Origin of the sequence: Bacteroides sp. MSK.20.12 (assembly GCF_019052435.1) — a bacterium.
Lineage (GTDB): Bacteria > Bacteroidota > Bacteroidia > Bacteroidales > Bacteroidaceae > Bacteroides > Bacteroides xylanisolvens.
In genome coordinates, this window is record NZ_JAHQVH010000031.1 from 1 (window position 1) to 57,671 (window position 57,671).

General features: G+C 41.3%; 30 protein-coding genes and 1 pseudogene (1 of these 31 running past the window's edge). 25 read left to right on the forward strand and 6 right to left on the reverse strand.

Annotation, left to right across the window (positions count from 1 at the left end):
* Nucleotides 1–85: 85 nt before the first annotated feature.
* Complete coding sequence (locus KTR06_RS16030) at nucleotides 86–616, reverse strand: GNAT family N-acetyltransferase (protein WP_044918095.1); 531 nt, start codon at nucleotides 614–616, stop codon at nucleotides 86–88.
* A gap of 115 nt (nucleotides 617–731) precedes the next feature.
* Nucleotides 732–3,164 (reverse strand): ATP-binding protein, encoded by a 2,433-nt coding sequence (locus KTR06_RS16035; RefSeq protein ID WP_087323977.1) that lies wholly within the window; start codon nucleotides 3,162–3,164, stop codon nucleotides 732–734.
* Between the two features lie 219 nt (nucleotides 3,165–3,383).
* Between KTR06_RS16035 and KTR06_RS16040 the strand changes: the two genes are divergently transcribed.
* The 3 genes from KTR06_RS16040 to KTR06_RS16050 all read left to right on the forward strand — a co-directional run bounded on the left by KTR06_RS16040 (nucleotide 3,384) and on the right by KTR06_RS16050 (nucleotide 11,633).
* Nucleotides 3,384–6,083, forward strand: a complete 2,700-nt coding sequence (locus tag KTR06_RS16040) for a hypothetical protein (protein ID WP_162487400.1) — start codon at nucleotides 3,384–3,386, stop codon at nucleotides 6,081–6,083.
* Between the two features lie 293 nt (nucleotides 6,084–6,376).
* Nucleotides 6,377–10,588: a malectin domain-containing carbohydrate-binding protein gene (locus KTR06_RS16045; protein ID WP_151921935.1), complete on the forward strand. Its 4,212-nt coding sequence runs from the start codon at nucleotides 6,377–6,379 to the stop codon at nucleotides 10,586–10,588.
* 199 nt (nucleotides 10,589–10,787) lie between these two features.
* A complete protein-coding gene (locus KTR06_RS16050) occupies nucleotides 10,788–11,633 on the forward strand; it encodes a helix-turn-helix domain-containing protein (protein WP_004314666.1) in 846 nt (281 codons plus the stop codon).
* Here the strand turns inward: KTR06_RS16050 and KTR06_RS16055 are convergent.
* Nucleotides 11,630–13,129 carry an ATP-binding protein gene (locus KTR06_RS16055; RefSeq protein ID WP_004314671.1) on the reverse strand — a complete coding sequence of 500 codons (1,500 nt, stop codon included), beginning with the start codon at nucleotides 13,127–13,129 and terminating at the stop codon, nucleotides 11,630–11,632. The two genes, KTR06_RS16050 and KTR06_RS16055, sit on opposite strands and share 4 nt — an antisense overlap.
* 242 nt (nucleotides 13,130–13,371) lie before the next feature.
* Nucleotides 13,372–14,898, reverse strand: a complete 1,527-nt coding sequence (locus KTR06_RS16060) for a TlpA disulfide reductase family protein (protein WP_217290573.1) — start codon at nucleotides 14,896–14,898, stop codon at nucleotides 13,372–13,374.
* Nucleotides 14,899–15,024: 126 nt separating this feature from the next.
* Here KTR06_RS16060 and KTR06_RS16065 point away from each other — a divergent pair, with 126 nt between their 5' ends.
* From KTR06_RS16065 to KTR06_RS16090, 6 genes are all read left to right on the forward strand, one after another.
* Nucleotides 15,025–18,342 (forward strand): glycoside hydrolase family 2 TIM barrel-domain containing protein, encoded by a 3,318-nt coding sequence (locus KTR06_RS16065; RefSeq protein WP_254306435.1) that lies wholly within the window; start codon nucleotides 15,025–15,027, stop codon nucleotides 18,340–18,342.
* A 36-nt stretch (nucleotides 18,343–18,378) separates the two neighbouring features.
* Entirely contained in the window at nucleotides 18,379–21,228 is a 2,850-nt protein-coding gene (locus KTR06_RS16070) for a glycoside hydrolase family 2 TIM barrel-domain containing protein (RefSeq protein WP_217290556.1), read from the forward strand.
* A gap of 145 nt (nucleotides 21,229–21,373) precedes the next feature.
* The gene (locus KTR06_RS16075) at nucleotides 21,374–22,060 is read left to right on the forward strand and encodes a response regulator transcription factor (RefSeq protein ID WP_217290557.1); all 687 of its coding nucleotides are present in this window, start codon (nucleotides 21,374–21,376) and stop codon (nucleotides 22,058–22,060) included.
* Nucleotides 22,057–23,424, forward strand: coding sequence for a HAMP domain-containing sensor histidine kinase (locus KTR06_RS16080; protein WP_008775719.1), 1,368 nt, complete (start codon nucleotides 22,057–22,059; stop codon nucleotides 23,422–23,424). Before KTR06_RS16075 ends, KTR06_RS16080 begins: the two co-directional genes overlap by 4 nt.
* Nucleotides 23,425–23,544: 120 nt before the next feature.
* Nucleotides 23,545–26,196: a magnesium-translocating P-type ATPase gene (mgtA, locus tag KTR06_RS16085; RefSeq protein WP_217290558.1), complete on the forward strand. Its 2,652-nt coding sequence runs from the start codon at nucleotides 23,545–23,547 to the stop codon at nucleotides 26,194–26,196.
* A gap of 162 nt (nucleotides 26,197–26,358) precedes the next feature.
* On the forward strand, nucleotides 26,359–27,882 hold the full coding sequence (locus KTR06_RS16090) for a TlpA disulfide reductase family protein (protein ID WP_217290559.1): 1,524 nt from the start codon (nucleotides 26,359–26,361) through the stop codon (nucleotides 27,880–27,882).
* Between the two features lie 46 nt (nucleotides 27,883–27,928).
* Here KTR06_RS16090 and KTR06_RS16095 read toward each other — a convergent pair whose 3' ends face one another.
* On the reverse strand, nucleotides 27,929–28,210 hold the full coding sequence (locus KTR06_RS16095; protein ID WP_008775716.1) for a DUF3791 domain-containing protein: 282 nt from the start codon (nucleotides 28,208–28,210) through the stop codon (nucleotides 27,929–27,931).
* Between the two features lie 145 nt (nucleotides 28,211–28,355).
* Nucleotides 28,356–28,861 (reverse strand): annotated as a pseudogene (locus tag KTR06_RS16100) (hypothetical protein).
* Nucleotides 28,862–29,480: 619 nt separating this feature from the next.
* On the opposite strand from KTR06_RS16100, the gene KTR06_RS16105 reads away from it, so the two are divergent.
* The 16 genes from KTR06_RS16105 to KTR06_RS16180 form a co-directional block, all read left to right on the forward strand.
* A complete protein-coding gene (locus KTR06_RS16105; RefSeq protein ID WP_217290560.1) occupies nucleotides 29,481–30,068 on the forward strand; it encodes a DUF3575 domain-containing protein in 588 nt (195 codons plus the stop codon).
* A gap of 7 nt (nucleotides 30,069–30,075) precedes the next feature.
* Nucleotides 30,076–31,617 carry a DUF3868 domain-containing protein gene (locus KTR06_RS16110; protein ID WP_217290561.1) on the forward strand — a complete coding sequence of 514 codons (1,542 nt, stop codon included), beginning with the start codon at nucleotides 30,076–30,078 and terminating at the stop codon, nucleotides 31,615–31,617.
* A 55-nt stretch (nucleotides 31,618–31,672) separates the two neighbouring features.
* Nucleotides 31,673–33,262 carry an Mfa1 family fimbria major subunit gene (locus KTR06_RS16115; protein WP_217290574.1) on the forward strand — a complete coding sequence of 530 codons (1,590 nt, stop codon included), beginning with the start codon at nucleotides 31,673–31,675 and terminating at the stop codon, nucleotides 33,260–33,262.
* 3 nt (nucleotides 33,263–33,265) lie between these two features.
* Entirely contained in the window at nucleotides 33,266–34,237 is a 972-nt protein-coding gene (locus tag KTR06_RS16120) for a FimB/Mfa2 family fimbrial subunit (protein ID WP_120143543.1), read from the forward strand.
* A 21-nt stretch (nucleotides 34,238–34,258) separates the two neighbouring features.
* Nucleotides 34,259–36,736 carry a fimbrial protein gene (locus KTR06_RS16125; RefSeq protein WP_217290562.1) on the forward strand — a complete coding sequence of 826 codons (2,478 nt, stop codon included), beginning with the start codon at nucleotides 34,259–34,261 and terminating at the stop codon, nucleotides 36,734–36,736.
* 38 nt (nucleotides 36,737–36,774) lie between these two features.
* A complete protein-coding gene (locus KTR06_RS16130) occupies nucleotides 36,775–39,072 on the forward strand; it encodes a DUF4906 domain-containing protein (RefSeq protein ID WP_217290563.1) in 2,298 nt (765 codons plus the stop codon).
* Between the two features lie 75 nt (nucleotides 39,073–39,147).
* Nucleotides 39,148–39,894: a hypothetical protein gene (locus KTR06_RS16135; protein ID WP_225489945.1), complete on the forward strand. Its 747-nt coding sequence runs from the start codon at nucleotides 39,148–39,150 to the stop codon at nucleotides 39,892–39,894.
* 59 nt (nucleotides 39,895–39,953) lie between these two features.
* Nucleotides 39,954–40,337 carry a DUF4469 domain-containing protein gene (locus KTR06_RS16140; RefSeq protein WP_004310750.1) on the forward strand — a complete coding sequence of 128 codons (384 nt, stop codon included), beginning with the start codon at nucleotides 39,954–39,956 and terminating at the stop codon, nucleotides 40,335–40,337.
* A gap of 52 nt (nucleotides 40,338–40,389) precedes the next feature.
* Nucleotides 40,390–41,286: a helix-turn-helix domain-containing protein gene (locus KTR06_RS16145; RefSeq protein ID WP_022198993.1), complete on the forward strand. Its 897-nt coding sequence runs from the start codon at nucleotides 40,390–40,392 to the stop codon at nucleotides 41,284–41,286.
* Nucleotides 41,287–41,481: 195 nt separating this feature from the next.
* Complete coding sequence (locus tag KTR06_RS16150) at nucleotides 41,482–42,693, forward strand: ATP/GTP-binding protein (RefSeq protein ID WP_008022265.1); 1,212 nt, start codon at nucleotides 41,482–41,484, stop codon at nucleotides 42,691–42,693.
* 2 nt (nucleotides 42,694–42,695) lie between these two features.
* Entirely contained in the window at nucleotides 42,696–43,313 is a 618-nt protein-coding gene (locus KTR06_RS16155; protein ID WP_004325954.1) for an RloB family protein, read from the forward strand.
* Nucleotides 43,314–43,437: 124 nt separating this feature from the next.
* On the forward strand, nucleotides 43,438–46,737 hold the full coding sequence (locus tag KTR06_RS16160) for a glycosyl hydrolase (protein WP_217290564.1): 3,300 nt from the start codon (nucleotides 43,438–43,440) through the stop codon (nucleotides 46,735–46,737).
* 116 nt (nucleotides 46,738–46,853) lie between these two features.
* Nucleotides 46,854–48,287: a sialate O-acetylesterase gene (locus tag KTR06_RS16165; protein WP_217290565.1), complete on the forward strand. Its 1,434-nt coding sequence runs from the start codon at nucleotides 46,854–46,856 to the stop codon at nucleotides 48,285–48,287.
* A 33-nt stretch (nucleotides 48,288–48,320) separates the two neighbouring features.
* Nucleotides 48,321–50,672, forward strand: coding sequence for a DUF5703 domain-containing protein (locus KTR06_RS16170; RefSeq protein ID WP_217290566.1), 2,352 nt, complete (start codon nucleotides 48,321–48,323; stop codon nucleotides 50,670–50,672).
* Between the two features lie 312 nt (nucleotides 50,673–50,984).
* Complete coding sequence (locus KTR06_RS16175; RefSeq protein WP_217290567.1) at nucleotides 50,985–53,639, forward strand: glycoside hydrolase family 2 protein; 2,655 nt, start codon at nucleotides 50,985–50,987, stop codon at nucleotides 53,637–53,639.
* A 136-nt stretch (nucleotides 53,640–53,775) separates the two neighbouring features.
* Nucleotides 53,776–57,671: the 5' portion of a two-component regulator propeller domain-containing protein gene (locus KTR06_RS16180; RefSeq protein ID WP_368660604.1), read on the forward strand. 535 nt of this gene lie beyond the right edge of the window; only the first 3,896 of its 4,431 coding nucleotides appear in the window; it begins with the start codon at nucleotides 53,776–53,778; its stop codon lies off the right edge, out of view.

Genomic DNA, 57,671 nt, shown 5'->3' on the forward strand with positions numbered 1-57,671 from the left:
ACTCGTTTCCACTCACAAAGATAGTCGCGGTCTTGCTTTTCATAGAGGAAATATACGAAATTAAAAGAGGAAAGTCAATAGCTTTTTAAAATTTGATGTGATACAATACATGTCTGCACAACGGATGTTCACCAGGGACAAGCGGATGATCGAATTCCCTCATTCGTTCCATTCCTATTTTCTGCATTACACGTTCTGACCGTTGGTTGAGAAGGGAAGTAAAAGAAAAGAGTTCTTTTATATCTGTTTTATTGCGCGTATACTCCAAACATGCATTTGCAGCTTCAGGAGCATAACCCTGTCCCCAATATTCGTATGCTAACCGCCAGCCTATTTCTATGCCTGGAGCAAAGTCTACATCAAATGTAATCTGATGTAGTCCGGTATAGCCCATATAAGTATGATCTTCTTTTCGTTCTACGGCATACAAACCAAAGCCACAAGTTTGGAATTCATTTTGAATACGCTGATAAAAGGCAAATGATTCTTCCGATGACAATGAATTAAGAAAAAACTCCATCACATTCGGATCGGCATTCATACGGGCAAAAAACGGGATGTCTTCTTCTCTCCAGTCTCGGAGAATCAGACGGGGTGTTTCTATATACTTTTGCATAACTATGATAATAATAGAATGCAAAGGTACAATTCTTTTTTCCTTATTGGAAGTTATTCGTTATTATAAGTATTAACCATCATTCATCGAATATCCCCTTCCACATATAATCAGTCTAGTCAGCAGCGTGGTACGGATGTGTAAACCAGAAGCAGGAACCTACTCCTTCGGTCGAATCCACGCCTATTTCTCCTCCCATTTGGGAAACAATGCTCTTGCAGATAGAAAGTCCGAGTCCTGTACCCTGAACAAAAGTATTCAGCTTCACAAAACGTTCAAATACGCTCTTTTGCTTTTCTTCCGGTATTCCCATTCCGGTGTCGCGCACATAGAATTTTATTTTCTGATGGGATACTTGTTCATATCCCAGGGTGATACTGCCTTGTTGGGTGAACTTTAACGCGTTATTTATAAAGTTACTGATTACTTGGGTGAATCTGTTTTTATCCGTGTAGATATAACATTCCGGGAATAATTCCCCAAAAATCAGTTCAACACCTTTACTCACTTTCATACCCATTGATTTGATAATTTCAGAACAAGTCTCATTAACATCTACATTGGTATATACAAAATTGAATGTTCCCGCTTCAATTTTCGAAAGATCGAGAATGTCCGAGATCAGTTGCAAAAGAAGTTCATTATTCTCTTGCACAATCTTAATGTATTCCTGCCGTTCGCTTCTGCTGTCCGTTTCTGCCAGAAGACTGGAGAAACCGACAATAGCATTAAGAGGAGTACGAATTTCATGACTCATATTGGCTAAGAAAGCCGACTTCAGACGGTCCAGTTCTTCTGCTTTATCGCGGGCTATAATCAATTTCTGTTCAGTTTCTTTTAAAGGCGTGATGTCATAATTGATACACAGCATGTCAATAATGCCATCTTGCGGACGATAATCTCTGACCATTACGTTAATACTGGTCCATGTATATTTACCATTCTCCCTACAGACGCGAACTTCTTTACGTAAACTGCTCGCTTTTCCTTCTTTCACTTCGCGCACAAAATTTTTCAGGACAGCTTGATCTTCAGGGACCACATGAGCGTATACCCCAATAACCTGTGGCATGGGAATCCCTTCTTTTTCTCCCAGATTCCTATACCATGTATCTTGAGCATATCCATCTCTTGTCAGTACATTGAAATGGGCAAACCCTACCTTAGCGTAATCACCGATTAAAAGAAATAGATTCTCAAATTCTTGTATCTTAGTATATGCATTAGTCGTTTCTGTCGTGTCTATATTGATAAACAGATAGTTAATAAAACGGTTTTGAGAATCATAAAGAGCTGTTACTTTAGTAGTAAGATTGATAATCCCTTTTCTCTGTGTTTCTACATATTTGTTTATCTTTGCGAAATCATAATTGATAGAGAAATTTACATTTTCTTTTGCTCTCAATTTCTCTTTTATATCTGAAGGAATATTAGGATTGTCGAATAGATTAATCCCTAATGCCTCATTCTTAGTAGACAAACCGAATATTTCGAGTTCTTTATCATTGATATCTACCAAATAGCCATCTTTATCATAAAGTTCGACACCAGCCGGAAGATTTTTATAGATATTTCTCAATATCTTTTCGCTATTGTCTAAAGCTAAACGATCTTCTTTGGCCTGTAATTCTGATTTCCGTAATTCGATACAAATACTAATAATGTTGGCCAAGGAAGAAAACCACTGAAGATCAATATTACTCCAGCTTCGGCATGCACTGACCATGTCAATACCCATATAACCCCAGACTTCATCTTTGGCAATAAGAGGAACAGCCATCAATGATTTGATATTCTGGACTTCTAACAAGTTGCGGTACTCTTGTGCTTCCAAAGGCATATCATCCAATGTATTCAGGATAATAGATTTTCGATCTGTGATCTGACGATTCCACCAGAAAGAATCATCCCAAAGTATATTTTGGAGATTATCCCGTTCTTCGGATACTCCTTTAGCCGTTGATTCATACGTACAATTCTGTACCTGTTTCTTTCTATCTATTTCAACAATATAAGTACGATCACCCCTGAATTGTTTGAGTATATCTCCTAATATTCGGTTAATCACTTGTGGTATATCATCACATTGCAGGAAAGCAAGTAATGAATATGAAATACTATTTTGTTGGTAAAGTAAACTGTTAACCTGAAGAAAGTCAATATTCTTGTTCGGATCGTCAATCGGTCTGTCTATACATTGTAGATAACCGACCATATTTCTATCTCCTTCTTTATTCGGTTTTTGGAAACAGATTTTAGAGTATACCCAGATTTCTTTGTTTTTTGCTTGCATAGGAAACATTTGTTCGTATGTCTCCAGATTAGAGAGAGATAGATATTCATTTTTAAGACGCAACCGATGGTCTTCACGTATTCTTTGGTGGAATTCGGTGAAACTGATGCGGTTACTTTCAAGACCGAGTAAGTCAACAATAAAGTCGGAACAGATATATTCTTGATTCTTCAAATCAGATTCCCACCATCCCATTTTGGCCATTTTTGCTATCTGAACGTATTTTTCATAGTCATAATTTGTTTGTTCTTTCATATTGTTTGCTTTTGTTTTCTGTTTTGTATTATAAGACATTAGCCGGCAAAGATAAGCATAACTTTTAAATAATGAGGCGTTTGCATATCACAGCAGGATGAAAGTGAAAATTTGGTGCTGAAAAGTGGAAAAAGAGACAAATGAGTACAAACAGGGGATTATTTCGTCTTTCTCTTAGTGAAGAAGTGAATTATATAATCTATAATATATATCAGAAGAATGAAAAATACCAGATTATTCATGTTTGCGGCATGCACACTTTTTTTGGCAGCGTGTGGCAGGCAAACCGTGAAGATTATGACTCCGCCGGATGCGTCAAATCGTGTTTTGTTTGGTGCGGAGCAGTTACAGACTACCTTGGATAAAGCCGGTTATCAGGTAATGATGCAACAGGGAGACACGACATTCTCCGATCCTGAAATCAAAACGATTCTGTTGACGGAAGTAAATGACACGACACTCAAGAAAGAAGGTTTTCATATTTCGACGACGGGCAATCTGACCAGAGTGTCCGGCAGGGATGGGAGTGGTGTCATTTACGGATGCCGTGAACTGATTGACCGTGTGAATGATTCGGATGGTAAGTTGAACTTCCCGGAGGAACTGAAAGACGGTCCTGAAATGGTATTGCGTGGTGCATGTGTAGGATTACAGAAGATGACCTACCTGCCGGAACATGGTGTATACGAATATCCGTATACGCCGGAAAGTTTCCCCTGGTTTTATGATAAAGAACAATGGATTAAATACTTGGATATGTTGGTTGCCAACCGCATGAATTCGCTGTACCTTTGGAACGGTCATCCGTTTGCGTCATTGGTGAAACTGGAAGATTATCCGTTTGCACTGGAAGTAGATGAAGAAACATTCAAGATGAATGAAGAAATGTTCTCTTTCCTCACAGAAGAAGCGGACAAACGCGGTATCTTTGTGATACAGATGTTTTATAATATTATTCTTTCCAAACCTTTTGCTGAACATTACGGACTGAAAACACAGGATCGTAACCGTCCCATTACTCCTCTGATTGCCGATTATACACGCAAGAGCATTGCTGCTTTCATTGAAAAATATCCCAATGTAGGATTACTTGTTTGTCTGGGTGAAGCGATGTGTACAGTTGAGGACGATGTAGAATGGTTTACAAAAACAATTATTCCGGGAGTGAAAGACGGATTACAGGCTTTGGGACGTACGGATGAACCGCCCCTTTTATTGCGTGCACACGATACGGACTGTAAACTGGTGATGGATGCTGCACTGCCACTCTATAAGAATCTTTATACGATGCATAAGTATAATGGTGAATCGTTGACTACCTATGAGCCTCGTGGTCCCTGGGCGAAAATTCATACAGATTTGAGTTCGTTGGGTTCCATTCACATCAGTAACGTGCATATTCTGGCAAATTTGGAACCGTTCCGCTGGGGATCTCCGGATTTCGTTCAGAAGGCGGTAACTGCCATGCACAATGTACATGGTGCCAATGCATTGCACCTTTATCCACAGGCTTCATATTGGGATTGGCCTTATACTGCTGATAAATTGCCGAACAATGAGCGTGAGTTCCAATTGGATCGTGACTGGATTTGGTATCAGACCTGGGGACGCTATGCGTGGAACTGCCATCGCGACCGTACAGATGAAATGGGTTACTGGAACCATCAGTTAGGCAAATTCTACGGAACATCTGACGAAAATGCAAGCAATATCCGTGTAGCTTATGAAGAAAGCGGTGAGATTGCTCCGAAGTTATTGCGTCGTTTCGGTATCACAGAAGGAAATCGCCAAACGTTATTGCTGGGTATGTTTATGAGTCAGCTTGTCAATCCGTACAAATATACGATCTATCCGGGATTCTATGAAAGTTGCGGACCGGAAGGAGAGAAGCTGATAGAGTATGTAGAAAAAGAATGGAAAAAGCAACCTCATGTAGGTGAAATGCCTTTGGATATTGTTGCTCAAGTAATAGAACATGGAGATAAAGCAGTAGCGGCTATTGATAAAGCAGCAGGTTCCGTCTCTTCAAATAAGGATGAATTTGCACGTTTGCAGAATGATATGCATTGTTATCGTGAATTTGCGTATGCGTTCAACCTGAAAGTGAAAGCTGCCAAACTGGTATTGGATTATCAATGGGGAAAAGAGATTAAGAATCTTGAAGAAGCTATTCCTTTGATGGAACAAAGCTTGGAACACTATCGCAAATTGGTGGAACTGACGAACGAACATTACTTGTATGCCAACAGTATGCAGACTGCCCAACGTCGTATTCCTATTGGTGGAGATGATGGAAAGAATAAGACTTGGAAAGAATTGCTGGTACACTATGAGAAGGAATTGGAAAATTTCAAAGCCAACCTCGCTTTGTTGAAAGAAAAACAGAATGGAAATGCGGTGACTGAAACTATCGAGATTGCTGCCTGGACTCCTGCAAACGTGAAACTGATCTCTAATTATCCGACAGTGAAAGTGGATGAGGGTATTTCTTTATTTGTGGATGTCCCAGGTAAGATAGAAGCAGTAGCTCCGGAATTGAAAGGAATGAAGGCGCTCCGCTTCAATGGAAATGAGCAGAGAGAGAAAGGCACAAGCATCACTTTCGAAACGGATGCTCCGGTGAAATTGTTAGTCGCTTATTTCAAAGACGACCAGAAAAAGTATGCAAAAGCTCCGAAACTGGAAATTGATGCATCAGCCAATGATTACGGTCAGGCGGAACCCGTGTTGACGAATGCTGTCCGTATCAACGGAATGCCTTTGGCAAATGTGCATGCATATAGTTTTCCGGCTGGAAAGCATACATTGATGTTACCCAAAGGTTATCTGCAAGTGTTAGGATTCACGGCTGCGGATACGAAAGTGCGTAATGCCGGGCTTGCCGGGGATGAAGAGACAATGGATTGGTTGTTTTATTAATGGGAATTTAGCAGTTAGGCTGAAAGCCTTACAATTATATATTTATTGGGGTGCCCTGAAAGGGCTTAATTATATAGCGTAGGGCAACGCCCTACGAAAAAAACACACCAGCCACAAGCCCTGAAAGGGCGGAACTATATACAATTATGCCCTTTCAGGGCGCAAATTCAGATTGTCGCTTTTACGTAGGGCGTTGCCCTACGCTATATAATTAAGCCCTTTCAGGGCACTCCGCAAAATTATCATTTAGTGGTTATGCACTATTTAAGTATTAAACGATTAGAAAAAGTATCATGAAGAAGTTATTGCTGGCAGTTTTTAGTATAGCCACCACTTTCTCTCTGTATGCGCAAAGGGAAGTTCCGCAGGAACGAATGGAGCAGATTTACGAGGAAGTAAAGACACCATACAAGTACGGGCTCGCAGTTGCCCCGGCAGACAATTATCATAAGATTGATTGTCCTACCGTTTTTCGCCAGGGAGACAAGTGGCTGATGACTTATGTGGTTTACAACGGTAAAGGTGGAACCGATGGTCGTGGTTATGAAACCTGGATAGCAGAAAGTGATAATTTGCTCGAATGGCGCACTTTGGGACGGGTTCTTTCTTATCGGGATGGAAAATGGGACTGCAATCAGCGTGGCGGATTTCCTGCATTGCCGGATATGGAATGGGGTGGAAGCTATGAGCTTCAGACTTATAAAGGTCGCCATTGGATGACTTATATCGGTGGTGAAGGAACGGGCTACGAAGCTGTAAAAGCTCCGCTTTATGTCGGACTGGCATGGACGAAAGGAGATATTTCTACGGCACATGAATGGGAATCTCTGGACAAACCGATTTTGAGCATCCATGATAAAGATGCCCAATGGTGGGAGAAACTGACTCAATATAAGAGTACCGTTTATTGGGATAAAGATAAAACATTGGGAGCTCCGTTTGTGATGTATTACAACGCGGGCGGGCATCATCCGGAAACGAATTTAAAGGGCGAACGTGTCGGCATTGCGCTTTCCAAAGATATGAAAACATGGAAACGCTACTCCGGAAATCCGGTCTTTGCGCATGAAGCTGATGGAACCATTACAGGAGATGCGCATATCCAAAAGATGGGAGATGTGTATGTGATGTTTTATTTCTCTGCTTTTGAACCTTCGCGTAAATATAAAGCATTCAATACATTTGCCGCCAGCTATGATTTAGTGAACTGGACCGACTGGAAAGGGGCCGACCTGATTATCCCCTCCAAGAACTACGATGAACTGTTTGCTCATAAGAGCTATGTGGTGAAACATGACGGAGTGGTTTATCATTTCTATTGTGCGGTAAACAACGCAGAGCAACGTGGCATTGCCATTGCTACCAGTAAGCCGATGGGACGTTCGGCTGTCCGTTTCCCGAAACCGGAAATCAAGAACCGCCGGCAAATTATTGAATTAAATGAAGGCTGGAAAACTTGGAGAGTTGAGAATGGAAAGTTGAGAGTTGAGAGTGAAAAGACTGTGAATATACCTCATAACTGGGATGATTATTATGGGTATCGTCAATTGACTCATGGCAATCTTCACGGAACCGTTCTTTACAAAAAGGACTTCACCCTCAACAACTCTCAATTCTCAACTCTCAACTCTCAACTTAAAAAATATTTCCTTCGCTTTGAAGGAGTGGGTACATACGCCACCATTACAGTGAACGGAAAGGACTTCGGTCGTCATCCCATAGGGCGCACTACGTTGACTTTGGATGTCACAGATGAATTGAAACAGGGAGTAAATCGCCTGGAAGTGAAAGCCGAGCATCCTGAAATGATTGCCGATATGCCTTGGGTATGTGGAGGATGTTCATCGGAATGGGGATTCAGTGAGGGTTCCCAACCGTTAGGTATCTTCCGTCCTGTGGTATTGGAAGTAACGGATGAGATTCGCATAGAACCTTTCGGTGTACATATTTGGAATGACGAAAAGGCTGCTAACGTATTTGTAGAAACAGAGGTTAAGAATTATAGTAAAACAACAGAAACGGTAGAGTTAGTCAATAAACTAAGCAATGCCGATGGAAAACAAGTTTTCCGTTTGGTTGAAAAAGTAACTTTAGCTCCGGGAGAAATGAAAGTGATTCGCCAGCAGGCTCCTGTTGAGAATCCTGTCTTGTGGAATACAGAAAATCCATATCTCTATAAATTGGCTAGCATGATTAAGCGCGATACGAAGACAACGGATGAAATTTCGACACCCTTCGGTATTCGTACCATTAGCTGGCCGGTAAAACGAAACGATGGAGACGGACGTTTTTACCTGAATGGAAAGCCGGTGTTTATCAATGGAGTATGTGAGTATGAGCATCAGTTCGGACAAAGCCATGCGTTCAGTAATGAACAGGTTACCGCAAGGGTAAAACAGATACGTGCAGCCGGTTTCAATGCGTTCCGGGATGCTCATCAGCCCCATCATCTCGATTATCAAAAATACTGGGATGAAGAGGGAATCTTGTTTTGGACACAATTTTCCGCCCACGTGTGGTATGACACTCCGGAGTTTCGTGAGAACTTTAAAAAGTTGCTTCGTCAATGGGTGAAAGAACGTCGTAATTCTCCGTCAGTGGTGATGTGGGGATTGCAGAATGAAAGCACTTTGCCTCGTGAGTTTGCACAGGAGTGCAGTGATATTATTCGGGAGATGGATCCGACTGCAAAGACAATGCGTGTCATAACAACCTGTAATGGCGGTGAGGGTACAGACTGGAATGTGATTCAAAATTGGAGTGGTACGTATGGAGGAGATGTGACGAAATACGGTCGTGAGCTCTCTCAAGCAAACCAATTGTTGAACGGAGAATATGGAGCGTGGAGAAGCATCGACCTACATACGGAGCCGGGAGATTTCCAGGTGAACGGAGTGTGGAGTGAAGACCGTATGTGTCAGCTGATGGAAACTAAAATCCGTTTGGCAGAACAGGCTAAAGATAGTGTTTGCGGACAATTCCAATGGATATACAGCAGTCATGACAATCCCGGACGCCGCCAACCGGATGAAGCGTATCGCAAGATAGATAAAGTAGGTCCGTTCAATTATAAAGGATTGGTTACTCCGTGGGAAGAACCGTTGGACGTATATTATATGTATCGCGCCAACTATGTTCCGGCTGCAAAAGACCCGATGGTTTATCTGGTGTCACATACATGGGCCAACCGTTTTGAAAAAGGACGTCGCCGTGCCACCATCGAGGCTTACAGCAATTGTGATTCTGTATTGCTATACAACGATCTGACAAATGAAAAGGCAACCTTCCTCGGACGTAAAAAGAACAACGGAACAGGCACTCATTTTATGTGGGAAAAACGGGATATTCGTTATAACGTGCTTCGTGCAGTAGGCTATTATAAAGGTAAACAGGTGGCAGAAGACCTGATCCTATTAAATGGCTTGGAACAAGCCCCTAACTTCGAACTTCTTTATCAGGATGATAAAAAGATATTGAAAGGAGAGGCAGGATATAATTATCTGTATCGTCTCAACTGTGGAGGGGATGATTATACAGATAGTTTCGGACAGTTATGGTTGCAGGACAATACGAATTATTCCCGTTCATGGGCGGAGAATTTCAAGGACCTGAATCCTTATCTTGCCAGTCAACGTACCACCAATGATCCGATTCGTGGCACCCGCGACTGGACGTTATTCCAACATTTCCGCTTCGGACGTCATCAGCTGGAATATCGTTTCCCTGTGGCAGACGGAACATATCGTATTGAACTGTATTTCACAGAGCCTTGGCATGGTACGGGCGGAAGCGCTTCTACCGACTGTGAAGGGCTGCGCATATTTGATGTTGCCGTGAATGATTCTGTTGTATTAGACGACTTGGATATTTGGGCTGAAAGCGGTCACGACGGAGTTTGTAAGAAGGTGATATATGCCACAGTGAAGGGGGGAATGTTGAAAATTCATTTCCCGGAAGTGAAAGCAGGACAAGCCTTGATTTCAGGCATTGCTATTGCCAGCACAGATCGGGAACTGAAACCGACGGTATTCCCTGCGTCCGGCTGGAGTTGGGAAAAGGCGGATAAAGAAGTAATGGAAAAGACTCCGAAAGAGTTACTTCCGGAAGACAAAAATGCTCGTGTCAGTATATCATACGAAGCAGAAACGGCCGTACTGAAAGGCAAATTCCAAAAGAAAGAACATCGCAAACAGATGGGAGTGTTTTTTGGTAAAGGAAAAGGCAACAGCATTGAATGGAATGTTTCTACCGGGTTGGCGCAAGTGTACGCCCTTCGCTTTAAATATATGAACACTACCGGAAAGCCAATACCTGTCTTAATGAAATTCATTGATTCAAAAGGAGTAGTATTGAAAGAGGACGTATTGAACTTCCCGGAAACACCGGATAAATGGAAGATGATGAGCACCACCACCGGAACCTTTATCAATGCCGGACATTACAAAGTATTACTTTCGGCAGAAAATATGGACGGAATTGCTTTTGATGCATTGGATATTCAATAAATCTTTCTATCAATTGATTTCAATAAAACGGGATACGGATAAGGTAAACTTTCCGCATCCCGTTTCTTTATATTCGGATCATTTTCTTAGAAATAGAATATAGATGTTATTTTTTTATGATTCAATGTTCCGATTTTAATTATTTAAAAGATAGGAATTAAATAATCTCTATCTTTGAGGACAAACAAAAAGAGCAATAATGGAAAGTAATATACCAAAGTATGATTTGCCGGTTGATTATATTGTAGGAGAGGGATTCGCAAAAGATTTACTGAAGAGCTATAAGAATTTTCCATGTAAGATTGAATCCGGCTTATTTATTCTTTGTATAAAAGGCACTATGGAGGTGACGATCAATACCAATACCCATCATATTAGTGAAAATGATTTAATAACTTTGCCGCCTAATTGCATATTAGAGGTGCACACATTCTCATCCGATATCCAGATTTATTATGCAGGCTTTTCATCTCATTTTATAGAAAGTATAAATTTGATGAAAGCTACCCAGCACCTTCTTCCGGTAATTATGGAGAATCCGATAGTTGCTTTATCTCCACTTCAGGCCTGTAGTTATAAAATGTTTTATGAATCATCTATTCTTTCATACGCTTCACTTAGGACGCGCGAAAATAAGGAGATAGTAAAAGCTGTTCTTACCATGTTTATCCAAGGGGCTACAGAAATATATAAGTTACAGAATAATTGGTATTTGTCTTCTCAATCAAGAAAGTATGAGATTTATCAGGAGTTTTTAAAATTAGTCATGAAACATTATACAATCCATCACGGAACATCTTTCTATGCTGATGAGTTAGGACTTAGCCTGCCCCATTTCTGTTCTACAATTAAAAAGGCGGCAGGAAATACTCCATTAGAGGTGATTGCTTCTGTCATTTTGATGGAAGCTAAATCCCGTTTAAAGTCGACCGATGAACCTGTAAAAAATATAGCTCTATCTTTAGGGTTTAATAATATCTCCTTCTTTAATAAGTTTTTTAAGCAGCATACTGGTATTACCCCTCAAGAATATAGAGGACGCTAATCTTCTGTTTTTCTATCAAATGGTAATGTAACGGTAAAACAACTACCTTTCCCAATCTCTGATTTAACGGAGATATCTCCTTGCAGGTGTTCTACAATCGTTTTACAGATAGAAAGTCCTAAACCGGTTCCCTGTTTAAAAGTATCTACTTTGTAGAAACGATCAAAGATTTCATTCAAACATTCTTGCGGAATTCCCGAACCGGTATCTTCTACAAATATTTGTACTGAATCCGCATTTCTGTTATCAAGCGTATACCCAAAATGAATATATCCTTTTTGGGTGAATTTCCGGGCATTATTAATGAAATTGCATATTACTTGTTTCAGGCGTGTAATATCTGTGTTGATATAAACATCTTCATCCGGTAATAATGACTTTATTTCAATTTCGGAAATAGGTTTCATTGCCTGTTCTTTCTCTATGTCCATCATTAAAGAGTTAAGGGAACAGTTGGAGAAAGTAAATTTAATCGTATTTGATTCAATCTTGGACAAATCAAGTATGTCGTCAATCAATCGTACTAAATGTTCGCTATTGATGCTGATTAGTCGCACGAAATCGGCACGTTCCTCTTCACTTAACTCATCATAAGTGGAACCTATAACATCAGAAAAGCCGACTATTGCATTCAGCGGCGTACGGATTTCATGACTCATATTAGCCAGAAACGCCATTTTAAGACGATCGCTTTCTTCTGCTTTTTTACGTGCCTCGATTAAGGTGTTTTCTATGTCTTTATATTCCTGAATACTCAAGCAGATTCCCACTAACCGATAGGGATGGCCGGATATGTTTGCAATATAAGTTGACTGCCCTTCAAACCATTCCCAAGTACCATCTCCCCGGCGCAGACGGAATGGAACTGTTTTGTCAAAAGTTGTATTACCACTAAGTTGTACAACAAAGGCATCAGCCATAGGTTGCCGATCGTCCGGATGAATCATATTCACATATTCCTCCATTGTCAAAGTATTATTTTCTCCTGCCGGAATACCTAAATGTTCAAAATAACGATCGTCAAGAGTAAATTCACTCCGACTTATATCATAATACCATGGATAGATTCTGGTTCTTTGCAAAGCAGTATTCAGAATATATTCCTGTGTAAGCTCTACTGTAATATTGCGGAAAAAGAATAAGATCTTGTTTAAATTAGTTCTATCCCTGATCGTTGCAAATTCTCCTCTTATAGGAAATTGTGTGTAATCAACCTGTTCTTGCATGAAGGTATGTTCAGGTAATGAATACGTATTTTCTCCCTGACGAATCTTTTCCAGAATAGTCGAAAGTATATCTTCCTTTTTATTTAGCAGTTTAAATAAACGATTGGTAGGAAAGGGAAGCATATCATTGACCGACGGATGAACATGCAGTTCTGCAAAAGCCTGCTGATTGAGTTGTATAACTTCTCCATTTGTATCAAATATAATCACTCCGTCGGGTAAAATGTTTAATAATTCATCGTTATAGAGTGTCTGTTTGTAATCTTCCATTTTTTTTATTGTTTTGTACTGAATATAAGATATATGAGACATATCTTATAACAAAGAAAACCATTTCTGTGAAGATTATAACATATTTACAGCTCTTTTTGAGCGACTTATGCGGTTATTTTAAATTGCAACACATTTAATGTTAATACAATATTCTTATTTTAATATTCGATATTCAAATATTAATAGAGAGAATGTGCCAAAACTCCTTTATGATTTTATTTTGGCACATTTCTTTTTCTTTATCTAGTAAGCTTTATCCCATTTATTTGCCAATCGTTTTTGGCTGTTCCTTCTGTGAAATTGAATGATTTAGTTTTGAGAGGTAATGGTTTGAAAGTTAGGGAAAATTCGGCTTCTCCGCTTTCAGGCAGAAAGAAATGCTTACCGGGGGTAATGCCGTCAGCTTTTTGTAATGTGTATGATGCACCTTGCTCGTCTACTAGTTTGGCATTTACACTTACTTGTATCCAGTATTTGGGTATGTAATATGCATAAAAATGAACGATAGTGGCTGTATCAGTCAATTCTACCTGCTTCACTTCAAGAATATCAGTATTGGTTGATTCAAAACTTGGATAGTTAACTACTCTTCTATTGGTGTCCCCGGTGATACTCATCTCACGCTTTGGCGCATCCAAATATCTACGCATCTTTAATTTCAGGCTGCCTTTACCATAGCCCGACCACATTTTCACGATTTTGCCTTCGGGAGAGATAAGGACATAATTCGGAATACCGTTGACGTCATATACAGCATATAGTCCTGCAGTCTGTTTTAAGTCGCTTAAGTTTTGCCAAGTCATTTCATGTTGCGCAGAAGCAGCTTTCCACCTATTTTGCGTATCCGAACTCAAACTGATGATAGTGAGTCGGTCTTTATATTGCTCTTGAATCTCTTTCATTTCGGGCAAAGCCATGATGCAGGGACCACAACCGCTGCTCCAGAAATCAAGTAACATATATTTTCCTTTGAAATCAGCCAAATGATGCACCTTTCCATCTAAATCAAAAAGATCGGCATCTGCCATGTCATCTCCTTCTTTCACCGTTTTAGGAGGGAAGAGATTAACCCTGATTTCTTGTCCTTCAATGGAAGCTTTCTGTTCTTCGTTTAATCTGTCATACAAAGCCAGTATTTCTTCCTTATTGGTAAACTTTGGATTGTACTTCAATGACATACTCAAACGGAGCAATTTTTCCATCCAGACATTAGAAATAGGGAGTTCCTTCATCAACTTTAATTCCCGTTGATTAATAATGGAAGATATACTATCACTCTTTGTTCGAAGTGCTTTTCGTTCGGTTTCTGAAGCTGAACGCATACTTCTTTCTTTGATAGCCAAGCGTTGAAATTCGTCCCATAAGTCACGGGAATCCTCAATGAATCTATTATGTTCTTGTTGTTCTTTTACCGGACTATCTACCCTCCATGTATAAATCAGAGGGTTTGTGCCCGTTACTTTTATTTTTGCGCCCGGAGTTGCATAAATATCTAACGACATTGGAGGGAAATCTGTATCGCGACACATGAGAGACAGTTGATCCATACCGCTTTCTCCTGCATTTCGCTTGAAAAAGAAAGTTCCATTACGTATCGTATCCGTACCAACTATGCTTCCTACGCGTCCATCCGTCAAAAATAAGGAAACATGAGTTCCGTCTTTCACTCCTTTTACCTCACCTTTAATTGTGTACTCGTGTTGTGCTTGTGAAACGAGACTGCCTAATAAAAAGAAGCTGCTAAATAGTAGTTTTTTCATCATCATAATATTAGAAGTAATTATACGCCACAAGGTAAAGATTTTCTTCATAGAGTGTTACTCCTTTTATTGTTCTTTAATATTTCTGTAAAAGAAAGGGGTACAAAATACCCTTTCGTCCGTCTACTTGATATGAAGAAAAAAGAACGAATGAAAATATATACTTTACTGCTTGGCGCATTGTTTGTAAGTCCTACACAGGCACAAACAATGCATGATTGGGAGAATCATCATGTTCTCCAGATCAATCGTGAACCGGCAAGAGCCGCTTTTACCCCTTTCTCTGTACAGAAAGGAGACGGCTCAATCTCTTTAGACGGAACCTGGAAATTCCGTTGGACTCCCGTTCCCAATGAAAAAGTCGTGAATTTCTATCAAACAAATTTTAATGATAAAGATTGGACGGATTTTCCTGTTCCCGCCAATTGGGAAGTGAACGGATATGGCACGCCTATCTATGTTTCAGCAGGCTATCCGTTTAAAATAGATCCTCCACGGGTGATGGGAGAACCGAAAACTGACTATACCACGTATAAAGAACGAAACCCAGTAGGGCAATATCGTCGCACCTTTGTCTTGCCGGCCGGATGGGAAACGAACGGACAGACTTTTCTACGGTTTGAGGGCGTAATGAGCGCCTTTTATGTTTGGATCAATGGCGAACGGGTAGGGTATAGCCAAGGCAGTATGGAACCGAGTGAATTTAATGTCACGAAGTATCTGAAATCCGGAGAAAATCAGATTTCACTGGAAGTCTACCGATATAGTGACGGCTCTTATCTGGAAGATCAGGATTTCTGGCGTTTTGGTGGTATTCATCGTAGTATTCATCTGATACATACGCCGGATATTCATGTCCGTGATTATGCGGTACGCACTCTTCCCGCATCTGTGGGTGATTATAAAGACTTTATTTTGCAGATTGATCCGCAATTCAGTGTATATCGAGGGATGACTGGAAAAGGGTATGTCTTACAGGGAGTATTAAAGGATGCTTCAGGCAAAGAAGTTGCCACATTGAAAGGCGATGTGGAAGATATGCTTGATTTGGAGCATAAAGCAAGCCGGATGAATGAATGGTATCCGCAGCGTGGCCCGCGTAAGATGGGACGTTTGTCAGCCATTATAAAATCGCCGGAAAGATGGACGGCAGAAACACCCTATCTTTATAAATTACACTTAACTCTCCAAAATGGAGAAGGAAAAGTCGTAGAACAGATAGAACAGGCCGTAGGTTTCCGCTCTGTAGAAATCAAAAAAGGACAACTGTTAGTGAATGGTAATCCGGTTCGTTTTCGTGGAGTGAACCGCCACGAACATGATCCACGGACAGCACGTGTCATGAGCGAAGAACGAATGCTTCAGGATATTCTTTTAATGAAGCAGGCAAATATAAATGCTGTGCGCACCAGTCATTACCCGAATGTAAGCCGTTGGTACGAGCTATGCGACAGCTTGGGATTGTACGTGATGGACGAAGCGGATATAGAAGAACACGGATTGCGTGGAACACTCGCAAGTACCCCCGACTGGCATGCAGCATTTATGGACCGTGCGGTCCGTATGGCGGAACGTGATAAGAATTATCCATGTATTGTAATGTGGAGCATGGGAAACGAAAGCGGTTACGGACCGAACTTCGCTGCTATTTCGGCATGGCTGCATGATTTCGATTCCACTCGTCCTGTACACTATGAGGGGGCACAGGGAGTGGACGGAAATCCTGACCCGAAGACGGTCGATGTTATCAGCCGCTTTTATACCCGGGTGAAACAGGAATACTTAAATCCCGGCATTGCAGAGGGAGAGGACAAGGAACGCGCTGAAAATGCACGTTGGGAGCGGTTGCTGGAGATTGCGGAGCGTACCAATGACGACCGTCCGGTAATGACGAGTGAATATGCACATTCCATGGGGAATGCATTAGGAAATTTCAAGGAATATTGGGATGAGATATATAGCAATCCCCGTATGCTGGGTGGTTTTATATGGGATTGGGTAGATCAGGGAATCTACAAGACATTACCCGATGGCCGTACCATGGTTGCTTACGGCGGTGACTTTGGCGATAAGCCGAATTTAAAAGCTTTCTGCTTTAATGGATTACTGATGAGTGACCGTGAAACTACGCCTAAATATTGGGAGGTAAAAAAAGTATATGCACCGGTTGAGTTGAGAGTTGAGAATGGAGAGTTGAGAGTAACCAACCGGAATCATCATATTGATTTATCACTTTATCGTTGTCTGTGGACATTATCAGTGGATGGTAAGGAGAAAGAACGGGGAGAAATAACATTGCCAGAAATAACTCCAGGCGAAAGTAAAACAATTGATTTGCCGGCTTTCCGATCATCAAAAGATATTTATTCTTTGAGTAATAAAAATGAGAAAGTTAGTAAGACCAATAAAAAAACGGAGAAAACTCTTTCCGATTACCAACTGAAAGTAAGCATTGTTTTGAAATCGGATGCTCTTTGGGCAAAGGCAGGACATGAAGTAGCCTGGGAACAATTCTGCTTGCAGAAAGGTGATTTAGCCTCTGCCGATCTGATTAATAAAGGAGCGCTTCAGGTGAAAGAGGATGATAAATCTTTATTGATTAGTGGGCACGGTTTTTCTGTCCAGTGGGAAAAGAAAGTGAACGGAAGTATGACTTCCCTTATATATAAGGACAAAGAAATGTTGGCTTACCTCAATGATTTTCCGGTTCAGCCTGTTACTCAAGTTTTCCGTGCTCCGACAGATAATGACAAGAGCTTCGGAAACTGGTTGGCTAAAGACTGGAATTTGCATGGAATGGATCATCCGCAGATAAATTTGGAATCTTTCCACCATGAAGAACGTGCAGACGGGGCGGTCATTGTCCGGATTCAAACAAGTAATTTATATAAAGAAGGAAAAGTGGTGACGACTTCTGTCTATACGGTCTTTTCAGATGGAACGATTGATCTGAAAACAACTTTCTTGCCACAAGGAGTTCTTCCTGAAATTCCCCGTTTAGGAATCGCATTCTGTCTGGCGCCTGCTTATGATACATTTACCTGGTATGGCAGAGGACCACAGGATAACTATCCTGACCGCAAAACATCTGCTATGATAGGGCTTTGGAAAGGAAGCGTTGCAGACCAATACGTACATTATCCACGTCCGCAGGACAGTGGAAACAAAGAGGAAGTGCATTATCTTACCTTGACCGACAAACAGAATAAAGGCATTCGTGTTGACGCGGTAGAAAACGCATTTTCTGCATCTGCCCTGCATTACACCGTACAAGACATCTATGAAGAAACTCACGATTGCGATTTAAAACCACGTGCAGAAGTTATTCTTAGTATGGATGCTGCCGTACTTGGATTAGGAAACAGTAGTTGCGGACCGGGTGTATTGAAGAAATATGCCATAGAGAAAAAAGAACATACGTTGCATCTCCGTATCAGTAGTAAACAATAATAGCAATAAATAACTAACACAATAATAAAAGTAACAATGAAAAAAGTAACCACTTTATTATCGACCTTAGCGTTGGCAACTACCCTGGCTGCTCAAAACCTTCCACAAACGGAAAGGCAATATCTCTCCGGTCACGGATGCGACGATATGGTTGAATGGGACTTCTTTTGTACCGACGGACGCAATTCCGGCAAATGGACGAAAATCGGCGTACCTTCCTGTTGGGAATTGCAAGGCTTCGGCACTTATCAGTATGGGATCACTTTCTATGGAAAGCCATTTCCTGAAGGCGTTGCCGATGAAAAAGGGATGTATAAGTACGAATTTGAAGTTCCGGAAAAGTTTCGCGGCAAACAGGTCAGTCTTGTATTCGAAGCTTCAATGACAGACACGGAAGTAAAAGTGAACGGACGCAAAGTGGGTTCCAAACATCAGGGAGCCTTCTATCGTTTTTCATACAACGTCACGGATTTCCTGAAATATGGCAAAAAGAATTTATTGGAAGTCACTGTTGCCAAAGAAAGTGAAAATGCCAGTGTGAACCTTGCCGAACGTCGTGCTGATTATTGGAATTTTGGCGGTATCTTCCGTCCGGTGTTCCTGGAGGTGAAACCAGCCGTAAACCTGCGGCACATTGCCATTGACGCAAAGATGGATGGAACTTTCCGTGCCAACTGCTACACAAATATCTCTAATGACGGAATGAGCATCCGTACACAGATTTTAGATAAAAAAGGGAAAAAGATAACGGAAACCACCGTACCCGTAAAAGCAGGAGGCGACTGGACTTCCCTGCAACTGAATGTATCTAACCCCGCATTATGGACAGCGGAAACTCCGAATCTTTATAAAGCGCAATTCTCTCTATTGGATAAGACCGGTAAGGTTTTGCATAGTGAAACAGAAAATTTTGGTTTCCGCACGATTGAGGTACGCGAAAGCGACGGACTTTATATAAACGGAGTACGCATCAATGTACGTGGTGTCAATCGCCATAGTTTCCGTCCTGAAAGTGGTCGTACGTTGAGTAAAGAGAAGAATATCGAAGACGTTCTTTTGATGAAAGGCATGAACATGAATTCTGTCCGTTTGAGCCACTATCCGGCTGACCCGGAATTTTTGGAAGCCTGTGATTCTCTCGGACTTTATGTGATGGATGAATTGGGAGGCTGGCATGGCAAGTATGATACCCCCACCGGAGTACGTCTGATTGAAGGCATGATAGAACGTGACGTGAATCATCCGTCTATTATTTGGTGGAGTAATGGTAATGAAAAAGGATGGAATACCGAATTGGATGGAGAATTTCATAAATACGATCCGCAGAAACGTCCGGTTATTCACCCGCAAGGTAACTTCTCCGGTTTTGAAACCATGCATTACCGCTCTTACGGAGAAAGCCAGAACTACATGCGCTTACCGGAAATCTTTATGCCTACGGAATTCTTGCATGGTTTATACGATGGCGGCCATGGTGCCGGATTATATGATTATTGGGAAATGATGCGCAAGCATCCCCGTTGTATCGGTGGATTCCTTTGGGTATTGGCAGACGAAGGTGTGAAGCGTGTGGATATGGACGGACTCATTGATAACCAAGGAAACTTTGGAGCAGACGGTATTGTAGGACCACATCACGAAAAGGAGGGTAGCTACTACACTATCAAACAGTTATGGAGTCCGGTACAAATCATGAATACTTCTATCGACAAGCAATTTGATGGCAAATTCTCCATAGAAAACCGTTATGATTATCTGAATCTGAATACTTGCCGTTTCCTTTGGAAGCAAGTAAAATTCCCGCTGGCAACAGATGCGTCCAATGTTGCTATTCAAGTGTTGAAAGAGGGTGAAGTGCAAGGCAGTGACGTGGTTGCTCACTCGGCAGGCATTTTGGATATAAAAACAAATATCCTCCCCAATGCAGACGCCCTCTTTCTGACAGCAATCGATCCATACGGCCATGAACTTTGGCGCTGGACTTTCCCGGTCAACAAACTGAATCAGCAGACTGAACAGCTTTCTCCCTTGTCCAGTCGTCCTACTTATACAGAGACAGAAAATGAGCTTACTGTGAAAGCGAATAAGCGTACGTTTATCTTCTCAAAGAAAGACGGACAACTGAAAGGAGTATCTGTAGATAACCGTAAGATTAGTTTCGCCAATGGCCCCCGTTTCATCGGAGCCCGTCGTGCAGACCGCTCATTGGATCAGTTCTATAACCATGATGATGAGAAAGCAAAAGAAAAAGACCGCACATACAGCGAATTCCCCGATGCTGCCGTATTTACGAAACTGGATGTGAAAGAAGACGGAGGTAATCTGGTTGTTACCGCCAATTATAAACTGGGCAACCTGGATAAGACCCAATGGACAATTAACCCGAGTGGGGAACTGGCTTTGGATTACACCTACAATTTCTCCGGTGTCGTAGACTTGATGGGCATTCGTTTCGACTATCCTGAAGATCAGGTAATCAGCAAACGCTGGTTAGGTGCCGGACCTTACCGTGTATGGCAAAACCGTATTCACGGTACACAATACGATGTTTGGGAAAACGACTATAATGATCCTATTCCGGGTGAGACTTTCACATATCCCGAATTCAAAGGATACTTTGGTGATGTTTCCTGGATGAATATCCAAACGAAAGAAGGCACTATCAGCCTGACAAACGAAACTCCCGACGCTTATATCGGAGTATATCAGCCTCGTGATGGCCGCGACCGTTTGCTTTATACTCTTCCCGAAAGCGGAATCTCTGTCCTGAACGTGATTCCTCCGGTACGTAATAAAGTAAACTCCACCGATTTGTGTGGTCCCTCTTCACAACCGAAATGGGTAAATGGTCCACAAACCGGACGAGTCATTTTCCGGTTTATGTAAATGAATCATATAAAGGTATCCACATTACGTTGGGTACCTTTTTTATTGGGCCTTCTCACCGATTTTTCAAGGAAAAAGGCTATAAGTGGGGAATAATCATTATTTTTGTTTCGTTTTATACATTCAGATTAATGAATTCTTTCCTATGTACACAATACTAATTATAGAAGATGAACCCCGGGTTGCAAATTTGCTGATGAACGGACTGGAGGAAAATGGCTATCAGATAATGGTGGCTTATGACGGACTGATGGGCTTACGGCTTTTTCAAACGCATACATTTGATCTGGTTATATCCGACATCGTTCTGCCTAAGATGGACGGATTTGAACTAGCGAAAGAAATTCGCAAAACCAATCCCAATATCCCTATATTGATGTTGACGGCATTAGGATCAACGAACGATAAACTGGACGGTTTCGATGCCGGTGCAGACGATTACATGGTGAAACCTTTTGATTTCAGAGAGTTAAATGCCAGAATCAAAGTGCTGTTGAAACGTGTGGCGGGTAATGCTCAGGAATTACCGCAGGAACTTGTCTATGCAGATTTGCGTATTGATCTTCAACGAAAAGATGTAGAACGGAATGGTATATCCATTAAACTTTCTCCTAAAGAATACAACCTGTTGTTATATATGGTAGAAAATGCCGAAAGAGTATTGAGCAGGGTTGAAATAGCGGAGAAAGTATGGAACACCCATTTTGATACAGGAACGAATTTCATAGATGTATATATCAACTATCTTCGCAAAAAGATAGACCGGGATTTTGAACCGAAACTTATTCATACCAAAGCCGGAATGGGTTTCATACTGACTGATAAAATATGAAGATCAGGACAACGTTGACTCTACAATATGCAGGGCTTACAGCTGCGGTATTCTTCGTATTTGTGATGGCTGTCTACTATGTAAGTGAACATTCGCGTAGCAATGCTTTCTTTCGTAATCTTCAAAGTGAAGCTATAACCAAAGCACATTTATTCCTTAAGGATCAAGTAGATGCCAAAACCATGCAGTCTATTTACCTGAATAATCAGAAGTTTATTAATGAAGTAGAGGTTGCCGTCTATACAACAGATTTTAAAATATTATATCACGATGCTCTGCAAAACGATATTGTTAAAGAAACGCCGGAGATGATAAAACGTATCCTGAAGCGAAAGAATATCAATTTCTATGTGGACGAATATCAGGCTATAGGACTGGTGTATCCGTTTGAGGGCAAAGACTATGTGGTTACCGCCGCAGCCTACGACGGTTACGGATACGCCAACCGGGATGCGCTAAGAAATATGCTTATTCTCCTATTTATCGGTGGATTGAGCGTATTGGTGGTTGTGGGGTATATCCTTTCTCGAAGCACTTTAAAACCGATACGTAATATAGTGAAAGAAGCGGAGAAAATCACAGCATCGCATATTGATAAAAGATTACCCGTAAAAAATGAACAGGATGAACTGGGAGAATTGAGTACGACATTCAATGCATTGTTGGAACGCCTGGAAAAGTCTTTCAATTCACAAAAGATGTTCGTCAGTAATGTATCTCATGAATTGCGTACCCCCATGGCAGCTCTTACAGCCGAATTGGATTTAGCTTTATTAAAAGAACGGAGCTCCGAACAATATCAGATGGCTATCGGCAATGCACTGCAAGATTCACATCGGATTGTTAATCTGATCGACGGATTATTGAATCTGGCAAAAGCTGACTATCAGTCGGAACAGATAACTATGGAAGAAGTCCGTCTGGACGAACTGTTGCTGGACGCCAGAGAGCTGGTACTAAAAGCTCATCCGGATTATCACATCGAATTAGTATTTGAGCAGGAAGCCGAAGAAGATAATGTGCTGACAATAATCGGAAACAGCTATTTGCTGACCACCGCTTTTGTGAATCTGATAGAAAATAACTGCAAGTACTCTTCCAACCGGGCTTCATCAGTCCTGATCGCCTATTGGGAGCAATGGGCAATCATTCGTTTGTCTGATAACGGTGTAGGTATGTCTGATACGGATAAAGAAAACCTGTTTAAACTGTTTTATCGTGGAGAGAACAAACATATTGCTCCTGGAAATGGTATAGGCATGGCCTTGACACAGAAGATTATCCACCTTCACAAAGGCGAACTGACCGTATCTTCCCATAAGGATGAGGGCACTACTTTTGTGGTGAAACTTCCGCATATTTAAGAAATTCTAATAGCTTTCTAATACCACTCTAATCATTCTCTAACAGCTTCCCGGTGAAGTCTTCCTTACTTTTGCATCGAATTAACAAATGCAGTTAGTAACTTAAAAAAATTAGAGAGTATGGTATGGAAGAAAAAACTGCGTTCATCACAGTACATATTCAATTCAGAGAAAGTCTTTTTGGTTGCCACACAACCCGGTAAGTCAATCTATTCATACTTACAGACAACAAAGCTTGGATTAACGTTGGGAGAAGTGCAGGAGCGACAATCCGTTTATGGAAGAAACGAAGTGGTACATGAACAGAAAAAGAATCCGTTTATCCTATTTATCAAAACGTTTATCAATCCTTTCATTGGCGTTCTGACCGGGCTCGCCATTATATCCTTATTTTTGGATGTATTGATGGCCGATCCCGGAGAGCAGGAATGGACGGGAGTCATCATCATCTCATCCATGGTGCTGTTCAGTGCTATTCTGCGTTTTTGGCAGGAATGGCGAGCAAGTGAGGCTACGGATTCTTTAATGAAAATGGTAAAAAACACATGTCTTGCCAAACGTGCGGGAGAGCATGAAGAAGAGATCGAAATTACGGAACTCGTTCCGGGAGATATCGTGTATTTGGCAGCCGGGGACATGGTTCCTGCTGATATTCGGATCATCGATTCGAAAGACCTGTTCATCAGTCAGGCTTCATTGACAGGAGAGTCCGAACCGATAGAAAAGTTTCCGGAGGTACGGGGACAACAGTTTCGGAAAGGAAGTGTCATCGAGTTGGACAATATTTGTTATATGGGTTCCAATGTGATAAGTGGTGCGGCAAAAGGAATCGTTTTTGAAACGGGGAACAAAACCTATCTGGGTACTATTGCAAAGAGCCTGGTCGGGCATCGTGCCACTACAGCTTTTGACAAAGGCATTAGTAAGGTTAGCTTCTTATTGATTCGTTTCATGCTGGTTATGGTTCCATTTGTGTTTTTCGTAAATGGCTTTACGAAAGGGGATTGGTTTGAAGCTTTCATTTTCGCCATATCCGTTGCGGTTGGTCTTACTCCGGAAATGTTACCGATGATTGTGACTGCCAACCTTTCTAAAGGAGCGATAGCCATGTCTAAAAAGAAAACAATTGTAAAGAATCTCAATGCCATTCAGAATTTTGGAGCGATGGACATACTCTGCACTGACAAAACCGGTACATTGACCTGCGATAAAATCGTATTGGAGAAATATATCAATGCAGATGGCAGTGACGATAACAGTAAACGTATTCTTCGTCATGCTTACTTTAACAGTTATTTCCAAACCGGTTTAAGGAACCTGATGGATAAAGCAATTCTTTCTCATGTAAGAGATTTGAGTCTGGAACATTTGAAGGATGACTACACTAAAGTGGACGAAATACCTTTCGACTTTACGCGCAGAAGAATGTCTGTTGTAATAGAAGACAGGCAGGGAAAGCGGCAAATCATCACCAAAGGAGCGGTAGAAGAGGTTCTCGATGTCTGTTCCTATGCCGAGTTCAACGGACAGATTCATCCCTTGACTGATGCCTTGAAAATCAAAGCACAGATGATTAGTGAAGAAATGAATCAGCAGGGGATGAGAGTATTGGCAGTTTCCCAGAAAAGTTTTATCGAGAAAGATTGTAATTTTGCCATTGAAGATGAAAAAGAAATGGTACTGATCGGGTATCTTGCTTTTCTTGATCCTCCGAAACCTTCTGCTGCCGAAGCCATTGAACAGTTATATGCGCATGGAGTAGCAGTGAAAATTCTATCGGGAGATAATGATGTCGTAGTGAAAGCGATTGCCCGGCAGGTAGGAATTGATACCAGTCATTTTCTTACCGGGATAGAAATAGAGAATATGGACGAAACAGCATTGAAAAAAGCGGTAAAGGATACCACTTTATTCTCAAAACTGACTCCATTACAAAAGACGCAAATCATCTCTCTGTTGCAGGAGCAAGGCAATACGGTAGGGTTCTTGGGAGATGGAATTAATGATGCAGGTGCATTGCGTCAGTCGGACATTGGTATATCAGTCGATTCTGCTGTGGATATAGCCAAAGAAAGCGCAGATATTATCTTGTTGGAAAAAGATTTGATGGTATTGGAAGACGGAGTGCTCGAAGGAAGAAAGACATTCGGCAATATCAATAAGTACATAAAGATGACTGCCAGTTCCAATTTTGGGAATATGTTCAGTGTGGTGTTTGCCAGTGCATTCCTGCCGTTTCTGCCCATGATGCCGATACATCTATTGATCCAGAACCTGTTGTATGACATATCGCAGACCACCATTCCTTTTGACCGTATGGACCCGGAGTTCCTGAAGAAACCCCGTAAATGGGATGCGTCCGATCTAAGTCGTTTTATGATTTATGTAGGTCCCATCAGTTCTATCTTTGATATTATCACGTATCTGGTCATGTGGTACGTATTTAGCTGCAATAGCCCCGAACACCAGACACTGTTTCAAACCGGATGGTTTGTGGAAGGTTTGTTATCACAGACATTGATTGTCCACATGATACGTACCCGCAAGATACCGTTCATACAAAGCCGTGCCACATGGCCTGTGATGGGACTGACCTTTTTAATCATGGCAATAGGTATTCTTATTCCTTTCACCGCTTTCGGGCGTTCCATCGGATTGACAGCTCTTCCTTTGAACTATTTCCCCTGGCTGGTTGGAATTTTGCTCTCTTATTGCATTTTGACGCAGATCGTGAAGAACTGGTATATCAGGAAATTTGTGCGCTGGTTATAGCTTTGTCTGTTTATCTCGCAAATTAAATGTATATATTGTAAAAGATTTAAAATTGAGACGAATTGTCTATCAAGAGTTTTTGCCCCTAAAATTAATTTCATATATTTAGGAGCAAGAACTCTTATTTATTTAGATTTGCAAACTTTCTAATATTCAGGCACGATGAAACACTATTATTCCTTTCTGATAATAACCTCTTTGTTATTAGCCGGATGTGGGCAAAAAGACCGGGCAAAATCTCAATTCGAATCATCTGTACAGACAGAAGAAAGTTATTCGTTAGCGAAAGAATATATTAAAGAAGCTGTTATCACAGGAAAAGTGTTGAACCGGGATTTTTATCCTCAAGAAAAGGAATTAACTCTCATCATTCCATTTTTTTGGAAAATGGAAAATCAATATCGCACCCCCATACAAGAAGATGGCTCATTTTCATTCCGCTTTCCAGTTTATGCAAAATTAAGAGAAGTTTCCATTCGCAATTATGCGGAACATTTGTATATCCACCCGGGAGATAGCATACACGTGGAAATAGACTTCAAAGATCTTTTTCATCCCAAAGTAACAGGTGATGCAGAAAAACTGAATCAAGAAATACTGGCATTTACAGAAAGCGCCTACTATTACATACAAAATTATAGTATAAACCCGAATTTGAATATTAAGGATTTTGAGGCTGAATTAAAGAAAGAATATGACTTTCGTTTGGAGCGGAGAAGCGAGTATCTGACGAAGTATAAGCCAATGGAAGATGTTACGTTATTTACTGAAGAGTTACTGAAACAGGACTATTATTACGCTTTGTTATTCTATGGTAACCAATGCCAGTTTAAAACGAGAAAAGAAATGGATCGGTATCATAAACTTCTGCCTGCAATCAATAAACTTTATAATAAAGGGATTCTTTCGGCACGTTTATATGATATTGCTGATGAGGTAGAACGCTATATAGCTTATGGGATAACATACAAAGATAAAAAAAATCCATCTGTAGAAGAGATTATGTCGGCAGTAGGAGAGAATGAACTGAACCAGTATATATATACTAAAATGGCAGTTGGCTCTTTGAATGCAAATGATACACTTGCTTTAACAACGAGGCATACACAGTTTGATTCGATCGTAAAAATGCCGCATTTGCGTGCACAAGTGATGCAGATATATAATCAGACTAAATCTTACCTGGAAAACCCGCAACCAGTTTCCAACAATTTATTATATGGTGAGTTTCACGAAAACTCAAAGCTAAAAACATCTATGCCTTACATGGAACCCGTCTATAATATACTTGAGAAGCATCACGGAAAAGTGATCTATTTCGATTTTTGGGCTAGGTGGTGTCCACCATGCCTGGCAGAAATGGAACCTTTGAAACAACTGCGGAATAAGTATTCCACCAAAGACCTGGTCATATATTCCATATGTGTAAGTGAACCCAAGGAAGAATGGGAAGAATGTCTGAATGAGTATTCATTGAAAAACCGGGGAATTGAATGTATTTATGCATCTGATTATTTTGGAAAAGAGAACTTACAGAAAATTCGCAAACAATGGAAAATAGATAGAATGCCCTATTATCTGTTGATTAATAGAAAAGGGCAAATTGTAGATTTCGGAACTACAGCACGTCCCAGCAATCCGCAATTTGTATCTCGAATTGAGGAAGCTGTAAAGGACAGCAAGTAACAAAAGATAGGTTGTTCTACACGGTAAGTAGAACCATGATAAACAGTTAACATGACTTATCTCCTTTTTGCTGTGTCGAAACTTGAAAAGGACGATAATCTTTCGGTAACCATTGTGGATCACGATGATAGATATATTCTAATAAAGAATCTACTATGTAGGCTTTGCCTTGGGTATGCAAAGTATCATAAAAAGCATTTATATAGCCGTCTATAGCACCTAATTCTTTTAGTTTATTATATACATCTGCACTATAGCGTCCTAACCGTTCAGCTGTATTCTCTATACAATAGATAATAAACTCTAATTGTTTTTCTTTGAGGGTCATATTATTTTCTCCTTTCTTATCTTAATCCATTAGCGAAAAAGATTAATATTAGCAAAGATAGAAAAGTTCCTTCTTTCTTCCAATTAATTAGTATAGTATATCACGTTTCCTTATGGAATATTAAATCAAAATCAATATACTTTCATTATAGTTTTATAGCTTTTTCTTCTTTCACCAATTTCCTCCATCTTTGAAATGCCCTCATCAGCGTTTCTTCCTGTACCAGTCCTACCATTTCGTAGTGCTCTACGAATTGTTCTATTGACTTTTTAAACATCACTCCTTTATTAAACTTATTATCCAATAGAAAAGAGTATAATTCCGCTTTCATCTCCGTTTCTATTTCCTTTTCTATACGTTTCCGATATAGTTATAGACTTCCGGATTCTTCCCATTACGCGGTTTGGGCAGTACAAAGCAAATATTTCCAATTTCTTTCCATGAAGTATTTTGCGGATGAGGGACAGATAGTTGATGAAGGAAGTGATAAACTGGAGTAATGTGGGAGAGATGGATAGGGATAAGTCGTTTGGAAGAAGAAGGAGAGGAGGAATGAGACTGGTTCTCTGGATCGGGTTCTAAACTTTGTCGATATCGGACATACATATATCCAGCCAAATATGGCTTGATATTAATTGTAACTGTAACCATGGGATTTTTTTTAAGTTTGTAATAAAAAAGTATGTATATACAGCCCCTTGGACTGTGAATTCCGTTTGGTTTATTGAGAATATTCCCATGGTTATCGGGACGGAATTCTTCTTTTTATAATAAATTGATATACAGTGTATTATAGATACTGTTTTTTGGTTTAAAACCAAGGAGCCGTTCCTTTTAAAGGAACGACCTGTTTCTCACCGAGGAACGCCTTGTTCCTTTTAAAGAAACGGATGGTTCCTTAAAATCCGGGAACAAAACTAGCTGTAATATTCTGATCTTTCAAAACGCATAGTTGAAATACCACAAGTAATATGTAAATATAAATAACCACCCTTACACATCGTTTGTTTTGCGCGTGTATAAACGTTTAGTATGTCACAAAAGATAATTGAATAAGTTGGATAATAATTTAACAATGTTTATCCGATAAGTCCTTTTTATAGTTATCTAACCCTCATTTTAGTGATTTATAGAACTATTTTGGACGAAACTTCGGAATCCATGTGCAATTTCAGAACGTTTTACTTTAATATATATTTATTTTGTAATTTCGCATCCGATAATCATTTATTAACGCAAGCAAAAGCAAAATATTCAATATACGCATCTGATGAAAATACAATATATAGCAATTCTACTTTTGATATGTTGGGGAAGCATTTTAAAATGTTCGGCCCAAAAGGTAGCAGTAAAAACAAACCTGTTCTACGGTGCATATTCAGGTACTCCTAACTTGGGAGTAGAGTGGGGACTTTCTCCACGCACTACAATAGAACTTGGCGCCGGACTTAACTGGTTTACACCCAATAAAGCCTCTTCAAATAAAAAACTGGTGCACTGGCTCGGTACAATGGAATATCGTTATTGGACATGTGAAAGATTTAGCGGACATTATTGGGAAATACACATAATAGGAACACAATATAACATAGCCGGTCATCATTTGCCACTTTTATTCGGAGATAATTCCAGCCATTACCGATATGAAGGATGGGGAGCAGGAGGAGGCATCTCGTATGGTTATCACTTCCTTCTTAGTAATCGTTGGAGCCTTGAAGCAAATATAGGTGCAGGATATATACGGCTACATTATGACAAGTTCCGGTGTGAGACTTGTGGTGAAAAGGTCGGAACAGAAAACCGCAATTATTTTGGACCTACTAAAGCTGCAATCTCACTTATATTTCTTATAAAATAATACAACCATGACAAAATTAAAATCACTCCTATACCTGTTAATCATATTCCTGACCATTTCTTCTTTATCATACGGAGAAGAAAATCCCAAGAAATGGTATACAGGAATTATACAGCCAATAGCTCTTGAACTACAGCAAGCGGGAGATTCATTGCATATTCAAATACTTTACAACTTTGATAATATACAAGTCAGCTCCAATCATTCTATAGAACTGATACCGGTATTGATTGCTGCAAACCATCAGATGGAATTACCGGAAATATCCATTAAAGGTCGTAAAAACTATCAGAATCTGAAACGTAAACTTGCTTTGATGAATACGCAGGAACGTGCTTTTTACCAGTCAGAAGCTCCATACTCCATATTAAAAGGGTATGGAATGACTGGAAAAGAACAGATTCGGTACTCGTTGATAATTCCATTCGAGCCATGGATGAAGGATGCATATCTGAATGTAAGGAAAGAAGTGATGGGCTGTTGCAGGCCAGGCAGGTTACTATCAGCTATCCCTCTTTTTAGTGCTGTTACTTTGGAGAAACTTCCCGTCCCTTATCAAATCACTCCACATATTAGTTACGTACAGCCAAAAGTTGAACCAGTCAAAAGTCGTGAGATGTCATGTGAAGCATTTCTGGATTTTGTCGTATCAAAAACCGATATTAAACCGGACTATATGAATAATCCGACTGAACTAAAAAAGATATCCTCCATGCTTGCCGAAGTGAAAAATGATACAGCTATAACCATTCGTGGAATATCAGTCATTGGTTATGCTTCACCGGAGGGATCTACCCTTTTTAACAAACAGCTTTCCGAAGGACGTGCAAAGGCACTTGTTAATTACCTTCTCCCTCGTTTCCCTTTCTCCGAAGAATTATACAAGGTGGAATATGGTGGCGAAAACTGGGAAGGATTACGTAAAATGGTTGCAGGGTCTGACATGGCAGAAAAGGATGGAATTCTTCATATTATAGATCACATACCAGTTGAAATAAACTACCGAACGAATACCAGTCGCAAGAAATCGTTGATGTTATATAAACAGGGCAATCCTTATCGGTTTATGTTGCGTGAGTACTACCCACATCTGCGTAAAGCGATTTGTAAAATAGAGTACGATGTTCAGAATTTTAATATAGAACAAGCAAAAGTGCTGATTCATAGTCGGCCACAAAATTTGAGCCTGAATGAAATTTATTTGGTCGCTCTAACTTACAAAAATGGTTCACCGGAGTTTATCGAATTATTTGAAACAGCCGTTAGCGTCTTTCCTGATGATAAGATTGCCAATCTGAATGCCGCTTCGGCTGCACTTTCACGTAAAGACACTCTTTTGGCAGAAAAATACTTAAAGAGAGCAGAGACTTCCACACCGGAATACGAAAATGCCGTGGGAGTATTACATCTGTTGAAAGGTGACTATGAACAAGCAAAGCTACATTTAAATAAAGCTGCTGAATCCGGATTGAAACAAGCAAATCTCAATCTGGAGGAATTAACCAAAAAAGAAGAGAATATCGAATTGATGAGTAAACTGGATTATTGATTTTTTATATATTATAATTATCTTTTTATTTACAACATTTAAACATTTAACAATGATGAAAACAAGAAGTTTTCTATTATCTACATTGGCAGTTTTTATATTTGCCGGCTGTAGTAGTGAAGATGCCCGGGAAGGGAATATTCCGGGTGGTGAACTGGATGGCAAAGCGTATCTTTCGCTTTCGCTGCAAAGTCACACAGCTACTTCAAGAGCAGTAGATACCAAACCGGGAAGTTCTGGGGAAAGTAAAGCAGGGACCGTCAAAGTTTTATTATTTGACGAGGATGATGTGTGCCTTGATGTGGTTGGTTTTGATGGTTTGACCGTGGGGAATAGCGGAGGAGCAGATGCAGGCGGGGCAGGGACCCCGGAAGCTGCGGTTAGTGAGGCAAAATTAGTACCAGAGAAAACAAAAAAAGTATTTGTGGTTATCAACCCTTACGCCGACGGGAACAAGGGATGGAATTTAACTGCAGATGCTGTAAAAGGCAAACCTTGGTCTGTAATTAACACTGCTATTGAGGCAGTTATTGCCAACATCGCTACCGATGAGAATTTCATGATGGCGAGCGCAGGTAAAGGCACTGGCATAGAAGGGGTATTAACGAAAGTAACGGTACATAAGCCGACTGCATATACCAGTGAGGCCATCGACCAAGCAAAAACAGACGCACAGAACAGCCCTACAGAAATCTCTGTAGACCGATTGAGTGCAAAAGTAGAGCTTGCAGTTAAGGACATTTTTACTACCAAACCTGATGGTGCTACATTTACTTTCGGCGGTTGGGAATTAAGCGTTACCAATAAGAGTGTGAAACTGTATAGTGAACTTATCACTTACGATAATGCCACGACTGGAGCGGTTTATCGTCGGGATAAGAACTATTTAAAGAGCGAACAACCTGATATTAGTGATAATAGTACTATGGAAACTAATATGGATGCAGCTTTCAATTATCTAAAAAATATAGACAGTGATACTGACCCTATACCTGAAATTAAACGAGATAAAGGAACGAGCTGCTACTGTCTTGAAAACACCATGGACGCTAATGCACAGCAATTAGGATTCACTACCAAGGTGGTAGTAAAGGCTACGTACACTCCTAATGGTTTGACCCCAAATAGTAGTTATTTCTCTTGGAAAGGAAACTATTATACATTAGACCAGCTTAAAGAAGAATACACAAAAACTGGTAGTGGCGGACTAAAAACAGACTTGCCTATATTCTTAAAGAAAGCAAAGCTCGTGGCTGGAGATGCCGATCAAAGCACTATAGACAATTTTATTACAAACCTTCAAGCGAGCGGACTTACTGCGAAAACCGGTATCATCGGACGTTTTTGTGCCGTCCGTTATTATCATGAATCTGTTTGCTATTACGATGTTCTGATCCGTCACGATCAGAGTGTAACCGAAAAGATGGCTTTAGGCCGATACGGAGTAGTGCGCAACAACTGGTACCACCTTGAACTTCGGAGCGTGAGCGGCCCCGGAACACCGTGGATTCCCGATCCGTCTGATCCTGATCCCGACAATCCTACACCTCCGGGAACTGATGATGACGAATCAGATGCTTACCTTTCTGTAAAAATTACTATCAATCCATGGACTTACTGGACACAAGGTGTTGATTTGCATTGATAAATGGGAATTAAAAGACACATAAAGAAATACAAAATAATCCTTGCCGCTTTTATAGTGGCAGGGATTAACGGTTGCGATGTCTTTCATGACGACCTCGATCAATGTGACCTCTTTCTAAAATTCCGATATGACTATAACATGGCAAATAAAGACTGGTTCGCCGAACAGGTGGAAGAAGTAAAGGTTTTCGTGTTCGATACGCAAGGAAAATATATACAGACACTTACTGATAATGGTCATTCGCTAAAAAGCCCGGACTATCGTATGCTGATACCCTATCGCTTGAAAGGCTGTACAGCTGTTGTATGGGCTGGAAAAACGGATAAATTCTATCTACTTCCGGCAATGACCGCAGGTGATCCGATAAATAAATTAACGCTGAAATATGAGCCGGAAAACAACATAAGCAACAACCATCTTGATGCATTATGGCATAGCGGTCCTCTATTAATGTTTTCTTCGGAAAATATCAGCAATACGGAAAACGTCAGCTTGGTGCGCAATACTAATGATATAACGATAGGCATTACGCGAGGAAATAATCCGGTGGATGCTTCAAAATATGATATACAACTAATAACTGCAAACAATTTTTATGACTATAAAAATAATGTAGGTGAGAGTAGCAAAAATATAATTTACCATCCTTGTTCAGTTGAAGAGGAAGACAGTAAGACCGCCCTACAAACTCGCCTTCATACTCTTAGATTTATTAAGGATGCTGATATGACTTTTTCTATCACCGAAAAAGCGTCAGGAAAAACAATAGACATCGGAGGAAAAACAACCATAAACCTTATTGACTACCTGTTGATGAGTAAACCGGAAATGATGGGCGAACAAGAATACCTCGACCGCAGATACGAATGGGATATCAACATTCGCATCGGAGATAAGGAAGAGAATGGCTACATTGCATTGAGTATAACCATCAATAATTGGACCTACTGGTTCCAACCAACAGATATGTAAGTTGTTTTTTTAAACGGAATTATGGCACGATTAAGGATGAATATAACTATCAACATAAAACTTTCGGCAAATGTCCTGCTTTTGACAATGTTTACCCTGTTTGCTTACTCTTGTACAAAAGAGAACGAAGTAACAGGCGCACGTATTTACGAAGGAGAAAAGATACCGATGAGTATTAAAATGGGGACGCGCAATACTACCACCGACGAAGATGAAGTCATAAAATCTGTACGTGCAATTGTGTTTAATGACAAGAACGAACTGGTATACAACGACGTTTCTGATGCTTCCATAATCGATGGCATATACACCGCTTCTATAAGGGCAGCACGGGGATATAACAACATTTACATCATCTGCAATGAAACACCGGAGCTTACCGAAAAGCTCGCTGCCATTACATTGGAAAATGAAATAGAAAAAGTGACATTCTCTGCCATAGGTATCGTTGCTCCTCCGCCCATGTATGGAAATGTGGCACGTGCCTATGTGGAATCCCGCAGCGACGGAAAAAACGCCACAGTAACAATTAATGATATTAAAATGACGGAACTGCCGGTTAAGGTAAACCGTATGGTATCCCGCATCAGCTTTACGGCAATTAAAAATATCGCTAATGAGGATGAGGATTTTAAAGTAACCAAACTGAATGTTAAAGTATGTCGTATGCCGGTCGCCACTCCTATAGGAGAAGGGCAGGCATATACGGAAGATATTTGGTCGGATGACCTTACTATCCCAGGGACAGGCGAACTCGATAATAATGGTACATATACAATAAATGGAGATAACTACACCATACAAGACGGGGTGGATTTTATAACAACTCCCGCTACTTATATTCCCGAACATATATTGTCCGACCCTCAAAATGCATCACACGCAACTTATCTTAAAATCGACGCGCAATGCGTGCTTAAAAACGGAAGTACGCAGGTATTGAACTGTATCTATCTGCTGAATATCGGTCAGAATCCCCCTAAGAACCATAATCTGACACGAAACAACCATTATCAGATATACGCCACCATTACCGGTATGGGTGCAATGGGGCTATATGCGGAAATAGTGGCAATGGAGGAACATGATATTACCATCAACTGGAAACCTATCGATGGGCTGGTCATTGTAAGTGATAAGGCGGCAGACTATGACGCGGTTGCCGATACATCCAGAAATGTGAATATCTGGAATGATTTTAGTGTTTATTCGGGTATACTGAAAGCATACCATTCGGAGACAGGATATAAGGATGTCTTGTTCAAATACGGCAGCCTGATAGCCGTGCACAGTGCCCCGGTTACTGAAGATGGCTCAAATTTCAATCCACCTGCCGCTGCCGAAACATTGAACGATGTACTCTGGTATCCCAGTTCATACGATCCCTTAACTATTACAGGATGGAGTAATGTCCCTTACCTGGCTGGCGGTGAAATCTCCGCAGGCAACACCCCTGAACAAGTCAAACAGGGCTTGGGAGATCCATGCAAACTCGCCGGTCTTTCCGAAACCCAAATCAGGGATATGGGAATCGTAGACAACGGGCAGTGGCATATGGCTACACCTGAAGAATATAATCATATTATAGCGGCATCAAATAATGAAGTAAGTTCGTACGGATACCTTTCGTACCATTGGCTGTTATTCCCTCACAACCGATACAGGGATGAATCCGGTGCGTCACGTGGAGACGGTACTACCGGATGTTACTGGAGCAACAACGCCTCTATCTTTGATTTTTCAGGTACTCCGACGGTGACTGCAAACCTTCGAGCCGATAAGGACAGACGAAACGGATATATGGTTCGTTGCGTCCGCAACGAAATACCGGAAAGCTATATGCGGGTAGGCATTATCATCAGCCCTGATTATCAGGGAACGGAAAGTGGTAAAACAGCTTATTTTGGTATTGATTCGAATATTCCTTACTGGACGGCTACACTTGTCACTTCAGGAACGGATGTGGGAACGGTAACTACCGATGATTTCTCGTTTGAATCCGGAAATGATGCCGTACATACGACACACGGCAGCAATACCCAAAATATCCCTATATATGTCAAACGCAAAGAAAGTACTTCATCCCGTTCGTTTAGGGTAAGGGTGGAAGGTATCGGATTGGACGGACAGACAAAGAGTACACTACTCACAATTTCACAAGCCGGGTATCAGTTACGTGCCAGTTCCGAATTAAGCACTTTGGGCGTTTTACCTCAAGAGGGAGGCACTTATAATCTAAATATCAAGCTTACTCCTACAGATGTCCCCATACCTGCGGGAAATTTGTATGTACAAGTTGTTTACAGTGGCGAACAAATAAGTGTCAGTGATAAAGTAGAGACTGCATCGAATACATATAGCTATCCTGTCTCAATAACAATCCCGGCAAACAAAAATCCGAGTCTTATCGGCATTACGATTTATATCGTTTTAGAGAGAGAGACCGGAGTAGGTATTGCCATTAGCAGTCTGTCTATTGATCAGAAAGGTACCAAATAAGAAAAAGGATGAAAAATATGATGATAAGCAGATATAATATGAGAATAAAAAACAATGATAAGACGTATTTTCGGGCAGTTTGCATTGTTTTGTTTTCACTGGCATTTACAGGGTGTACAAAAGACGGCCTGAATGAGTTCGGTCCGGGAAATGCTACAGGAAAAGTGGTTATGGTTAGTTTGAATGTCAGTCTTCCGCCTATCGAAGAACCAACATCGACAAGTGAATATACTACTGTTAAGCCATTCTTGAGAAATGAAAGCAGCTCTGATTCATCCTTCACAGTCGTATTGGAGCGAGAACAACGTGCGGCAACTACCAGAGTTTCCGATGGCACGACAAAATTACACAATCTCTGGCTTTTCCAGTTTAATGAGGATGGTTCCATGAATGGTAATCCCCATAAGTTGAGTGATACGGCGACTGCTATAAATGATATGTTGACAATAGATGTCCCCCTTGTAGTAGCAGAGAATCAAACCTTATACCTATTAGTCTTAGGCCCCAAACTTGACTATGACATGAGTGAAGTGAGAACTCTTGATGAACTCAAAAAATGGAGCTTTGATTATCTAATAAATGTAGAAGGGCATACCCAATCACTTATCACCGCAGATGATGAAGTGCCGCTTGCCGGAGAAGTGTCGGGTATCACTGTTATGGACATCGACGGAGGTGACCATGGTTTGGTAGAATATAACAAACCGGCCGGCTTTGTGGGAGGTATTGCAATAAAGAAGTTGATGGCACGCATTACGTTCCGTTATAAACTCGAAGTGGAAAATTACAAATTGCAGGGTCTTAAATTACTGAATGTCAACAGCAAAGTGCGGCTCACCAATCCCGAGAAGAATACCGGTACGGATACTTATGTCACGTTTGAGATAGATAAATTTGATACCCCCGATCCCAATGGTTTCTATTCGGCAACGTGGTATGTTGCGCAGAATTGTCAGGGGACGGTAGAAAGCATAGCAAGTGAAAACCAACGCTATTACAAAGTGGTCAATGGGGTATCATCGGGTAGTGCCCCCATATTGGGTATGCAGATAGAGGCATGGGCATATTCTACCTTGACATCGGCAACTGGCGAGTATGCAATTTACCAAATGTATATCGGAAATAATAATACAAATAACTTCGATGTGGAACCCAATCATTTTTATAATTTGCGTACCACCATTAATGCGGACATAAACTCGGCGAAAAACGACGAGCGAATCAGGGCATACTCTGTCAGCCAGTATGTGGAGTTTCACGCCAGTTATAACGCGGAAGTCATTGGAGGTAAATTCGATGCTACATACAACGCTTCTAGTGAGAAATACGATCTGGATGCAGCTTATGAGGTCCGACCGATAGTTGTCCAGACTCAAGGACGGATGGTGGAAGTGGGTGTATATACAGATAAAAGCTGTACCCAACATCCCACACAGAGTTGGCTTCGCCTGTCTTCTTCTTCCAATTACACAGATGCGTATAATAATGCTAAAGAACCTTTGGATACATATATCAAGGCTAGCACCATACTCCCTACTCAATTGAAGTTTTATCTATATAATGATGAATATATTAATGACGGAGAGGGGAACTTTCCTGATCCCGGTGCAGATGCTACGAAAGGAAAACGATCCTTATATATTAAAGTAACTACCACGACAAATGGAGATGCGGGAGAGGCATTGCAAACTTCACATATATTTCGTTTAGACCAGCGGGCGGCAATTTACCTTGGACGTTTAGGAGGAGAGAGAAACGGGGATGGAAGTTACAATATGGGGTTAGTATACACTAGAATGTCTTCACGAACTACATCCCGGTTATTGGCAGATGTGAATCCGGGAACTATAAGAACTGGCTATGCGAGAATCAAAACGGCAGAATTACTCTATGGAACAGACAATATGGATAATGGTAAAACGGCGACCCGGCATTTGGCGGAAAATACTTACAATCAAAATTGGGTTGACGCTTATGTCCCGATTCCACAGAAAGATGCGTCCGGACATGTGTTATTGTATCAATATCAATACCCTGCCAGTACTTTTAGCGCAAGAGCGTGTTATGACAGAAACAGAGATGAGAACGGGAATGGGATAATTGATGAGGAAGAGTTCAAATGGTATCTTCCCGCGTCAAACCAGTTGTTAGGGCTTTGCGCGGCTGCTCTACCGGGGCTTGGGGGTGGAACCTCGACAACAGAGTTTATAACACCATCCTATAATTATTGTTATTTCTTAACTGCTTCCGGTGGTAAGCTTACGACTCCAGAAAGAACCTCCGGTTCAGATAGATGTGTCAGGGATGTGCCTCCCCCTTCTGATACTCCATATTGACCATAAGAATTTAACAATATAAATTGAAAAAGAAGTATGAATATATTTAGATTAACAGTCATAAAATTTTGTATTGTGTTTTTTATTCCACTAAAAGTATATTCTCAATCGACAGAAATATATACAGATTTAAGAGGGAATAAATATGCGGCAATCAATGATAAAGGAATGGTGAAATACAAGGTGGAGGACCGGAGCAAAAATACCAACTTCCGCAGCTATATTCAGTTATATAAATACGATTCGAATGATAATCCCCAAGAGGAAAAAGATGAAAACGGTAATGATGTCTTTGTATACCGAACGACACGGCATACAGAGAGGCAAAAAGAAGGAGGATGTGACTGGAAGGTGTCCGGTTACTTTCTCGTTTCACCTGATATTGTAAATAGCGAAGGAATAGCAAAAGCACAAACGATGGATTGGGCTACGGCAAACGGATATCTTACTAGTGCCAACAGCAACGTTTATTCGACTCCCAGTTTTGCAGTTACCAGGGGATGTGCCGCATATCGCGGGAAAGATGGTCTGGATGAAACTGGAACTTGGCGGGTACCTACGCGTGGGGAATGTGCATTGATTTTGCTTTTTTATAAAAAAATGGAGGAGACTCAAGAAACAACCGGTTTTCAACCATTCGCTCTTTCCCCCAAAGATCTTACTTATTACTGGTCTGCAACGGAGAAAGGAGGAGATTCTAAAGATGCATGGTCAATGCGATTATATGCTGATGATAAAATGACAGGATACGGGCTAAATACAGGTTACTCCGATAAAGAAAAGAAGGAGTATTATCTCCGTTGCATCCGGGATATTCCATAGAATAGAAATATAAGTTTGCTCATTCATTTACAAAAGATACAAAATAACTGATCAATCAAATGAAAACGATAAAAGCCGAAATATTAATGATTGAAGGAGCGCCGTTTCCTGTCATCAAAGAAATATATGATCCTTCAAATGAAAGGCGTAATGGGAACATTACACCGGAAGCTCCCATTGTTATCACCGGTCACAATCTGGATATGCTGACATGGGAAAGTACCAATCTATACCTTGTCTCTTCCGTAAATGACAGAATGTTAATAGAATGTGGCGATATCCATAAATATTCGGACGATAAGATTTATATGACAGTTCCTGATATTAATGAAGGTGAATATTTCCTGGCACTGATGATTTTGATGAAAGATAAAGAAAGTTTTTTATACATCTTTCCCATATCTTTGGTGGTACAGTTTGCTCAATCGAAATGGCACGACTGACATCCGTATGATAAAAATAACGGCAAACAACATAATTGATAAATAGCAGTCCATGGAAAAGAACCAGCCATATAAGCAGGATAAAGTATTCGATAATATATTGGAAACAGAAGAGTTTAACGTCTATACTAAAATTGACGATTTACCTCTTGATGAAAATCCTATGTATCTTGAAGAAGGGATAAATGGGATATGCACGGGAGGAAGTGCGTTATTCAATGTTTTTGGTAATAAACGACGGATTGTTTCCAATGATCTGGTAGTCATTTTCCCTTTTCAGCTGGCTTCTGTCACGGAGATTAGCAGTGACTTTTCAATGACGTTTCTAAAAGTACCCAAAAGCCTGTTTATGGATACAATAAGCGGGATATGTATACCTACGCTTGATTTCTTTTTCTATATGCGGAAAAATTTCAGCACTCCGCTATACGATGAAGAGTGCCAACGTTTCATTCACTTTTGCAATATTTTGATTTTTCGTATCAACTTACCCCGCAACTTATTCAGACGGGAGTCTATCATGCAGTTATTACGTGTTTTCTACTGGGATATATATGTGGCTTATAAAAGAAATCCGAAAGCTGCCGAATTAGTAAAATACACCCGTAAGGAAAAACTTTTATTCGACTTTTTTTGTTTGGTGATCGAATTTCATACCGTAAGTCGGGATGTTGCGTTTTATGCGAAAAAGATGTGTGTGTCCGCCAAGCATCTTACAATGGTAATTACAGATATGAGCGGTCGTTCGGCAAAAGACTGGATTATAGATTACTCCCTTCTTGAAATAAAGGCTCTTTTACGGGATTCTGACCTTGAAATAAAAGAAGTGGCCTCACGCACGAACTTCCAGTCGAACTCTGTTATGACAAGATTCTTTCGTGAACATACCGGTATGACTCCGTCTGAATACAGGGAGAGAATTTATGTTAAAAATGAAATTGATTTATAATTAGTTGAGTTATATATGAAATACCGCCTGTGAAGGTCGTCTATTGTTTGTTTTGTTTGTGTGGTGCACCTTCTTCCAAGAGTAGGAAAGGAGGTGCACCTTTTTTTATAGCTAAAAAAGAATAGATTAAAATGTGGAATAAATAGCTTAAAATGCTATATTTGCAAAATAGTCGCATTTTTAATATATTGGAGTATGATTTTAGAGTTTAAATTTAGAAATTTCAGATCAGCTAAGGATTGGCAGATATTAAGTTTTGAAGCCTCTGCAGATAAGATTTCAGAAGAATATTACTGTACCACTATCAACGATACGAAAGTATTAAAACTCGGTATCCTCTATGGAGCTAATGCTTCAGGAAAGACTAACGTATTGCTAGCACTTGATTTCATACGAAAAATAGCCATTTCGCCTAAGATAAACAAGATGCAGCCTATCGGGTTTACTCCGTTTCTCTTGGATGATACGACAAAGAAAGAATGTGGAGTATTTGAATTGACTTTTTTTGTAAACAATATGAAGCATCTCTATTATCTTGAAGTAGATAATAGTGCTGTCCTAAAAGAAACACTTAAATATTATCCTGGTAAGCAACCAGCCGAAATTTTCTCCCGAGAGACCATTAATGGAATCACTCATATCCGATTAGGAAGCAAAGTCAAACTCAATGTGGCCGAGCAGGAAAAGTTGCAGGTAAATACGCTTAGTAATATGAGTGTTGTTTCAGCTTATGCTACAGCTAACTTTATGTTTCCTGAATTAGAACGTGTCTATAACTATTTCTTGAAGCAGTGGTTGCCTATACTCTTGCCCCAAACGGATTTGAAAACATGGACAACAGGAGAAATGGAAGCAGAGAAGGAGAATAAATCCTTTTTATTAGATTTACTGCACCGTGCAGATTTTAATATATCCGGTTTTGATGTTCAACAAAATGAGAAAAATAAAAAAGATACGGATTTGATATTTGAACATACGATTGTAGCCAATGGAACATCTTCTGTTCATTACCTGCCTGATATACTTGAATCAGCAGGAACAATGCGCTATTATGGTTTGGGAACTATTCTGAATATATTGCTTGAAAGAAATGCTATCATACCTGTTGATGAACTTGAGAATTCGCTGCATCCGGATTTATTTGCCCATTTCATCAACTTATTTTTGGTTAATTCGACTTATTCGCAGCTGATTTTCAGTACGCATAATCTTCAATCATTAGACACCGAGGATTTACGTAAAGATGTAGTCTGGTTTACAGAAAAAAAGGATGATGGTTCAACAGACCTGTTTTCACTTGATGACTTCAATATCCGCAATGGCGTTTCGTTTCTCAATGCATATAATGCAGGGAAATTTGGCGCCAAACCAACGCTGGGCGGTATTTTTATTTCTAAAAAACGATAAGTATGGCACGCGAAAAAAGAATAAAAGAAATTCGGAAATCTTATGCGATTATCGGTGAAGGAATCACAGAGTTTTTCTATTTTGATGGATTTCGTAATGTTGAAAAGGACTTATTGAAGAAGTTCAATGTTACCCTAAAACCTGATAAACCCAAACATCCTGACTACAGTGATATCATAACGAAAGCTCAATCGCTATTAGCGAAAGAATTTGATGTCGTTTTTTGCTTGATTGATATGGATTATATCAATGCTGATAATGTACGTAAACAAGCCTATGATAAAGAGAAGTCATCATGCATCAAGGCATACAAAAATGAGATTTATTTCATAGAAAGTAATCCTGCCTTTGAATTTTGGCTATTATTACACTTTGTCTTTACCGACCGGCAGTTTCGTAACTGTGACGAAGTAATTACAGAGTTGAAAAAGAATGGTCGTCTTGAAAAGTACGAAAAAAGCATTGAGTATTTTTCAAAGAACAACTTATATCTCCAACTCAAAGAAAAGCTAGAATCTGCCATAAATCATGCACGTAGCATCTCCATTGATATAAACAATCCGCACACTTCATATTCAAGGGTATTTGAAGTGTTTGAAGAACTATTACAGAAGAGATAGATAAACTATCGTTTCAATTCTATCAGACAAATTAAATAGCTTAATTTAATTTGAGTCAGGAAAATACAGTGAGTACAAAACAGAATGTTTTTCGTCTTATCTATAAGTAAAAATATAGACTGGAATGAAAAGCCGACTGAAACAACGAATATTTGCACTTTCTCTATTAGCATGGACAGCCGTATGCCCTGCCGATGCACAGCAAACACGCTCGCTTCGCGATCAATTCTTAAGTCCTTCCGATGAAGCAAAACCCTGGACTTTTTGGTATTGGATGTATGGTGCCGTGTCTAAAGAAGGGATTACAGCCGATTTGGAGGCAATGAAACGTGCCGGATTAGGAGGTACTTATCTGATGCCGATTAAAGGTATTCATGAAGGCGCCCAATACGATGGCAAGGCGCAGCAGCTAACTCCCGAATGGTGGGAGATGGTGCGTTTCAGCATGGAAGAAGCAGATCGTTTGGGACTGAAATTGGGAATGCACATCTGTGATGGTTTCGCATTGGCGGGAGGCCCTTGGATTACTCCTGAAGAATCTATGCAGAAAGTGGTTTGGAGCGATACGATTGTAAACGGAGGAAAGTTGATGGCTATTTGCTTGCCACAACCGGAAGCCTATGAAAACTATTATGAAGATATTGCATTATTCGCTTTGCCGGTAAAAGACGCAGCGGACGAGATGCAGGCAAAAATTACCTGTGTCAATCTAGCCACGACAGGAAATATAAAAGCACCTCAAACAGTGAATATGGATGCGGCGGGAGTGATCCGTTCTTCATATCCCTGCTATATCCAGTATGAATACGAACAACCCTTCACTTGTCGGAATATTGAAATCGTTTTAAATGGTAATAATTATCAGGCACACCGCTTGAAAGTAATGGCCAGTGATGATGGAGTGAATTATCGTTTGGTTAAGCAGTTGGTCCCTGCCCGTCAGGGATGGCAGAATACGGATGAGAATTCAACTCATAGTATTCCTCCGACTACCGCCCGTTTCTTCCGTTTCTACTGGACTCCTGAAGGGAGCGAACCGGGAAGTGAAGATATGGATGCTGCCAAATGGAAGCCCAATCTGAAAATAAAAGAATTACGCCTGCATCGGGAAGCCCGTCTGAACCAGTGGGAAGGAAAAGCCGGACTGGTATGGCGTGTTGCTCAAGCGACTAAAGAAGAGGAAGTCGGGGAACAGGATTGCTATTCACTTTCACAAGTCATCAATCTGACAGAGCAATATACCGGTCATTTGAATGGAAAAACATTGACCGCCACTCTCCCCAAAGGAAAATGGAAATTACTTCGCATGGGACATACAGCTACCGGGCATACCAATGCGACAGCGGGAGGTGGAAAAGGATTGGAATGTGATAAGTTTAACCCGAAAACGGTACGGAAGCAATTCGATAACTGGTTTGCGCAGGCATTTGTAAAGACCAATCCCGAAATAGCTCGTCGCGTACTGAAATATATGCATGTCGACAGTTGGGAATGTGGCAGCCAAAACTGGAATAAACGTTTCGCTATTGAATTTCAGAAACGTCGTGGCTACGATTTGATGCCTTATCTACCTCTATTGGCAGGTATTCCGATGGAAAGTGTCGAACAAAGTGAAAAGATTCTGCGAGACGTACGTACTACCATATCAGAACTCGTCGTAGATGTGTTCTATCAGGTATTGGCGGACTGTGCGAAAGAATATGATTGCCAATTCTCGGCAGAATGTGTAGCTCCGACGATGGTAAGCGATGGTCTACTACATTATCAAAAAGTAGATCTTCCGATGGGTGAATTTTGGTTGAACAGTCCCACACATGACAAACCGAATGATATGCTCGATGCTATTAGCGGAGCGCATATCTACGGAAAGAATATTATTCAGGCTGAAGGATTCACCGAAGTGCGTGGCACGTGGGATGAATACCCCGGAATGTTGAAAGCCTTGTTGGATCGTAATTATGCATTAGGAATCAACCGTCTTTTCTACCATGTATATGTACATAATCCCTGGCTGGACCGCAAACCCGGCATGACATTGGATGGCATCGGACTTTTCTTCCAACGGGATCAGACCTGGTGGGATAAAGGGGCAAAAGCCTTTTCCGAATATGCTACCCGTTGCCAGTCGTTGTTGCAATATGGGCATCCGGTAACAGACATCGCAGTCTTTACAGGTGAAGAAGTTCCGAGGCGTTCGATATTACCGGAACGATTAGTTCCCTCTCTGCCGGGAATCTTCGGTGCGGAACGAGTGGAAAGTGAACGCATCCGTCTGGCCAATGAGGGACAGCCTTTACGTGTACGTCCGGTAGGTGTTACCCATTCAGCTAACATGGCTGATCCGGAGAAATGGGTGAATCCGCTTCGTGGATATGCATATGATAGTTTTAATAAAGATGCAATCCTTCGTTTGGCGAAAGCAGAAAATGGACGAATAACGTTGCCGGGTGGAGCAAGTTATAAAGTATTGGTACTGCCTCTTTCGCGTCCAATGAATCCCAAACCTGTATTGTCATCGGAAGTGCAGAAGAAAATCAATGAACTAAAAGAAGCTGGCATTTTGGTTCCTTCTTTACCATATACAGAAGAAGATTTTTCCGTGTATGGCTTGGAACGTGACATGATTGTGCCGGAAGATATTGCCTGGACGCATCGTCGTGGCGAACTTGGTGAACTCTATTTCGTCGCCAACCAAAAGGACGAAACACGCACGTTTACTGCAAGTATGCGTATTAACGGTAAGAAACCGGAATGTTGGAACCCGGTGACGGGTGAGATGAATATTCATCCTTCCTATCGTATCAACGGAAACCGGACGGAAGTTACTCTCACATTGGCTCCTAACGAGTCCGTATTCATCGTATATCCTGCGGAGGGAGTACATGAAGGCTATGGAGAATCCTCTCTCCAACTGCAAAAGGAGAAAAAAGATACAGCCAAAGAGCCTTTAAACATAGCGTTGGAAGCAAAGGAATATACTATAACTTTTGCAGCTAACAAAAAAACGCTCACACGAAAAAAACTCTTCGACTGGAGCCAAGAATCGGACGAACAGATACGTTATTATTCGGGGACAGCGACCTATAAAACCACTTTTCGCTGGAAAAATAAACCGAATAAAGACCAACAGATTTATCTGAATCTGGGAACAGTTTATAATTTGGCAACTGTTCGTGTGAATGGTGTAGATTGTGGCACAATCTGGACAGCTCCTTATCGTGCAGATATTACAGGTGCCTTGAAAAAAGGAATTAATGAGCTTGAAATAGAGGTTACAAATACATGGGCGAATGCACTGGCAGGAGCTGATGAAGGAAAAGCGCCGTTTGATGGCATTTGGACTAATGCAAAATATCGCAGGGCAGAGAAAACGCTGCTTCCGGCAGGATTACTCGGACCTTTGAGTTTTTCTACCACAGAATAAAATAGATTTTTAAGGCACGGATTACGCGGATTACACGGTTTATGAGAATCGTATTACATAAAGTAACAGCGCAATCCATGTAATCCGTGCCCAATTCATTATAATATAGCTAAAGTATGAAAAGTTCAATTATTAAAACAGGTGCAATGTTGGCAGGTTTTCTGCTTGCTGCCTGCCTGTCAACACACGCAGAAGTAAAGCTACCGGCTATTTTTTCTGATGGCATGGTGATGCAGCAACAGACCAATGCAAACCTTTGGGGGACGGCGACTCCTTATAAAAAAGTAACAGTGACCACTAGTTGGAATGGAAAACAATATGCAGCAACAGCAGATAAAAATGGGGCATGGAAACTGACAGTAGCTACTCCCGAAGCTGGAGGCCCTTATACTGTGACCTTTGATGATGGAACCCAAAAGACACTGAATAATATTCTGATAGGCGAACTTTGGCTTTGTTCCGGACAAAGTAATATGGAAATGCCGATGAAAGGCTTCAAAAACCAACCGGTAGAAAATGCCAATATGGACATTCTTCACAGCAAGAATCCGCAAATCCGTCTGTTTACGGTGAAACGTACTTCTACATTCACTCCGCAGAATGACGTTATCGGTTCCTGGAAAGAAGCCAATCCGGTTAGTGTCCGTGAATTCAGTGCAACAGCCTATTATTTCGGGAGACTGGTAAATGAAATATTAGATGTTCCGGTTGGGTTAGTTGTAGCAGCCTGGGGTGGTTCCGCCTGTGAAGCATGGATGACAGCAGACTGGCTGAAAGCCTTCCCGGAAGCGAAGATTCCTCAAACAGAAGCCGACATAAAATCTAAAAACCGTACTCCGACCGTGCTTTATAACGGTATGTTACATCCGTTAATCGGTATGACCATGAAAGGAGTGATTTGGTATCAGGGTGAAGATAACTGGAATCGTGCCCATACGTATGCTGATATGTTTACCCGATTGATTAACGGTTGGCGTGCCGAATGGAAACAGGGAGATTTTCCTTTCTATTATTGCCAGATAGCTCCGTATGATTACGGGATTATTACCGAAAAAGGAAAGGAAGTGATAAATTCGGCATATCTCCGGGAGGCACAGGCAAAAGTTGAACATCGTGTAGCTAACAGCGGTATGGCTGTATTACTGGATGCAGGAATGAAAAAAGGTATTCATCCCGCAAAGAAACAGGTTGCAGGTGAACGTCTGGCACTTCTGGCTTTAACTAAAACGTATGGAGTGGAAGGCGTGAATGGCGAAAGTCCTTATTATAAAAGCATTGAAATAAAGAACGATACCGTAGTTGTCAGTTTCGAACGTGCCAATATGTGGATCAGCGGCAAGAACTGTTTCGAATCGAAAAACTTTCAGGTAGCTGGCGAAGATAAAGCTTTTTATCCGGCTAAAGCATGGATAGAACGTAGTAAGATGCTGGTGAAAAGCGATAAAGTACCGCACCCGGTAGCTGTTCGATATTGTTTTGAAAACTATGTGGAAGGAGATGTATATTGTGACGGATTGCCTTTAGGGTCTTTTCGTTCGGATGATTGGTAATCGTAAATAGACAAGGTAAAATATGAAAAATATATGAAGAGATTTTATCTGATTATAACCATACTGTTTGTTGGCGTGTCGGCTCTTTGGAGTCAGCATGCCAATGTCATTTGGAATACTCCCAGTCGTAATTCTTCTGAATCTATGCCCTGTGGCGGTGGAGATATCGGGATGAATATATGGGTAGAAGACGGTGATGTTATGTTCTATGTGAGCCGTAGCGGCACATTCGACGAAAAAAACTGCCAGTTAAAACAAGGGCGTGTACGTCTCCGCCTGTCGCCCAATCCTTTCAAAGACGCTAAAGATTTTCGTCAGGAGTTGAAGCTGAAAGACGGATATGTAGAAATCGCGGCAGGAAACACACAGATACAATTTTGGGTAGATGTTTTTCATCCGATTATACATGTAGAGGTAACAAATGCACAACCGTTGCAGACTGAAGTCTTTTATGAAAATTGGCGCTATCAGGAACGACCTGTCAGAAAAGGAGAGGGGCAACAGTGTTCCTACAAATGGGCTCCCCCGAAAGGTACTGTGACGGAGGCCGACTTTATTTCTTTAGACAAAATTACTGATTCAACAGGAAAGGCTGAAACAAATAGGACTTCAATAAAGAGGAACCAACTTCTGTTTTATCATCGCAATCCCGAACAGACCGTTTTTGATGTAGTTGTAGCTCAACAAGGAATGAACGAAGTCAAATCTCAAATGATGAATCCTTTGAAAAACTTGACTTTCGGAGGAACTCTTTTTGGCGAAAACTTAGAATTTGCAGGCACTGCGGATGATGTATATGCCGGCACAGACTATCGTGCCTGGAAGTTTCGTTCTTCCAAAGCAGCCCGGAAAGAACATATCTGTATTGTGTTACATACAGACCAGACAGAAACAATAGAAGAATGGGAGCAGGGACTACAAACTGCTTTACAAAGAATAGTCCCCAAAGGCAAAGTTTCATCGAAAACTATCATACAGGATAAAAAACAGACACGTTCGTGGTGGAATTCCTTTTGGCAACGCAGTTTTATCGAAGCAGAAGGGGAAGCAAAAGAAATAACTAGAAACTACACCCTTTTCCGCTATATGCTGGGATGTAATGCTTATGGCAGCGTACCGACTAAATTCAATGGCGGACTATTTACCTTTGATCCTTGCCATGTCGATGAAAAACAATCTTTTACTCCCGACTACCGGAAATGGGGAGGTGGTACGATGACTGCACAGAATCAACGTTTAGTATACTGGCCGATGCTGAAAAGCGGAGACTTTGATATGATGCCTTCCCAGTTTGATTTTTATAACCGCATGTTGAAAAATGCAGAACTGCGAAGCCGTATATATTGGCAACATGATGGAGCCTGCTTTAGCGAGCAGATCGAAAATTTCGGTTTGCCGAACCCCGCAGAATATGGTTTCAAACGACCGGACTGGTTTGACAAAGGATTGGAATATAATGCCTGGCTGGAATATGAATGGGATACGGTTCTTGAATTCTGCCAAATGATATTGGAAACAAAGAACTATGCAAATGCTGATATTACCCCTTATTTACCTCTGATCGAAAGTTCGCTGACATTCTTCGACGAACATTACCGGCAACTAGCTTCCCGCCGGGGACGGAAAGCGTTGGATGGCAACGGACATCTGATTCTTTTCCCGGGTTCTGCTTGTGAGACATATAAGATGACCAATAACGCAAGCAGCACCATCGCCGCCCTGAAAGTGGTATTAGAAACATACGGAAAGAAAGAGGAGATGCTAAAAGCAATACCTCCGATTCCATTGCGATACATAGAAATAAAAGATACGTTGAATCCGACTATTGCTCCGGTCTTGAAGCAAACAATTTCGCCCGCCGTAAGTTGGGAACGAATTAATAATGTTGAAACGCCACAACTTTATCCAGTGTTTCCATGGCGTATTTATGGAGTAGGAAAGGAGGATCTGGATATAGCCCGTAATACCTACTTTTATGACCCGGATGCCATCAAGTTCCGTTCGCATACCGGATGGAAACAAGATAATATATGGGCTGCCTGTTTAGGCCTGACCGAAGAAGCAAAGAAACTATCTTTAGCCAAATTATCGAATGGACCGCATCGTTTCCCCGCATTTTGGGGACCGGGATATGATTGGACACCCGATCACAACTGGGGAGGTAGCGGCATGATAGGACTTCAGGAAATGCTATTGCAAACCAATGGAGAACAAATACTCCTTTTCCCGGCATGGCCGAAAGAATGGAACGTACATTTCAAACTTCATGCTCCGGGCGAAACAACAGTAGAAGCCACTCTCAAAAACGGAAAAGTGACGGACTTGAAAGTTTTACCGGAAAGTAGAAAAAAGGATATTGTTATAATGATTGAAAAGGAAAAATGATAATTTTGCGGAGTGCCCTGAAAGGGCTTAATTATATAGCGTAGGGCAACGCCCTACGTAAAAACGACAATCTGAATTTGCGCCCTGAAAGGGCATAATTGTATACGGTTCCGCCCTTTCAGGGCTTGTGGCTGGTGTGTTTTTTTCGTAGGGCGTTGCCCTACGCTATATAATTAAGCCCTTTCAGGGCATCCCAATAAATATATAATTGTAAGGCTTTCAGCCTAACCGATAAATTCTCATTTAACTGCAAAATTCCCATTTTAACCGATAAATTCCCATTTAACGAATGAAATATATAAATAAAGAATTATGAATAAAAGACCATTTATCATCTTATCAGCTTTTCTGTTGCTATTTTCCTTGATAGAAAAAGGGCAGGCTACAGAAACTTACCGTCCCGAGACATCGGTTGCCGGATTCATCCAGCTTCCCGGTAGCGGGCGACAAGTCTATAATTTCAATCCGGGATGGCGCTTTTTCAGAGGCGATGTCCGGGGAGCAGAAGCGGTAAACTTCGATGACCGTTCCTGGAATGTCGTTTCCACCCCTCATACCGTAGAGTTGATGCCGGCCGAAGGAAGTGGATGCCGCAATTATCAGGGACCGGCTTGGTACCGTAAACACTTTGTCCTCCCCGCCGAAACAAAAGGGAAACGGGTAGTGCTTCATTTTGAAGCAGCTATGGGCAAACAGATTCTTTATCTGAATGGTAAACGCATCCAGGAACATCTGGGAGGTTATCTGCCTTTTACTTTAGACTTGACCGCCAATGGCGTACAAGCCGGAGACTCCTGTCTGCTCGCTGTTTTCACGGACAACAGTGATGACAAATCCTATCCTCCCGGAAAACGTCAATATACATTAGACTTTGCTTATCATGGTGGCATTTATCGTGATGTATGGATGATTGCCAAATCTCCGGTAGCTATTACTGACGCTATTGATTCACAAATCGTTGGCGGTGGAGGTGTATTCGTTCATTTTGATAAGATCAGTAAAAAGAGTGCGCAGGTATATGTAAACACCGAAGTTCAGAATGACGACGCCCGTTCCGAGTCAGTCACTGTAGAAACGACTTTGACAGACGCGGATGGAAAAGTAATCAAACGCAGTTCAGGAAAACTTTCTTTAAAGCCAGGAGAGAAAAAATCCATCCGTCAACAGATGGAAGTAAAGAATCCTACTCTTTGGTCACCGGATACACCTTATTTATATAGGGTACAATCACGTATTAAAAAAGGAAATAAATCCATTGACGGAGGCATTACCCGTGTCGGTATTCGTCTGGCAGAATTCCGTGGTAAAGACGGATTCTGGCTGAATGGCAAACCTTTCGGGCAACTGGTAGGAGCCAATCGCCATCAGGATTTTGCATACGTAGGCAATGCTTTGCCGAACTCACAGCAATGGCGTGACGCCAAACGTCTGCGTGATGCCGGATGTACCATTATTAGGGTAGCCCACTATCCCCAAGACCCTGCCTTTATGGATGCCTGTGACGAGCTCGGTTTGTTCGTGATTGTCGCTACTCCGGGATGGCAGTACTGGAACAAAGACCCGAAATTCGGGGAGTTGGTTCATCAGAATACCCGCGAAATGATTCGTCGTGACCGTAATCACCCTTCCGTATTGATGTGGGAACCCATCTTGAATGAAACCCGCTATCCGCTCGATTTTGCCTTGAAAGCTCTTGAGATTACCAAAGAAGAATATCCCTATCCGGGACGTCCGGTAGCTGCTGCCGATGTCCATTCGGCCGGAGTGAAAGAGCATTATGACGTTGTTTATGGCTGGCCGGGTGATGATGAAAAGGAAGACAAGCCAGAGCAATGTATCTTTACCCGTGAATTCGGGGAGAATGTAGACGACTGGTATGCTCACAACAATAATAACCGTGCCAGCCGCAGTTGGGGAGAACGCCCGTTACTGGTACAGGCTATGTCCTTGGCAAAGAGCTATGACGAGATGTACCGCACGACCGGTTTATTTATCGGTGGCGCCCAATGGCATCCGTTCGACCATCAGCGTGGTTACCATCCGGATCCTTATTGGGGCGGTATTTATGATGCTTTCCGTCAGAAGAAATATGCGTATGAAGTATTTCGCAGCCAGTCGCCGGCCAGCCTCCAACACCCATTGACAGAATGTGGCCCGATGATATTCATTGCTCATGAAATGTCACAGTTCTCCGATAAGGACGTAGTTGTATTCACAAACTGTGATTCAGTCCGCCTTTCTATTTATGATGGAACGAAAACCTGGACGAAACCGGTGGTTCATGCCAAAGGGCACATGCCGAATGCTCCCGTTATATTCGAGAATGTCTGGGACTTTTGGGAAGCACGCGGATATAGCTATACTCAAAAAAACTGGCAAAAAGTGAACATGGTTGCCGAAGGAATCATCGACGGAAAAGTGGTATGCACTCAAAAGAAAATGCCTTCCCGACGTTCCACCAAACTACGTCTTTATGTAGATACTCAAAAAGTGAACCTGATAGCTGATGGCTCCGACTTTATCGTCGTAGTTGCTGAAGTAACCGATGATAGTGGAAATGTGCGCCGTCTGGCAAAAGAGAATATCGTTTTCACGGTAGAAGGTGAAGGAGAAATCATCGGAGATGCTACTATTGGCGCTAATCCCCGTGCGGTGGAGTTCGGCTCTGCTCCGGTGTTGATTCGTTCTACCCGGAAAGCCGGAAAAATAAAGGTGAAAGCCCGCGTACAGTTTGAGGGCACTCAAGCTCCGACAGCTACTGAAATAGAACTGGAAAGCGTTCCTGCAGAATTTCCTTTCTGCTATGAGGAACAGACTTATGAAATACAAAGGACAACACCGTCCACTCTCAATGTAAACCCGAGCAAAGAATCATCTGAAGGAAAAGTGCAACTGACAGAAGAAGAACGCCAACGAGTGTTGGATGAAGTAGAACGTCAACAGACTGAATTTGGAACTGAAAAATAGTACGATAAAGTGATTAGCAGGTTAGTGATTAGTGATTAGCGGGGTGACCTGCCAACTTGTTTTTTATATGTTACTAAAGCACTATTCAAAAAAAAAGACTATCTTTGAGTACGTTTAATTCCAATTATAGCCATCAATGAGAAAACGGAATATTCTAATACTATTACTATCCATGATAGGCATGTATGCTTTTGCCTATCCAAATATGATTGTAGAACACTACACGGCTGAACGTGGTTTGCCTAATAATATCGTAAACTGTACATTAAAAGGACAAGACGGATTTATCTGGTTTGGTACCTGGTATGGACTATGTAGCTTTGACGGAAGTAAATTCCGTTCCTACGATAATCATGACGGCTTTTATTCCACAGATATTCCGCCGCGTAAAATTCAGCGTATCGTAGAAGATAAGAATGGTTTTCTGTGGATTAAAACTATCGACCGTAAACTCTATCTGTTCGATAAACGGCATGAGAGCTTTCATGCCGTCTACGACGATGTGAAAGAATATTCCGAAAACATTCAGATTATCAAAATTCAGACGACCGAAGAGGGCGACGTGTTGTTGCTGACAAAAGATAAAAGTCTTTTGCGTGCGTACACCGACAAGGAAGGTAAAATAACGATGAAACAATTGCATGATTCGCGTCCTAACGTGAACGTGTACGACATGCGTCTGAAACACAACATATTCTGCGAAACAGCCGAATTTATCAATTGGATCGGTATGGATTATCAGATTCTGTCCCTACGGAAAGGGGAAGCGCTGAAAGACAAACCTGCCGACTTTATACAGAAAAAAGTATCTGCTAACCCCGATCAGTTTACTTGTGCCTCCTATAATTCTAAATTTTTATGGTTGGGAGACAAGAAAGGCCACATTTATAGCATTGATCCGCAAAACGGAGTGGTCAACCGTTACGAGATACCGGAAATCAAACAGCCGGTTTCTAATTTGCTGGTAACGGAATCCGGTCTGATGTACATTACCACCAACGAAGGAGCATACGAGTACAATATCGGCTACAAACAGTTGACCAAGCTCCCCTTTACCATCCCCGAAAAGGACAATGGAATTATATTCTATGATAAATATGATAAGGTATGGTTTCAGGAGGGTAACCAGGCATTGACCTATTATGATCCCCTGAACAGGAGCCATCACCGTTTTACATTCCCCAATCAGAACGCAATCGGCAATTTTGAAATGCAGGATGCCGGCGAACAAGGCATGTTCTTTATGACTCCGGGAGGAGAAATTCTTCTATTCGACAGGGAGAAACTGGAAATGACCCGTATCAACCAATTGAAGCCTTTCTCCGACGATCTTCCCAATCAGCTTTTCTTCTATCTTCTGCTGGATAAAGATGGCATCCTTTGGCTGGCATCTACGAGCAGCGGAGTATACAGGCTTAATTTCCCCAAGAAGCAATTCCAACTGCTGACAGAAGTTTCTCCATCTCCAGTGGTGCCCGAAAGATCGACTTCCTGGAATCAGGGAATACGTGCTCTCTTCCAGGCGCAAAATGGGGATATTTGGGTAGGAACCCGCTGGCAAGCTCTGTATCGCCTGGATCGTAACGGACAAGTGAAACAAATCTTCTCGGATAAGAACTATCTGCTGGGAGCCGTATATCATATTATGGAAGACAAAGACGGTAATCTTTGGTTTTCCACCAAGGGAAACGGGCTTGTCAAAGCCGAACCGGACATGAATTCACCGCACGGGTTGCGTTTTACCCGTTATATCAATGACCCCAAGAATCCGAATTCTATCAGTAACAACGATGTGTACTTTACCTATCAGGACAGCCAGGGACGCATTTGGGTAGGATTACTGGGAGGAGGTCTGAATCTAATTTCCGAAGAGAACGGAGCAATTACCTTTATACATAAATACAATGGCTTGAAACAATATCCTGCATACGGTCTTTATATGGAGGTACGTACCATGACGGAAGATGAAGACGGACGTATTTGGGTAGGAACAATGGATGGCCTGATGTCTTTCGACGGACATTTCACTACCCCCGAACAGATCCAGTTTGAAACGTACCGCCAGGTCAGCGAAAATTCAAACGTAGCGGATAATGATATTTATGTACTCTACAAAGATACTGATTCGCAAATCTGGGTAAGTGTATTCGGAGGCGGTTTGAATAGATTAGTCCGCTATGATAAAGAAAAGCGTGAGCCGATTTTCAAATCATACGGCATACGCGAAGGAATGAATAACGATGTAGTCAAGTCCATCGTAGAAGATAAAAACGGTAACTTGTGGTTTACAACGGAAATTGGCTTGTCTTGCTTCAATAAAGCTACCGAACAGTTTCGTAACTACGACAAATACGACGGTTTCCTGAATGTGGAATTGGAAGAGGGTAGTGCCCTCCGTACCTTGAATGGAGATTTGTGGATTGGTACCCGGCAGGGAATCCTGACATTCTCTCCCGACAAACTGGAAACATTGCATACGAACTACGATACACGTATTGTTGACTTTAAAGTTTCCAACCGCGATCTGCGTAGTTTCCGCGAATGTCCGATTCTGAAAGAATCCATCACATACGCCAAAGCAATCGAACTGAACTACAATCAATCCATGTTCACGATTGAATTTGCCGCATTGAATTTCTATAATCAGAACCGGGTATCTTACCGATATATACTCGAAGGATATGAAAAAGAATGGCATTATAACGGAAAGAATCGTATCGCTTCTTATACCAACGTACCTCCCGGAGACTATACATTCCGTGTAGAAACCGTAGATGAAGCCAATCCGGAGCTGGTTTCCAACTGTACCTTGGCTATTACTATCCTTCCACCGTGGTGGTTGAGCTGGTGGGCAACCCTTATTTATGTAATTCTAGGTTTGGCAGCTCTCTATTTCAGCCTGCGCCTGGCTTTCTTCATGCTCAAAATGAAGAATGATATTTATATTGAGCAGAAGGTATCAGAGATGAAAATCAAGTTCTTTACCAATATCTCCCATGAATTGCGCACTCCTTTGACATTGATAAAAGGTCCGATACAGGAACTAAGAGAACGCGAAAAGCTCTCTCCGAAAGGATTGCAATATGTGGATCTGATGGAGAAGAACACCAATCAGATGCTGCAATTAGTGAATCAGATCCTTGATTTCCGGAAGATTCAGAACGGCAAGATGCGTTTGCATGTGTCATTAATTGATTTTAATGAGATGATAGCTTCTTTCCAAAAAGAATTCCGGGTACTTTCCGAAGAAAACGAGATCAGTTTTACTTTCCAGTTGCCGGATGAACCGATTATGGTATGGGCGGACAAGGAAAAAATGAGCATTGTTATCCGCAACATCATATCCAACGCATTCAAATTCACTCATTCCGGAGGAAGTATTTATATAACTACCGGATTGACAGACGACGGTAAACGTTGTTATGTACGGGTGGAAGATAACGGAGTAGGTATTCCACAAAATAAACTGACCGAGATTTTTGAACGCTTCTCGCAAGGAGAGAACGCGAAAAACTCCTATTATCAGGGCACTGGTATCGGATTGGCACTTTCAAAAGAGATCGTCAATCTGCATCACGGACAGATTCGTGCCGAAAGTCCCGAAGGACAAGGAGCGGTGTTTATTGTAGAACTCCTGATGGATAAGGAACATTACCGCCCGTCGGAAGTAGACTTCTATGTGGGAGATACGGAGACAGCCCCTGTTTCGGTAGAACAAGATCCTGTTGCAAATGCCATATCCGAAGACGGTACGGAAGAAGAACCGGAAATCGACGCTTCATTACCGACCCTTCTGTTGGTGGAAGATAACAAAGACCTTTGCCAGTTGATAAAGCTTCAGTTGGAAGACAAGTTCAATATCCATATTGCCAATAACGGAGTGGAAGGTTTGAAGAAAGTACATCTGTATCATCCGGATATTGTGGTAACTGATCAGATGATGCCCGAAATGGATGGGCTTGAAATGTTGCAATCCATCCGCAAAGATTTCCAAATCAGTCATATCCCTGTCATTATCCTGACTGCGAAGAA

Coding starts and splice junctions, on each gene's coding strand:
- KTR06_RS16090 (WP_217290559.1), top strand. CDS start 26,359: ATGAAACACTATTATTCCTTTCTGATAATAACCTCTTTGTTATTAGCC.
- KTR06_RS16110 (WP_217290561.1), top strand. CDS start 30,076: ATGACAAAATTAAAATCACTCCTATACCTGTTAATCATATTCCTGACC.
- KTR06_RS16150 (WP_008022265.1), top strand. CDS start 41,482: ATGATTTTAGAGTTTAAATTTAGAAATTTCAGATCAGCTAAGGATTGG.
- KTR06_RS16155 (WP_004325954.1), top strand. CDS start 42,696: ATGGCACGCGAAAAAAGAATAAAAGAAATTCGGAAATCTTATGCGATT.
- KTR06_RS16050 (WP_004314666.1), top strand. CDS start 10,788: ATGGAAAGTAATATACCAAAGTATGATTTGCCGGTTGATTATATTGTA.
- KTR06_RS16125 (WP_217290562.1), top strand. CDS start 34,259: ATGGCACGATTAAGGATGAATATAACTATCAACATAAAACTTTCGGCA.
- KTR06_RS16175 (WP_217290567.1), top strand. CDS start 50,985: ATGAATAAAAGACCATTTATCATCTTATCAGCTTTTCTGTTGCTATTT.
- KTR06_RS16095 (WP_008775716.1), bottom strand. CDS start 28,210: ATGACCCTCAAAGAAAAACAATTAGAGTTTATTATCTATTGTATAGAG.
- KTR06_RS16165 (WP_217290565.1), top strand. CDS start 46,854: ATGAAAAGTTCAATTATTAAAACAGGTGCAATGTTGGCAGGTTTTCTG.
- KTR06_RS16160 (WP_217290564.1), top strand. CDS start 43,438: ATGAAAAGCCGACTGAAACAACGAATATTTGCACTTTCTCTATTAGCA.
- KTR06_RS16080 (WP_008775719.1), top strand. CDS start 22,057: ATGAAGATCAGGACAACGTTGACTCTACAATATGCAGGGCTTACAGCT.
- KTR06_RS16145 (WP_022198993.1), top strand. CDS start 40,390: ATGGAAAAGAACCAGCCATATAAGCAGGATAAAGTATTCGATAATATA.
- KTR06_RS16070 (WP_217290556.1), top strand. CDS start 18,379: ATGAAAAAAGTAACCACTTTATTATCGACCTTAGCGTTGGCAACTACC.
- KTR06_RS16035 (WP_087323977.1), bottom strand. CDS start 3,164: ATGAAAGAACAAACAAATTATGACTATGAAAAATACGTTCAGATAGCA.
- mgtA (WP_217290558.1), top strand. CDS start 23,545: ATGGTATGGAAGAAAAAACTGCGTTCATCACAGTACATATTCAATTCA.
- KTR06_RS16115 (WP_217290574.1), top strand. CDS start 31,673: ATGAAAACAAGAAGTTTTCTATTATCTACATTGGCAGTTTTTATATTT.
- KTR06_RS16130 (WP_217290563.1), top strand. CDS start 36,775: ATGAGAATAAAAAACAATGATAAGACGTATTTTCGGGCAGTTTGCATT.
- KTR06_RS16140 (WP_004310750.1), top strand. CDS start 39,954: ATGAAAACGATAAAAGCCGAAATATTAATGATTGAAGGAGCGCCGTTT.
- KTR06_RS16120 (WP_120143543.1), top strand. CDS start 33,266: ATGGGAATTAAAAGACACATAAAGAAATACAAAATAATCCTTGCCGCT.
- KTR06_RS16045 (WP_151921935.1), top strand. CDS start 6,377: ATGAAGAAGTTATTGCTGGCAGTTTTTAGTATAGCCACCACTTTCTCT.
- KTR06_RS16040 (WP_162487400.1), top strand. CDS start 3,384: ATGAAAAATACCAGATTATTCATGTTTGCGGCATGCACACTTTTTTTG.
- KTR06_RS16105 (WP_217290560.1), top strand. CDS start 29,481: ATGAAAATACAATATATAGCAATTCTACTTTTGATATGTTGGGGAAGC.
- KTR06_RS16030 (WP_044918095.1), bottom strand. CDS start 616: ATGCAAAAGTATATAGAAACACCCCGTCTGATTCTCCGAGACTGGAGA.
- KTR06_RS16065 (WP_254306435.1), top strand. CDS start 15,025: ATGAAGAAAAAAGAACGAATGAAAATATATACTTTACTGCTTGGCGCA.
- KTR06_RS16075 (WP_217290557.1), top strand. CDS start 21,374: ATGTACACAATACTAATTATAGAAGATGAACCCCGGGTTGCAAATTTG.
- KTR06_RS16170 (WP_217290566.1), top strand. CDS start 48,321: ATGAAGAGATTTTATCTGATTATAACCATACTGTTTGTTGGCGTGTCG.
- KTR06_RS16060 (WP_217290573.1), bottom strand. CDS start 14,898: ATGATGATGAAAAAACTACTATTTAGCAGCTTCTTTTTATTAGGCAGT.
- KTR06_RS16055 (WP_004314671.1), bottom strand. CDS start 13,129: ATGGAAGATTACAAACAGACACTCTATAACGATGAATTATTAAACATT.